Consider the following 56397-nt stretch of genomic DNA (forward strand, 5'->3'; position numbering starts at 1 on the left):
CAAGCTGGGGCGAGAAGAACGGCACCGTCACCAACTCGGAGCGGCGCATTTCACGCGTGCGCGCTGCCATTGCCGCGCCCGGCGAAGCCCGCCCCGACTGGTGGATTGCCGCCGAGGCCGGCCGCAGAATGGAGGCACTGCTGCACCCCGAGCAGCCGTCGCTGTTCGGCTTTGACGATGCAGCCCGCATTTTTGATGCGCACAGCCAGCTGACCGTGGGCCGCGATCTTGACATCGGCGGCATCGACTACGCGCTGCTGGAACGCAACGGCCCGCAGCAATGGCCGCTGCCGGCCGGCATGCAAGTGGGGCTGGCCCGTCGCTATGTCGACGGCATGTTTGCCACCATCAATGGCCGCGCACGCTTACACGTGACGCCCTACAAACCAGTGGCTGAGCCAACCAATGCGCGCTACCCCTTTCACCTGCTGACCGGCCGCCTGCGCGACCAGTGGCACGGCATGAGCCGCTCGGGCCGCGTGCCGCAGTTGTTCGCACACACGCCCGAACCCGGCATCACCATGCACCCGACCGACGCCGAGCGGCGCGGCCTGCGTGCCGGCGAGCTGATGCGGGTCAGCAGCAAGCGCGGCGGGCTGGTGCTGCCGCTGGCGATTAGCGACAGCGTACCCAGCGGTAGCGTGTTTGCCGCCATGCACTGGAATGGCCAGTTCCTCAACTCCGGCGGCATCAATGAAGCCAGCCTGGGCAAGGTCGACGGCAAGTCGTTCCAGCCCGAACTCAAGCATGCCGCAGTACGCGTTGAGCGCGCCGAGCTGCCATGGCGCGCGCTGCTTGCCCGGCGCAGCGACGATGTACTGGCCTTGCACGCCGCCGTGCAGCCGCTGCTGGCCGAATGCGATTACGCCGCACTCAGCCTGCAGGGGCGCGACGTGCTGGTGTTGCGTGTAGCGTGCGCCACCGCCAATGCCGACTGGCTGGCTCGCGTGTTCGACGTACTCGACATGCAGCCGGGCAGCGACGTGCTCGAATACCGCGATGCACGCCGCAACGTGGTCAAGCGCGTGGCCTGGCAAGGCACGCCGGCACGGCTGGCCGGGCTGGCTTTCGCCGGCGACGTGGCAGGTGCTGACGCGCTGTTGGCACGTCTGCTCGAAGGCGAAGTCTGGCAGGGGCCAAGACTGGCCGCGTTCTCGAACAAGCCGGCAGCCCCGCGTGACCGGGTGATCTGCAACTGCAAGCAGGTGAAAGAATCGCAGATCACCGAGCTGGCCGGGCGCGGTGCTGGGCTGGATGAAATCAAGGCCACACTGGGCTGCGGCACGGTCTGCGGCTCCTGCGTGCCCGAACTGAAGCAGTTGTGCGTAAACGCACCGCAACTCGCCGCACCTTGATCGCCGCATGCAAAACGGCGTTGCCCCGCTGCTTTTCATCTGCGGCGCCAAACCAACAGGAACAAAGACCATGAACACAGGCAAAGTCACCCTGCTCGGCGCCGGCCCCGGCGATCTGGAACTGCTGACACTCAAAGCGGTACGCGCACTGGCCAGCGCCGATGTGCTGATGCTGGACGATCTGGCCAACCCCGACATCGTCACGCTGGCACAGCAGGCGCGATTGATCCGCGTGGGCAAGCGCGGTGGCTGCAAATCCACCCCGCAGGATTTCATCCAGCGGCTGATGCGCCGTTATGCGCTGGCCGGCAAGCACGTGGTGCGCGTGAAAGGTGGCGAGGTGCTGCTGTTTGGCCGCGCCGGCGAGGAAATCGGTTATCTGCAACAAGCCGGCGTGCAAGTCGACATCATCAACGGCATCAGTTCCGGCCTGGCTGCTGCGGCCAGCCTGGGCATTTCGCTCACGCACCGCGAGCACTGCCGTGGCGTCACCTTCGTCACCGCGCACGCGCAGGACGACAGCGAGCCGGACTGGGCCACACTGGCCGCCACCGGCACCACGCTGGTGATCTACATGGGCATGAGCCGCATCGCCTCGCTGACCACGGCCCTGCTGCGCCACCTGCCGGCACACACGCCGGCCGCCGTGGTGCAATGGGCCAGCACGACAAAAGAGCAGCGCCTTGTCACAAATCTGGGGGGTCTTGCGACCAAGGCACAAGAGGCCGGCATGGGCAGCCCGGCCATCATTCTGGTGGGCGATGCCGTGGGCGAGGCAGCACAACACATTGCGCCGCGCATCGCCGATCAGCACATAGCCATAGCCATCACGGCCTGAGTTGCGGAAAATACCATGATTGATTCTACCGGGAGCGCCGCCATGAGCACGCTACACCTGCGCTACTTTGCGCGCCTGCGCGAGCGCTTTGGCCGCGATGCGGAGCCGCTCGGCATCCCGGCCGTGCCTTATACGGTGGCCGACGTGATCGCGCTGCTGGTGGCGCGTGGCGGCATCTGGGCCGACGAGCTGGGCGGGCCGCGCGTATTCCGCGTGGCAGTCGATCAGGAAATGGCCCAACTCGATACGCCCGTGCACGACGGCGCCGAAGTGGCCATTTTTCCGCCGGTCACGGGGGGCTGAGATGCAGCGTGAACCCAGCATACGCATTGTCGTTCAGGCTGAAGACTTCGACCCGGGCCAGGAAGAAGCGCTGCTGCACGACGGCGACCTGCACATCGGTGGCAGTGCGGCCTTCGTCGGCCGCGTACGCGCCGATGGCGACGACCTGCTGGCACTGACGCTGGAACACTACCCCGGCATGACCGAAAAATCGCTGCAAGCGTTGGCCGAGCAGGCCGCCGAACGCTGGCAACTGAGCGGCGTGACCGTGATACACCGCATTGGCCGCCTGCTGCCGGGCGAACGCATCGTGCTGGTACTGACCGCCAGCGCCCACCGTCAGGCCGCACTGACCGCCTGCGAATTCCTGATTGATGCGCTCAAGACCGATGCGCCATTCTGGAAGTGCGAAGAACGCACGCGCGGCAAACACTGGGTCGAAGCCAAGGCCGGCGACAACAACGCGCGCCAGCGCTGGGCCAACCATGAATAAGCAGCTCGATGTATTGATATTGTGCGGCGGCGAGGGCCGCCGCATGGGCGGGCAGGACAAGGGGCTGATCGAGCTGGACGGCCTGCCGCTGTGGCAACACGTACGTGCCCAGTTGCCGCAAAGCAGTTACCGCAAGCTGTGGCTGTCGGCCAACCGCAATCTCGATGCCTACCGCAGCAGCGGCCACCCGGTGCTGACCGACCAGCGCGGCGGCTTCAGCGGCCCGCTGGCGGGCATCGAGGCCGGCCTGCTGGCCACCGATGCCGAATACCTGCTGGTGCTGCCCTGCGATGTGCCGCAGCTACCGGCCAAACTGCTGCCCACACTCTGGCAGGCACGCGGGCAAGCACCGGTCATCCGCGCCCGCCATGCCGACGGCCCGCAACCGCTGGTCTGTCTGGTGGCGCGCCAGACCCTGCCACTGCTGCAGCATGCGCTCGACCACGGTGAACGCCGCGTGCAGTATTGGCAGCGGCAAGCCGGCGTGGCAGAAATCGAATTCGACGCCGCGTTCACCAATGTGAACGACGCCGGCGCGCTGCATGGCCTGTCTGCAACACCACTTGCCAGCCGCTGATCATGGACGCCCCCGCCCTGCCCCCGCTCATTGATCGCTTCAACCGCCGCATCAGCTATCTGCGGCTGTCGGTGACCGACCGTTGCGACCTGCGCTGCAGCTACTGCATCCCCAAGGGCTTCAAGGATTTCGAAGAACCCTCGCATTGGTTGACCTTTGACGAGATCGAGCGCGTGGTGCGGTTGTTCGGCCAGCTGGGCACCGGCCGGGTACGGCTGACCGGTGGTGAACCACTGCTGCGCCGCAACCTGCCCGAGCTGGCCGCGCGGCTATCGAAGCTGCCGGGCATCACCGATCTGTCGCTGTCCACCAATGCCACCCAGCTGGACCGGCACGCACAAGCCCTGCGCGCTGCCGGTGTGCAGCGACTGAACATCAGCCTCGATTCGCTCAAGCGCGATTGTGTGGCCACCATCAGCGGGCGCGACAGCCTGCCCGCCGTGCTGGCCGGGCTGGACGCGGCACAGGCGGCCGGTTTTGCACCGATCAAGCTGAACATGGTGGTGATGCAGGGCGTGAACGATGACGAAATCGACACCATGGTGCGCTTCTGCCTTGAGCGCGGCTTTACGCTGCGCCTGATCGAAGCCATGCCCATGGGCGACACCGGCCGAAACGCGCATTACCTGCCGCTGGACCGCGTACGTGAGCGTCTGGTCGGCGACTTCGGCCTGGTGCCGCAAGCACTGGAAATGGGTGGCGGCCCGGCACGCTACTGGCAGTTGCCGGACGGCAGCGGCAACATCGGTTTCATCACCCCGATCAGCCAGCACTTCTGCGCCACCTGCAACCGGGTGCGGCTGTCGGTTGATGGCACGCTTTACCTGTGCCTGGGACAGGAAGAAAAACTGGAGCTGCGCCCCATGCTGCGCGGCGGCGCCAGCGATGCCGAACTGATCGCCGCATTGCGCGACGCAATCGAGCTCAAACCCGAGCGGCACGAATTTCGCGAGCAACCGGGCAAGATCATCCGCATCATGGCGCACACGGGCGGCTGATGCCGTTGCTGGCTTCAGCCGCCATCCAGACGCCGGCAAGACGGCACCGATCGAGGCATCGCTGCCCTTGCTGGCCACACTGGGGCTGACCATCAACGTGGTCAAGCACAGCCATCAGGACGTCGAACAGGAGCCACCTCACAAGGACAGTGCACGCTTTCGCCGCGCCAGCGCGCAGGAGGTGCTGCTGGCCACGCCCTACCGCTACGCCGTCATGCGCGAACACCCCGCCGCCCTATTGGCCGACCTGCGGGCACGCCTGTCGCCAGCCAACCTCACGCTGGGGGTTGAAGGCTATACCGATACCCCCATGCCACGCGGGCTGGACCTGCCCGGCGCGATTGCGCTGGCGTGCGACGTGTCGCCTCCCTACTGCATGCTGCCGGTATGGCCCCCTGACCAGCCGGAACAGATTGCATTGCTGATTACCCGGCAACTGCAGCAGTGCTAAACCACTGCCCCTGACTGGTGCAGCAGGCATGGGCATGCTCCCTCCGACGTTTTTTTCCGCAACGGCATGCGCAGCCCATGCGTGCAATGACCACCTCTTTTTCATGCCCGCTCAGGGCAACCCCCTCTCACCAATTACTTTCATAAAAAGAAAGCACTCAATGGGCAAGGTTTCAAAAAAACGTGACAAAACAGTGAAATGCTGCGACGCAACACCATCGATTTGTAAGCAAAATCTGCATCAAATTCCATTTGCAATATTCTATTTTATTTTATTTACCCAACAATTCTAACTAAAACATTTATTCAGAACATGGTTATAAAACTGCCATTCCCTCTTCACGATGCACTCCTAATCTTCGCGTAGTCACATCACCATTTCAGTGCATTTCACCTACACAAAGTCCAGAAATCACGAACACACAAAGTGGCTTGTAATTTGAATGACTGCGCTTTCATACTTTTTTGTACTTTGTAGTTTTCTCCGCATAATTTGCAAAAACACGCACTTCTAATATCAGAAAAACCTCAACTAGCACAATTAAGCCCAGAGAATATTTGTGCGCTAGCAGATAAAAAGTCATGAAATTTCAATTTGTGAAAAATTTCACAAAACCGGAAAAAACCCAATATTGGCGCGGCCTTGGCCACCACTGGATGCACCGATCAAACACTTACGGACTTGTTTGCATGTTGTAATGCACAAAAGCTCGTGGCATGCTGCGCTCGGCTTGAACTACCGATGATCTTGTCAGCAAGAACTGCACCACTCGTTCCGAAAGGAGTACCAAAATGCGCTACATCAAGCACATCGTTGCTACTGTCCTGCTGGCTACCGCCAGCATCAGCGAGGCGGCCTACAGCAAGGCCTATACCCTGGGTACAGGTACGTTGTTTGCCTTCGACAGCTTCTCGACCTCTTCACACAGCAAGCTCAACTTCACCGCAACAAGCGGTGGCGGCGATCTGTCGCAACTGTTCGGCCTTGTATTCCAGATCACCCCGGCCTACCAGTCGCAACCGTTGCAGTCGTTCACTTTTGCACCGGGCAAGAACAGCTTCAGCGGCAGCTTTGACCTGCCCGGCTCAGGCAGCTACGGCTACGTGTTCTCGGTCTCCAGACTTGGCGCCACATTCGGTTCTTTCAACGTGAATGTCGCCCCGGTGCCCGAACCTGAAACCGTTGCCCTGATGGGTGTAGGGCTTATCGGGGTACTGCTGGCACGCCGCCGCAAGCGGCTTTGATGCCGCCGAAACACGTTGCGCGGCTACTGCTATGGGCACTGCTGGGTACGGAAACAACCGCCGCGCGGGCCGCGTATGACCCGGATGACGCAGTCAACGGCTATGTCGAACAATCCGTCCGTTATGACGACAACCTGCAACGATTGCCGGCAAACACGCAAAGCCCGCTGGCCGGCGGTGCAACCACACTGGAAACCCGCCTGGGCGGCAGCCTGAAGCAGAACCTGTCACGGCAGCGCATCGAACTCGACGGTAACGTGGTGCAGGCGAGTTACACATCGCGCCACAACCTCGATTACCTGGGCTGGATGGGCGCAGCAGCGTGGTATTGGCAGCTGGGGCCATCCTGGTCCGGGCAACTGGCGTACACCGACCAGCGCAGCATGTCGGCGTTTGAAGACACACCGGGCGGTGAAAAAGACCTGGTGCGGCAGCGTAACGGGCAAGTCAGCGCCAGCTACGTACTCAACCAGTACTGGACCGTACTTGGCAGCGCCGGTACCGGCCTGCAGCGGCATGACTCGCGCGGTTATCTCGACCTGCAGCAGCGCACCGCCAGCAGCGGTGTCCAGTTACAGACCGGTCGCGGCAGCCAGCTGGCGCTGATGATCGATTACCTCGACGTCGACTATCTGCGTGACTACGGCAGCCAGCCCGCAGGCCAGCGTGGTTATCAGCAATGGTTCGGCCATGTGGATGCCAGTTGGCCGATAACGGCCAAAACCACGCTGACCGCCAACTGGGGCATGGCGAACTGGCGCTATGCGACAGATGGGGATTGGCGACGCAGTCCCCTGGGTGGCGTAGGTGCAATCTGGCAAGCCAGCGAAAAAAGCCGGCTGAGCCTGACTTACCAGCGCCAGTTCGAAATGCCCGGTCAGCATCTGGAACGCAATGTGGTGGATGACGTGAAGTTTGCTTTTGTCTGGCAGGCCAGTGATACGGCCACGCTGACCACAAGCTGGCAGCGTGACCGCCGTACCGCGAGTACACCGCTGGACTACGCCGATACCACCGATGTCTGGCGACTGGCACTTGATTACACCTGGCGCAACGCATGGTTGCTGAGCGCCTTGATGCAGTTCCAGCGGCGCGACTCGGCGCTGCCGGACGCCGACTTCAGCTCGACACAAGCGGGACTGAATGTACGGCTGAGATTTTGAGGCTGTCGCTGTTTTTCAGCGGTCTGCTCGTAAAAGCCGCTTCGTTGTGAAGCAAGGGGCCACTGGTGCAGTGCTACGCCAGCGGTATGGAGGGTTAGCGCATGAGTCATTCCGAACCAGGTATCAAGGATTTGCCGGCCGAACCCATGCAGGAGCTGGCAATGCCGCCGCAGCTGTCGCGTCTGAACGATCGCTTCAGCGAGCTGGTCACTGCGGCTCCGCTCACCGGGCTGTTCAAATCGTTCATCGACCCGGTGGTTGTCGTCGCCGTGCTCTACGGCCTCGCCTGGCCGTTCCAGGTCTCGTTCGACAGCTACAGCTGGCTGCTGGCGGTACTGACTTTTCTGCTGACCTCGCAAGTGCTCGATGGCGTATTCCTGTTCGTGCCGGGGCACGAGCGCCCGCTGCTGGGGCTGGGCCGGTTCGCCGTGCAATGGCTGTTCATCTGCACCGTACTGTGCCTGATCGGCTGGGCCACCCGTTTTGCGGCCTACTTTTACCCACCCTATATCCTGACCTGGTTTGCAGTTGCGCCGCTTGCACTCGTTGCCGTGCATGCCCTGTTCCGCCCGGTACTGCTGGCATCGCGCGAAAGTACGCAGGGTACGCGCAGCGCCGTCATCGTCGGCGCAAACCGGCCAGGTTGCACGCTGGCCGAAGCACTCATCAACGATCCGCTGCACCGCATCGAGTTCAAGGGGTATTTCGACGACCGGGAACTGCCACGCCTGCCTGGCGTCTCGGCCGACGCCCTGCTGGGCACCTTGAAAGAGCTGCCTGCCTATGTGCGCCGCAACGGCATACATCACATCTACATTTCGCTGCCGATGAGCTCTCAACCGCGCGTGATGCAGGTGCTCGATGCGCTGCATGACTCGACCGCATCAATCTACTTTGTGCCCGATCTGTTCGTGTTTGACCTGATCCAGGCGCGCTTTGACCACGTTGCCGGCATTCCGGTCGTCACCATTTGCGAAAGCCCCTTTATCGGCCTGCGCGGCGTGCTCAAGCGCTTTTCCGATGTGGTGCTGGCTACCGTGATCCTGGCGCTGATCTGGCCGGCGATGCTGATCGTTGCCGCGGCAGTCAAGCTCACCTCCAAGGGGCCGGTGTTGTTCAAGCAACGGCGCTATGGCGCCGATGGCGAGAGCATCCTGGTTTACAAATTCCGCTCGATGACGGTCATGGAAGACGGCGACAAGGTGGTACAAGCCACCAAGAACGACCAGCGCCTGACCCCGATCGGGGGCCTCATCCGCAAGACATCGATCGACGAGCTGCCGCAGTTCATCAACGTGCTGCAGGGGCGCATGAGCATCGTTGGCCCGCGCCCGCACGCCAATGCACACAACGAGCAATACCGGGCCCTGATCAAGGGCTACATGATGCGCCACAAGGTCAAGCCGGGCATTACCGGCTGGGCGCAAGTCAACGGCTTTCGCGGTGAGACCGACACGCTGGACAAGATGCAGCGCCGCATCGAGTACGACCTTGATTACCTGCGCAACTGGTCCATCTGGCTGGATCTGAAAATCGTCGGCAAGACCATCTCGATGATGGTCGTGCGTGACAAAAATGCCTACTGACCCCACACGATAGACGAGCTGCTTGATGAGCCCACGCCCCCTCCTTGCTGCATTGCTGCCGGTACTGCTGCTTGCTGCCTGCAAGCAGGCAGAAGAAAAAACAGCGCCCAACCAGGTCATTGCACGCGTCGGCAATGCCGAAATAACCGTGCATCAGCTCAACTACCTGCTCGCCCAGCATGGCGAACAGGCCGATGCCGCTACCAAACAGCAAATTCTGGACAGCCTGATCGACCAGGAGCTGCTGGTGCAACGTGCCGTTGAAATCAAGCTCGACCGAGACCCCGGCGTGGTGCAGGCATTGGAGGCGGCGCGCCGCCAGGTACTGGCACAAGCCGCTGCAGAACGCAGCTTTGCCAAACCACTAGCGCCGACTCAAGCCGAAGTGAATGCCTTTGTCGAAGGCAATCCGCTGCTGTTCAAGGAGCGCAAGCGCTACGACTTTGAAGTTTTTGCCTTGGGCAACAATGTCATCAAGCCCGAGCATGAAGCCGCACTTGATCAAGCGAAGACTGCACGCGATACCGCGGCCCTGCTGACCCGTATTGGCGTGCCCTACCAGCAATCGGCCCAGCACAAGGTAGCGGAACAACTGCCCATGCAACTGCTGCCGAAAATTGCCGCAATGCATGCCGGCGATATCGTTGCGATGCGTGATGGCGACCAGACACTGCTGCTGCAACTGGTCAGCAGCGAGCCAGCCCCGGCCGATGCCGGCCAGCAGGCTGAAACCATCAAGCGCTATTTGCAGACCACCGCCGCGCAAACCCGTTTTGCCGAACAACTGGGTGCGCTGCACGCCAGCAGCAAGATTGAATACTTGCAGCGTTTTGCTTCCGCCGTCGCCATGGCACCGGGGGCTGGCCAGGATGCCGCTGCCGACCATCTCAAAGCCGGCGTGAGGGGGTTGCAATGATGCGCCGCGTACTCGTAATGCTGTGCCTGTTTGCAATATCGCTGCCCGCCATGGCTACGGGCGAATACCGGCTTGGCGCGGGCGACGTGGTCAAGATCAGCGTCTATGACCACGAAGACCTGCAAGCCGAACTGCAACTGACACAGGGCGGCGACGTCACCTTCCCGCTCGTCGGGCGTGTGAAGATTGCAGGCCTGACCTTCTCGGAAGCCGAGAAGCTGATCTCCGGAAAACTGATTGACGGCGGCTATCTCAAGCAAGCTTTCGTCAACGTGCTGATCAGCCAGTACCACAGCCAGCGTATCTCGGTGATTGGCGAGGTCAACCACCCCGGTCGCTTCGAACTCGACAGCGCCACGCATCTGGTCGAGGCCATCGCCCTGGCCGGCGGCGTCGCGCCCACCGGCGGCGACAAGGTCATTCTGGTACGCGGCGATACCCGCACCGAGATTGCGCTGTCGCAATTTGCCAAGCCGGCCAGTGGCGACGACACGCTGCAACTGCGCAACGGCGATGTGGTGATGGTGCCGCGCAGCCCGCAAATCTATGTCTATGGCGAGGTCAACCGCCCTGGCGCCTTCCGTCTCGAAAACGGCATGACCGTGGTGCAAGCCATTGCCGCCGCCGGCGGCTTCAACCCGCGCGCCAGCAAACGCAGCATCGAACTGGAACGACGTCAACCCGACGGCCGCAACGTCACCCTGGATGTACGGCTGAACGATGCAGTGCAGGACAACGACGTCATCAACGTGCAGGAGAGCCTGTTTTAAGGCCCGCGATCATCATGCCCACTTCCATTCCGGTTCTCTTGCACATCCTGCGTGCACGCCGCTGGCTGGCCTTGCCAGTGTTCGCCTTCGTGGTCATCGCCACCGTGGTGGTCAGCCTGCTGCTGCCCAAGCAATACAGCGCCGAAACCACGCTGACACTCGACGTGATCAAAGCCGCTGATACCGTAACCGGCCAACAGTCGAATGCTTATCTGGCACCCAGCTATATGGCCACGCAAGTGGAAATCATCGGCAGCGCAGCGGTTGCCGGCAAGGTGGTCGATGCACTGGGCATCGCCAGGTTGCCTGAAGCGCAGGACGATTTTCGCAAGCACAGCGAAGGCAGCGGCGACATCCGCACCTGGCTGGCGGGCCAGCTGTTACGCAAGCTCGAAGTAAAGCCCAGCCGCGACAGCAACATCATCAATATCCGCTTCACCGCGACCGACGCCCACTTCGCCGCGCTGACCGCCAATGCGTTCGCTCGTGCTTATCAGCAAACGCTGGCCGACATCCAGACCGCTACGGCGCAAAAGAAATACGCGTTCTTCCAGTCGCAAATGAAAGGTCTGCAGCTTGATCTGGAAAAAGCGCAGCAAAACCTGTCCAACTATCAGCAGCAGGAAGGCATCGTTGCCTCGGATGAGCGTGTTGATGTCGAAATGCAACGGCTGAACGAGATCACCACGCAGCTGGTTGGTGCGCAAGCGCAGACGTTTGACGCCCAGTCGCGCGCGCGCGGTGGTACCGCCGCCCCCGACGTCATCAACAACCCGCTGATCCAGCAACTGAAAAACCAGCTGGCAGTGCAGGAAGCCAAGTTCAGCGAGACTGCGGCCAAAACCGGCCCCAACCATCCGCATTACCTGCAGGCCAAAGCCGAGCTGGAGTCCACGCGCAGCCAGCTCAATGCGCTGCTGGGCCAGTATGCCGGTGGTCTGGCCGACACGGCCGGCAACTCGGCTTCGCGCCTGGGCGCGCTCAAGGAGGCGCTGCAATTGCAGAAGACCCGCGTGCTGGAACTGAAATCGCAGCGCGCACGGCTGGACGTGCTGCAACGCGACGTAGACAGTGCGCAACGCGCCTACGACACCGCCCAGCAGCGCCTGTCCCAGACACAGCTCGAGAGCCGTGCCGAACAGACCAATGTCAGCGTGCTCAGCGAAGCCACCGAGCCCAGCCGCCACAGCAAACCGCGCGTTGGCATCAACGTGCTGCTGTCGGTACTGGTTGGCGCCGTACTTGCTGCCGGCTGCGCACTCCTGCGCGAACTGCTCGACCGCCGCGTGCGTTCAGCCAGCGATTTGCAGCAACTGGCCGGCCTGCCGGTGCTGGCCGACCTGAGCGCCCATCCTCGCCCGACACGGCGCGGCGGCTTTTTTCAACGCCAGCCGCAAGCGAGCTGATTCATGAACATGCCCAATCCGATCCCGCTGCCGCAAGCCCGCATCGGTACCCTGTTGCTGGAAAGCGGCCGGCTGACGCAAAACGATGCTGCCAGGGTGCTCGAACACCAGAAGCGACGCAATCTGCGTTTTGGCGAGGCCGCAATCGAGCTGGGGCTGGTCAGCGAAATCGATATCCAGCGCGTATTGTCGACCCAGTTTTCATATTCGTGCGCCATCGGCGGTGACCCTGCGCTCAGCCCTGCGCTGCTGGCCGCCCACAAGCCATTCTCGGCCGAGGTAGAAGCCTTGCGCAGCCTGCGCAGCCAGTTGCTGCTGCGCTGGTTCGCCGGGGATCAGCATGCATTGATGGTGGTCGGCAGCGAGCCGGGACGGCATACAGCCGAGCTGGCAGCCAATCTGGCCATCGTGTTTGCACAGATGGGCGAGCGCACCCTGCTGGTCGACGCGAACCTGCGTCAGCCGCAACAGCAGCAGCTGTTTGGACTTAAAAACCGTCTCGGCCTGTCGGACTTGCTGGCCGGCCGCGCCGAGCCCAGCGCCTGCATCCAGTCACCGGAAAGCCTGCCCGGGCTGGCATTGCTGCCTGCAGGAACCGAAGTGCCAAACCCGCAAGAACTGCTGTCGCGCCAGGAATACGCGCAATGGTGCAACCAGTTTGAACAGCAATACGATGTTGTGCTGTTCAGCGCACCGTCGCTGGCCCTGGGTGCGGACATGCAGTTGATCGGCGCGCGCGCACGCGGCGCGCTGGTAGTGGCGCAGCGCGATGTCAGCAGCACGCGCGATCTTTCGTCCTTGCTCGAAAAGTTGCGCGTAGCCAGCACCGAAGTGCTGGGCTGCGTACTGGCCGGGAAGCATGGCTGAAATGACTGCCGAACTGGCGCTCTCGCCCCCGCACTTCACCCCCAGTCGCTTCATCTGCCGACACTGGCCGGTGCTGACCGGGCTGCTGCTGTTGCTTGCCCCTACGCTGCATGACCTGAGCAGCAGCTTGTGGCAAAGCAGCGAACAATCACACGGCCCGCTGATCCTGCTGGTTGTGGTTTACCTGTTCTGGCGTGATCGCACGGCCCAAGCGGGCACATCAACCAAGTGGGGTTGGCTGCCTGTCTGCGCCGGCTTGGCCACCTATGTGCTAGGCCGCTCTCAGCAAATCTGGCTGCTTGAAATCGGCGCCTTCATGCCCTTGCTTGCCGGTATGCTGCTGCTTGAAGGCGGCTGGAGCCTGCTCAAGCGCCATGGCTTTGCGATCGCTTTCATCGTATTCCTGATTCCGCTGCCCGGCCCATTGATCGACAGCCTGACCGGCGGGCTCAAGCAGGCCGTTTCCGGCCATGTCGAGCAACTGCTCTACGGTCTGGGTTATCCGATTGCGCGGGCTGGCGTCATGCTGAGCATAGGCCCTTACCGCTTGCAGGTGGCTGATGCCTGTTCGGGCCTCAACTCGCTGTTCAGCCTGCTGGCGCTTGGTGCACTGTACGTGCACCTTGCCGCGCATACGTCGCGACTGCGCTCCTCGCTGCTGGTGCTCGTCGCGGCGCCACTGGCCTTTCTGGCCAATATCGTGCGGGTCGTGCTCCTGGTACTGGTGACCTATTACTGGGGAGATGCTGCCGGTCAGGGTTTCGTGCATCAATTTGCCGGCATCGTATTGTTTGCCATCGCATTTGGCGGCCTGCTGGCATTCGATCTGCTGCTGGGGCAGGCCCTGCCCGACGAGGTGAAGGCGTGAGTACCCGTACCTTGCGTCACGCCGCCCTGCTCGCGCTGATGTTGCTGACCGCAGCAACAGCCCGCTCGCTCACGCCGACCGAATTCAGCGCACGCCTGCACCCGGTTGCACTCGAACAACTGGTACCCGTCGAGTTCGGCCCCTGGTCTGAAGACCGGCTGGCTCAACCTGCCGTTGCACCGTCCGAACAGGATGCCAGCATTGCTCGGGTCTACTCACAGGTGCTGAGCCGTACTTATCGCAACGCGCGCGGCGTACGCATCATGCTGTCGATCGCGTATAGCGACGATCAGCGTGATCGTACCGGCAAGCAGGTACACAAACCGGAAGTCTGCTACCCGGCGCAGGGCTTTGCCATCGTTGCTCACAGCCGCGCATCGCTTGAATTGCCTTATGGCGCCCTTCCACTGCGCCGTCTGGTTGCAGTACAGGGCGAACGTATCGAGCCGGTGAGCTACTGGATCACCCTGGGTGGCAAGCCGCAATACAGCGGTATGGCGCTCAAGCTGGCACAAGTCCGCACCGGACTGGCCGGCCGCATCGAGGACGGGCTGATTTTCCGCGTGTCCTCGGTCGATGCCGACAGCACCGAAGCCTATCAGCAGCAGGCTACCTTCATCACCGATCTCTTCAACACCGCGTCTCCACTGGCACGACGCACCTTTTTCGGAGTCGGCGCATGAGTACGGCAAGCGCTCTGACCACCTCTGCACGTCTGGACTGGCTGAGTGGAAAACTGGCGCGCGTGCCGCGCCCGCTGCTGTCCTTCGTCTGCCAGGGGTTGGTCAGTGGCGTGAGCTTCCTGTCATCACTGGCGGTGCTGCACTGGGCTGGGCGCGATGATTATTCGGCCTACGTACTGTTCGTGAATGCCTATGTGCTGCTGTCGAGCATACAGAATGCCGTGCTGCTGTCACCACTGGTCACGCTGTCCGGACGCATGAGCGTGCTGGCGCGCGAGCAGGCCGTGGCTTGGGGTATACGGCTGGCTTTGCTGCTGGCGCTGCCCGGCGGTCTGGCCCTGATGGCTTACTGGCACTGGCAGGCACAGACGGCCATGCCAGGCTGGCTGTGGCTGGCCGTACCGGCAAGCTTTGCCCTGCTGCTGTTCCGCGACCTGCGCCGCGCCATCTGGCTACTGCTGGGTGACCTGCTCGCCCTGCTTCGGCTCGACAGCGCGTATTTCCTGCTATCGACCCTGATCCTGCTGCTGGCCTACGCCTGGCATGGCATGAGCCTGGGGCTGGCTATCGCTGCCGTCGGCCTGCCTGGACTCTGGGCACTGCTGGCCCGGCCGCGCTTTGCCGAACACGTGCAAGACCCGGAATTTGCCACACTGGATCGCGCTTTCCGGCAGGAACTGTGGGCCTGCGCACGCTGGGCCCTGCCCGGCATCGCAGTGACCTGGCTGTTCAGCAATGGTTACTGGTTTTATCTGGATGCCGTGCAGGGCAAGGCTGCAGTCGCACTGCTGGCGGCGACACGGCTGTTCTATACCCCGGTGGGCCTCATGATTCAGGGCTGGGCCGGCTATTACCGCCCGGTGTTTGCCCGCATGGAGCAAGCCGGCCAGCAAGGCGAAAAATGGCGACTGGTGTGGCAACAGCTGATCTGGGCGGCAGCGCTGGTCACGCTGTTTGCCGCCGTGCTGGCACTTGCCTCGTGGTGGCTGCCACGCCTCGTACCGCATTTCATCGCGCCACGACTATGGCAGATGTCCGTCGCGCTCTGGGCTGCCTATTTCATCATCCAGTGGGGTCGCACCGTCATCGCCACCGCTTTGCTGGCCAATCCGGTCGGTTATCGCGTGGTGTTCCAGGGCGGCCTGGCCGGCTGCGTGTTGTTTTATGTGCTGTTCCTGCCCATTGCCGCTTTCACCGCCCAACCCCTGTACTGCCCGCTGGCGCTGATCGTGGCCGAAGCCGCCATCGCCGCGTGGCTGTGGAAAAAACGCCATGTCTGATCATCTGCCCATTCAGCATACCGTTGCCATTCTGGTCTGCACCTATCGCCGCCCAGCCATGCTGGCCGCACTGCTTGATTCGCTGGCGGAGCAGCAATGCCCCGGCATTGCCGCCAGCGTCTACGTCATCGACAACGACGGCCAGCAATCTGCCGCTGAAATCGTGGTCTCGCGCCAGCGCAACAACTATCCGCTGCAGCTGACCTATCTGCACGAACCTCAGCAAAACATCTCGCTGGCACGCAATCGTGGTCTTGATCATGCACAAGCCGATTACATCGCCTTCATCGATGACGACGAGGTTGCCGTACCCGGCTGGTTGCAAAGCCTGGTCGAAACTGCGCAATCCGGTAACGCCGATCTCGTGTTTGGCCCGGTGATTCCGGTCTACCCCGCCAATATGCCGCACTGGTTGATTAGCGGTGGTTTTTACGAGCGGCCACGCCATGACAGCGGCACGACCATGCCGCTGCTGGAGGCCCGTACCGGCAACGTACTGATTGCCAGCCGCGTGCTGGGTACGCCACCGCTACGCTTTGACCCCGCGCTGGGGCTGAGTGGCGGCGAAGACTATGTTTTCTTCCGCGAATTGTTTGCGCGGGGTTGCAAGGCCGTGTGGGCCGACGAGGCCGAGGTGCGCGAAGAAGTGCCACAGGCACGTGCTGATGCAGGTTGGCTAGTGAAGCGCAGCTTCCGCATCGGCTCGGTCGAGGCCAGCCTGAGCCAGCGTGACGGCCTGCGCGCCAGCGCACGAATTGTTGCCAAGATCGCCTGGGTGCTGGGCCGCAGCGTGCCGGCGATGTTGCTCAACCCGTTCCGCTCGCGGGCAGAGCGGTTGTCGGTACGGCGGCGTACCGCCATCGGGCTGGGTTTGCTGTATGGACTGCTGCGCGGGCCGTATCGTGAATACAAGTAGCCTCCGCATTCCGCTTGCGCTGGAGTCAGCCCGGATAATCGAATGGCGGGGCCGGCTGTATGCCCTGGCCATTTTTCTGGCTGTGTTTGCCATCGTATCGCTGGGGGCCTCGCAGGCAGATGGTGGCGGCAGTCTCGGCCGTCAGTTGCAATGGCTGCTGCTGACCGGCGGCGCAATCTGGCATTTACTGCAGACGGACAGGCTCAAGGAGCCGCTTGCTCTGGGCTGGGCCATCTGGGTAGGTGCACTGGTGTTGCTATACATCGCCATCTCGGCCAGTTGGTCTGTCGTGCCTGGCACGACGTTCAAGCGCGCCATGCTGTTGTGGATCATCGTCGCCATGTGCATGGCCTGCTTTGGTCAGCAGCGGCGCGAACCCGTCGACTTTCTCCACTGGCATTACTGGCCTGTCGGCATCCTGCTGGTGTCATCACTGCTGGTGGCTCTCGCATGGCCGGCCTACGGCGTGACCGGGATAGGCTGGCGCGGTGTCGCCTCGCACAAGAACGAGCTGGGCCAGCTGGCCACGCTGGGCGTGCTGATCTATGCCACCCTGGCCATCAGCGGCAAACTGCGGCTGGGCCTGGGTCTGATGCTGCTGGCCATGCTGGTGCTGGTTAAATCGCAGAGCTCCAGTTGCACGATGGCGCTGGCTGCCGCACTGGCTGTAGGGGGCATCGGTTTGTTGCTGGCTCTGGCCAGCCGCTCTGCAACGAGCCAACCGCTGCTGCTGGGCTGTGGTCTGTTCACGCTGGCCGTGCTGTTCGGCCTGTATGTGATCGGCTTGATCCCCGACCTGCAGGGCATGATCGACTTCGTCTTCGGCCTGCTCGGCAAATCGTCGACACTGACCGGGCGCACCGAACTGTGGGCACTGGTGCTGGAAAACATGCAGTTCCAGAACCCCTGGTTGGGCGGCGGCTACGGCGGCTTCTGGAATGGCCCGGACAGCATTGCCGGCTATATCGGCTATCGCTTTGGCGGCGGTTACGTCGGCCAGGCACATAACGGCTACATCGACCTCTACAACGATCTGGGCTGGACAGGCATCGGCCTTCTTGTGCTGTTCCTGCTGACCTGGCTGCAGCGCATTTTTGCTGCACGCCGCACCGCCGGCAGCGAGTTCTATTTTCACCTGATGTTTTTTGTTTTCATGGCCGTACTCGACATCACAGAGAGCGCGTACTGGCGCACCACGCAGATGCTCAACATTGTGTTGATCGCCTCATTCGTACGCTGCAACACACTGGCCGTCGCTGCAGCAAGGAAGAAACCATCATGATTCGTTCCCGCCAGGATTATCTGGATTACCTTGAAGCCGATCGTCGCTCGCTGGACGTGGCAGACACGCTGTTCCAGCGACTGTTCAATGATCGCTGGCAATACCAGCGCCTGCTGCGCAAAGTCGAATTCCTGAAAAATTGCCGCAAGAACAAGGCCCTGCGGCTGTATGCAGAATGGCGTTTTCGCAAGCTGGGTCGGCTGCTGGGTTATTCGATCCCGCCCAATGTATTCGGCCCCGGCCTGGCCATTCCGCATCGCGGCACCATCGTCGTCAACAGTTATGCGCGCATCGGTGCCAATTGCCGCATCCACGTCTGCACCAATATCGGCACCAATCTCGGCACGCTCGACGAGGCGCCGGTCATCGGCAACAACGTCTATATCGGCCCCGGCGCCAAGCTCTACGGCAAGATTGTGCTGGGCGACAACATGGTAATCGGCGCCAATGCGGTGGTAAACCGCAGCTTTCCGGAGGGCAACTGCACCATCGCCGGTGCGCCTGCCAAGGTTATTTCCGACCGTACATCGGCTGGCGGCCTGGTACGTGGTCATCAGCAAACTGTGGAAACGGCAGAGGCATAAGCGTGCGTCAGCAAGCCCTCCTCGCCGCACTGCTGCAATTTCCGTCTTGCGTTGCTGCAATGCTGTCGCGAATCTGCACCAGTGTGTCACCCAACACACATGCCGATGGTATAGATCACATTTCGGGGGGGGCCCCCTCGTTTGAAACATTAGAGTACGCTAATAATCTGAAGGTCCAAGCGTTGCGATTGCAACTAGAGGACTTCATCATGCGTACTGCAATCATCGGCACCATTCTGGCTCTCACCGGCTGCGTGGTCACCACCCCCCCCAGGGCCGAGGCCGACCTGTTTCTGGGCCAGCACATTTTCTATGCATCCAGCTGGCCGTCGGTGCAAACCGGCTATTTCGACGGTGTACGCGTTTGGTCGGGTACATCACAGTCAGCAACCTGGCGCGATATCGAGCCCAGCAGCGGCAACTTCAACTTCTCGGTGCTGGATCAGCATGTAGCTCAGGCGCAGGCACACAACATGACGCTGATGTACACGCTGGGCCAGGCGCCGGCGTGGGCATCTGCACGCCCCGAAGAGTCTGCCAACATGGGCCTGGGTGCCGCCGCCGAACCCGGTGACATGTCTTTGTGGACGCGTTACGTCACGACGGTTGCCACACGCTACCGTGGCCAGATTTCTGCCTATGAAATCATGAACGAGCCACGCATTCCCGAGGCCATCAAACCCTATTCCCCAGGTTTTTTCTCAGGCAGCACCGACAGCTTGGTACGCATGACCCAGCTCGCGCACGACGCAATCAAGGCAGTCGACCCTGCAGCAAAGGTCGTCTGCCCACCCATGGATGGCGGCGATCTGGGCGTGAAGCGGCTGGAGTATTTTCTCAGCCACGGCGGTGGCCAGTACTGCGATGCGATTGGTTTCCATTTCTACCTGAAAACGCAAACCGTGGCTGAATTCAATACCTTGCTGGCCAGCGTGAAAGCAGCCATGGCACGCCAGGGCGTTGCCAACCTGCCGCTGTGGGACACCGAAATCGGCGTACTGGTACAGCAAAGCGGCACCAATGTAGTACCGCGCAACGCAAGCGGGATTCTTTCCACCGTACTGGACGAGCGTGATGCCGCTGCGCTGATGCTCAAGATCGTGCTCGCCAGCCAGGTGGGTGGCATTGCGCGTACCTACTGGTTTGCACACGACAGCTCCTCGATGGGCAGCACCCAGCCCAACAAGACCATCGGGGCACTCAACCTGCTGGGCGTCGGCTATATCCAGGCCAAGGCATGGCTGAATGACAAGCAGCCGCAAAACTGCACGATCGGTGATCAGTCCACCGACTGTACGTTACTCAAGAACAATGTTGCGGCTGCGCGCATCAGCTGGGGCAATACGTTGTCTGCGGTGCAATTGCGCCAAGCCGGCGTGCGCGAGCTCTGGCTGCTCAATGGCCAGCACCTGCCCATGGCCAGCATGGACGACGGCAGCCTGGCGACGTTGAGCCGCAATTTCACAGATCCGGTGTACCTGGCCCTATGAGCACGCCCGCATACCTGGTCCTCTCCCTCGTGCAGCGCCACCGGCATGCCCTTCTTCTTTCCGCACCCGGCCGCTGGCGGCCTGCAAGGCAAACCTCATGAAAGTGACTCTGTTTCAGTACCGACTGTTCCACTATCGCCTGCGTCTGTTCGAACTGATGCGGCAGAAATGCACGCAAGCCGGTATCGAGCTGAACATCGTCTACGGCCAGCCGTATGGCGATGAAATCAAGAAAAAGGATACGGGCGAGCTGCCGTGGGGCATCAAGGTCAAGAGCCGCTATTTCCCGATCAAGGAAAAAAAGGATCTGTGCTGGCAACCCGCCCCGGCAGCAGTGCGCGATTCCGACCTGTTCGTGTTCATGCACGAAAACCGCCTGTTGGCCAACTACTGGTGGTTGCTGCGCCGCAGCCTGGGAATGGGCCCCAGGGTGGCTTTCTGGGGCCATGGCCGTGATTTCCAGAGCTACGCGCCCAACGGCCTGCGCGAAAAATGGAAGCGCATGACCTTGAACTGGCCGGACTGGTGGTTTGGCTATACCAGCCTGACCCGGCGCATCGTCGAGGCGGCCGGGTTTCCGTCCAAACGCATTACCGTGGTCAACAACGCCATCGATAACGAGGAGTTCGTGGCCGAGCTGGCTGCCGTCACCGACGCCGACATCGTCTCCTTGCTGGGTGAAACTGGCTTTGCGCCCAGTGACTTTGTCGCCATTTATTGCGGCTCGCTCTACAAGGAAAAGCGCATCGAGCAGTTGCTGGCCATTGCCGAGCGCATTCACGAGCAACAACCGGCATTCCGCCTGCTGATCGTTGGTGATGGCGCGCAGCGCAGCGAAGTGGAACAGCATGCAGCCAGCCGGCCCTGGATTGCCTATCTGGGCGCGGTACACGGCGCACGCAAGGCTGCGTGCTTCAAGCTGGCGCGCGTGTTGCTCTGCCCGGGTGCGGTCGGCTTGAACATTCTGGACTCCTTCATCGCCGGTACGCCGCTGCTCACCATGAAGAGCGCGATGCACGGCCCGGAAATCGGTTTTCTTGAGCACAGTCAGAATGGCTATCTGATCAACGACTCGGATGATGAATACGTCGCCCAGGTCGACCAGCTGATCAGCCAGCCGGCCGAGCTGGCCCGCGTGCGCCACGGTGCGCTGCTGGCTGCCAACGAATACACGGTCGACCGCATGGCCGAGCGCTTTGTCGAAGGCTTGCGCGCAGCATTGGCTGACCGCCGCCAGGAGCAGCCAGCATGAAGGTCGCCATTGTTGGCCTGCGCGGCTTTCCCGATGTACAGGGGGGCGTCGAGCGCCATGTCGAATCACTGGCGCCACTGCTGGCCGAGCAGGGCGCACAAGTCACCGTCTATGTACGTGCACCCTACATGAAGCATGTAGCCGGCGATGAATATCGCGGCGTGCGCTTTTGCCGCGTGTGGTCGCCCACCGGCAAGGCGTCCGAGACACTGGTGCACACCTTTCTGTCGGTGCTGGCTGCAGCTTGGCAGCGCAACAAGGTGATCCATTTCCATGCGATCGGTCCGTCCTTCTTCGTGCCGCTGGCGCGCCTGTTGGGCATGCACGTGGTGATGACCCATCACGGCCAGGATTATCAGCGGCAGAAATGGGGCAAGGGTGCGCGCTGGTTCCTGCGCACCGCAGAAAAATTCGGCGTGCGCTGGGCCAATCACGTGGTGGTGATTTCGCATCAGCTCAAGCGGCTGGTGAACGAGACCTTCCAGCGTGAAGCGGCACTCATCCCCAACGGCGTGACCGGTTTTCCGGATGGCAGCGGCGATGCTGCCCTGCTGGCCGACATGGGGCTGGAGCCTGGCCGCTATGTATTGAACGTGGGCCGCTTTGTGCCGGAAAAGCGTCATCACGACCTGATCGATGCCTTCCTGCGCAAGCCACCCACCGGCTGGAAGCTGGTGTTCGCCGGCGCAGCCGACCACGAGGACAGCTATTCGCGCACCGTACTGGCACGCACCAGCGAGCAGGTGGTGTTTCTGGGCCGCAAGAATGCCAACGAGCTGGCCAGCCTTTACGGCCACTGCGGGCTGTTCGTACTGCCGTCGTCGCACGAGGGCTTGCCCATTGCGCTGCTGGAGGCACTCAGCCTGGGCGCACCGTCGGTAGTCAGTGACATCGAACCACATCTCGAACTCGACCTGCCGGCGGAGAGCTACTTCCCGCTCGGCGATATCGGCGCACTGGCCGATCGCATCACGCATTTCGTACAGCAACCGGCCCGTTGGGACGACTGGGCCGCCCGTGTCCAGCGCGATTACCACTGGCCGTCGGTCGCACAACGCATCCACACCCTCTATCAAACCCGTTGAGCAAGGAATACATCATGACAACACTCGCAGTCGTCGGTCTGGGCTACGTCGGCCTGCCGCTGGTGGTCGAATTCGGCAAGCAGATCAATGTGATCGGTTTCGACATCGATGAAAACAAGGTTGCCCGCTGCAACGCAGGCAAGGATCCGTCGCAGGAAATCCCCGACGATGAAATGCGTGCTGCCATTCATGCCGAGTACACCAGCGATGCCAAGCGCCTTGCTGAAGCCGACTACATCATGGTGGCCGTACCCACCCCGGTGGACGACGCCCACCAGCCGGACCTGCGTCCGCTGCTGTCGGCCAGCCGTTCGGTCGGCCAGAACCTCAAGAAAGGCGCCATCGTCATTTATGAATCGACCGTGTACCCCGGTGCAACCGAAGAAGATTGCATCCCGGTGCTGGAACGCGAATCGGGCCTGAAGTGGAAGCAGGATTTCTTCGTCGGTTACTCGCCGGAGCGCATCAACCCGGGCGATCGCGAGCACATGCTCACCAACGTGATCAAGGTGGTATCCGGCGATACGCCAGCGACACTGGCCAAAGTAGCCGACCTCTACGAGCTGGTAGTGACCGCCGGCACGCACCGCTGCTCCAGCATCAAGGCCGCCGAAGCGTGCAAGGTGATCGAAAACACCCAGCGTGACCTTAATATTGCACTGATGAACGAGCTGGCCATCATTTTCGACAAGCTCGACATCGACACCAACGAAGTGCTGGAAGCGGCCGGCAGCAAGTGGAACTTCCTCAAGTTCAAGCCGGGCCTTGTGGGCGGCCACTGCATCGGTGTCGACCCCTACTACCTGACGCACAAGGCAGAAAAGATCGGCTACCACCCACAGGTGATCCTGGCCGGTCGTCGCATCAACGACGGCATGGGCAAGTACATCGCCGAGCAGACCATCAAGCAGATGATTGCCGCCGGCAGCTATGTAAAGGACGCACGCGTGACTGTGCTGGGCCTGACTTTCAAGGAAAACTGCGCCGACCTGCGCAACTCCAAGGTCGAGGACATCATTCGCGAGCTGACCGAATTCGGCGTGCAGGTATCGGTGTTCGATCCATGGGCAGATGCGGCCGAAGCGCAGCATGAATACGGTGTGACCCTGCAAAGCTGGGACAACCTGCCGCGGGCCGATGCCATCGTCGCTGCTGTGGCCCATCGCAGCTTCCTGGAGCTGGGCCTCGAAGATCTGTCGCGCAAGCTCGTCAAGGGCGGTTGCTTTGTTGATGTGAAGTCGCAATTCAACGCGGCCCATCTGGAAGAAGCCGGCTACAAGGTCTGGCGGCTGTAATCGGCAACAAGGCACACAAACAGCCTCGCCCGCGAGGCTGTTTTTTTAACCTGTCCGGCCTGTCCTGTCGCCGGTGCTCTGAAGGAGATCACGATGACCCACCCACACGACTGGCAACCCTATCGCGCCCCGGCTGAACGGCTGATGGTGCCCAGTGCCGGCCTGCGCGGGCCGGGGGTCATCATCGTGACCGGGCCATCCAGCTGCGGCAAGGGCGAGATTTCCAACGCGCTGTGCGAGCTGCTGTCGATTCCGCATGCGCGCTGGCTATCGATGGGCAATATCCTGCGCGGCACCTATGAGCGCGCCGCGCACGATGCGGAATTCCGCGCCATGCTGACCGGCAAGTACCGGATTGCCAGCGATACGCCCATTCTTGATTGCATCGACACCACACCCGAGCTGGTGTCCAAGGTGGAGAAGCAGGCAGCGCTGCTCAATGCGCAACTGCACGCCAAAGGCAGCACGGCCCCACAGGGCGATGAGGCATGGCGACAGGCCAGCCAGCTGGACTGGCTGGAACTATGCACCGTCAACGGCCTGCTGGTGCCCGACCGCTGGACGCAGGCCCTGATCGCCGCGCATATCGAATCGCTGCCTGCGCTGCACACCCAACCGTTCCTGATCGACGGCTACCCGCGCACCAAGGCGGCGGCGGCACATCTACTGGAGGTCTTTGGCGAGCTGAACGTGCCGGTGCTCAAGGTGCTGCACCTGAGCATCAGCAAGCAGGAGATGCTCAAGCGGGCCGGCCGCCGCCAGCGCGTGGACGACAATCAGGAGGCACTGCTCAAGCGCTATGCCTTCTATATCGACAGCGTGCAGCCCAGTGTCGATTTCCTCAAGGATGCGCTGGGTTCGGATGCCATCGCGCTGATCGATGCCCACCAGCCGCATTACGACCTGCTCGACGACAACAAGGTGTTCAACCTGCAGCGCTCTATCCGCAATGTGGTGTATGCCGCCGCGCTGCACATGGGCTTGCCGCGCGTGATCATCGATGCGCTGATTGCCACGCGCGCCAGCACGCAGGGCGCAGCAGCGCAAGTTGCCTTATGATGACTACCCCGTAACCGCCCTGCTGCCTGCACCATGACCGACCGCCATCTGATCATCGCCGCCGCGCTCAATATGTTCATCGGGGTTGCCGCTGGCGCCTTCGGCGCGCACGCGCTGAAAACACGGCTGCCGGCCGATTTGCTGGCGGTGTGGCAAACAGCGGTGCAATACCAGTTGCTGCATGCCCTGGGCCTGTTCGTCATCGCCCTGCTGCTGCCCAGGCTGGCCAGCCCGCTGCTGGGGTGGGCCGGGCCGCTGATGCTGGCCGGCATCGTGCTGTTCAGCGGCAGCCTGTATGCGCTCGCGCTGTCCGGCGTGCGTGTGCTGGGTGCCATCACGCCTATCGGCGGCGTGGCTTTTCTGGCTGCATGGTTGTTGCTTGCGCTCGCTGCGTGGCGCGCAGCCTGATCCCGATCCGGAGTTTACCTTGCTGACCGTATCCGAAGCCCTTGACCGCCTGCTGACCGCCGCCCGCCCGTCGACCGCAACGCAAACGCTGCCACTGGCGCAAGCGCACGGCCGTATTGCCGCAGCCGAATACCGTGCCTCGGTCGACGTCCCCGCGCTGGATAACAGCGCGATGGATGGCTACGCACTGGCCCTGCCCTTCGATGCCCCGTTACCCGACGTGTTCCCGGTTGCGCAGCGCATCGCCGCCGGCCAGGTTGGCAGTGCACTCGCCCCGCTGACCGCGGCGCGCATCTTCACCGGTGCGCCAGTGCCCAATGGCGCCACCTGCGTGGTGATGCAGGAGGACTGCGACGCCGACGAACACGGCTTGCGCCTCAAGCCCGGCATCACGCCCCACCCGGACCAGCATATTCGTCGCCGTGGCGAGGATATCGCGCAGAACAGCGTGTTGCTGCAGTCCGGCGAGCAACTCGATGCAGCACGCATCGCCCTGCTGGCAGCAGGCGGCATTGCCGAAGTAGCGGTGCACGCACCGCTGCGCGTCACGCTGTTATCTACCGGCGACGAACTGGCCGAGCCGGGCACACCCTTGCCACCAGGTGGCGTCTACAACAGCAACCGCCCCATGCTGCTGGCCATGCTGCAGGCGCTGGGTTGCGAGGTCATCGACGGCGGCATGGTGCCGGACCGGCGCGATGCAACCGAAGCTGCCTTACTGGCCGCCGCCCAGCAGAGCGATGTGGTGATCAGCACTGGCGGCGTATCGGTGGGCGAAGAAGACCACGTGAAGGCCGCATTGCAGGCGCTGGGCACGCTGGACCTGTGGAAGGTAGCGATCAAGCCCGGCAAACCGCTGGCACTGGGCCGTATCGGCAAGGCCGATTTCGTTGGCCTGCCCGGCAACCCGGTCTCGGCCTATGTCACCTTGCAGGTGCTGGTACGGCCCTTTTTGCGCAAGCGCATGGGCGCGCACCAACTCGCACCGACGGTCTGGCCACTGCCAGCCGCCTTCGACTGGCCACGCCCGGACAAGCGCCAGGAATACCTGCGCGCCGCGCTGACACCGGCGGGCCTGCAACTGGTCGGCCAGCAAGGCTCGGCGATGATTTCCGGCCTGGCCGGCGCACACGGGCTGGTGGAAGTGCCGCCGGGCCAGGTAATCCAGCCCGGCGACACGGTGCGCTTTCTGCCCTTTACGTCATAGCGCGATACGCCGCCAGCAAGTCGCTGAACGGCACACCATCGATGGTCATGCCATCCATCTGGCAGCCATCCAGCGCCACGCCACGCAGGTCACAGCCAGTAAACCGGCTGTTGCGCAGATCGCTGTCCTGCCAGTGGAGGCCGGGCGCATCGCCATCACCCAGGCTGGTTTCGCTGAACACAGCCCCCGCCAGCGCGACATTGTGCAGCGCCAGCCCGGTCAATCTGGCGTTGCCGATGCGTGCGCCACTCAGGTTGACGTTGTTGAAGCGCGCATCACCGATATGCGCATTGTTGACCGATAAACCGGCCAGATTGCTGCCGCTGATCTGAAGCCCGGACAAATCACAATCGGCCAGATCAGCGCCCGCCAGCGTGCAATCGCGGAAATTGCCACCGCGCCAGTCCTGCTGCTGCACTGGCGCAGCCCCTGGCACGGGCAGTGCAATCTGTTTGCGCAGATAGTATTCGTCGTCATCCTGCCCGATCACCACAAAGCCGTACTTGCGGTAGAACGGCAGATTGCGCGCGCTGTGACGCGTGCTATCCAGCGACCAGCGCCGCACCTGCGGATAACGCACCTCCAGCAAGCGCAGCACGGCGCCACCGAGGCCAAGTGACTGGTATTCCGGCGCCAGATACAGCAGCTCGATGCGTGCATGCTCGCACCCGCTATGCGTTACATGCACCGCCCCCGCCGCCACGCCCTCCTGCATGATCCAGAAATAGCCGCCCAGGGCAGCCTGATAGCGCTGCATGCCGGGTTTGTCATGGTCGGGGATATACGGCGCGCAACCGCCCAGCCAGTGCTCGGCTTCGTGCGCGACGATGCGATGGAACATTGCGCACAGCGCTTCGGCATCCTCGGGCTGCACCGGCTGCAACTGCGGGCCGGGCGGGCGGGCCAGCTCGTAGTAATCGTAATCGCCCTCGCCGGCAACATGCACCGTACCCTGCGCCACAAAGCCGCACTGCGTCACCACACGGCACGACGCGATATTGTCCGGCTTCACTACCGCCAGCAGCGCACGCAGCTTGCCGCTGGCGAACACGAAGCCCGCCGCGGCGCGCACGGCCTCCGCAACATAGCCCTGGCCGCGATGATCGCGGCCCAGCGCATACATGACCTCGGGAATATCGGCCGGCAACCCCGCCTTGGGCCAGATGCCCAGCCAGCCTATGGGCAGGTTGTCGGCATGCAGGCAGATGGCGAGCAGGATGACCGGTGCGTTGCCATCAAACGCTGCATAGCGCGCGGCATGCCAGGCCAGCATTTGCCCGCACTGCTCGCGGGTCATGGCCCAGTCATCCAGTACGTCGGTGATTTCGCTTTGCCGGGTCAGTGCGTGAAACGCATCCAGGTCGGCAGGGGTGAACGCGCGGACGTGCAGCCGCGCCGTGGTAATGCATAAGGACATGGGGTGATTCCTGATCGATGGCGCACACCGCCCGGTAACAGGCGCGTGCGGATACCCGCCCCAGGGCGGGTATGGCTGGAACCGCCAACAAAACCCTGCGTTTGCATCTCGCAACATGGCACCCGGGTTTGTTTGCGGTACGCAAACTTGATCGATCAGTTCAGCAACATGGGGGGATCAACTCAATAGATGGCCTGCGACGCTGGCCATTTACATACCATAAAGAATGAATGGCAGGACTGTCACCCCCGGCGGGATCACCTGTCGCAGCTGCGCTGCAGTTCAGCTGGCTGGCCCGTGGCCACCATGGTGTTCGGGCGCCACACGCGGCAGCATGATCACGAAGCGGCAGCCGTGCCCCGGCGTGCTCTCCACCTCGATGCTGCCGCCCAGCGGACCGGTGATCAGGTTGTAACAGATGCTCATGCCCAACCCGCTGCCGCCCTTGCCCAGTGCGGTGGTGAAGAAGGGGTCGAAAATGTGGTGCAGCACGTCGTCCGACATGCCTACACCATCGTCGCTGTATTCAAGGCGCACCTGCTCGCCATCCGGGCCTGCGCGCAGCCGCATCACGCCCTGCTCGCGCCCGGCAAAGCCGTGCAGCAGTGAGTTATTGACCAGATTGCTGACAATCTGCTCCAGCGCGCCGGGAAAGCTGTCCATTTCCAGCCTGTCGTCCACATCGACTTCCAGCTTGAACGGCGTCTTGCGGACCGAGGTCATCAGCAACGCCGTGACATCCTGCATCACTTGCTGCAAGCCGAATACACGCCGCTGAGCACTGCTCTGGTCCACCGCCACGCGCTTGAAATTGGCCACCAGCTCGTGTGCGCGCTGCAGGCCGCGCTGCAACAGCCGCACCCCTTCACCACAGGCGGTCAGGTAGTCCTCGAACTGGGAGCGCTTGATTGCCCCGGCATGCAGTTGTTGTTCCAGTGTGTCGGTTTTTTCCTGCAAGGTGCTGGCCACCGTCACGCAGATGCCGATGGGCGTGTTGAGCTCGTGCGCCACTGCAGCAACGATGGAGCCCAGACTGGCCAGCTTCTCCGATTGCACCAGTTTGTCCTGCGTATGGCGCAGATTATCCAGCGCATGCTGCAGCTGCGCGGTCGATGCTTCCAGCTCGCGCGTGCGTTCTCGCACGCGGTTGTCGAGCTGCAGATTGAGCTTGAGCGTATCGGCCTGCGCGGCCAGTTGTTCGGTGATGTCGCGCGCAATGCCCAGATAGCCGCTCAAGCTGCCATCGGCCGTGCGGATGGCGCTGAGCGCCAGCGAAACGCGCAGTATCTTGCCGTCCTGGCGCATATAGCTCCAGTTGCGGATGTCCGAGCCGGTTTCGCGCGTCAGCGCGGCAAAGATGCGCAGGCTGTCCACTGCCACACCGCCGTGTGCCGCCAGCTCCTGCGCGCATTTGGCAATTTCATTGCTGCGGTGAAAGCGCGTGATCGGCTGCCCCAGCATCTCGGCAGCGGTATAGCCCAGCATGCGCTCGGCGCCCCGGTTGAAGACGGTGATGTACTCGTCCGGGTCGGTCGCAATGATGGCGACCTCGACCGCGGCATCGAACAGCGCATGCAGTTGCTGGTTCAGCTCCAGCAGCCGCGCGCTGGCCAGTTTTTGCTCGGTAATGTCTTCAATGGACAGGATGGACAGGTAACCATCGCCGATCTGCACGTCGCGGGCAGACAGCAGTGCCGTATAGAGCGAACCATCGGCCCGGCGCAACACGGCTTCGAAGTCTTCGACAAAGCCGCCATCGCGCACGGCCTCCGAGAATCGCGTGCGTTCGTTGTCGTCCTTCCACAATCCGAGCGAGGTGCTCGATTCACCCAGCACCTGCTCGCGCGTAAAGCCATTCATGCGCTCCCAGGCATGATTGACGTTGAGAATCTTGCGCCCTTTGCGCGGATCGAGCGGCGGGCCGCCTTCCCTGCGTGCCTCCAGCACCGCCAGCGCCACCGGCGAGGCATCGAAAATGGCGACCAGCGTTTGCTCGCTGGCCACTGCCTGCTTGAACGAGCCCTGCAACTGCGCTGCCATTCGATTGAAGGCATCCGCCAGCGCATTCAGCTCCTGCAAATGGCTGCCCTGCACCCGCTGCGCCAAATCACCGTGCGCAATCGATTCGGTGGAGTCGGAAATCCGCCGTATCGGCGCCGCGACGATGCCGGCCAGCAGCGACGCCAGCAACAGGGCCAGCGTGAGCGCAATGGCCGACAGCATGGCCGACTGGCTGCTGCCGGCCTGCACGTCGGCCAGATAATAGCTCTCCGGCATGGCCGTCAGCTCGACCCAGTTCGTGTGCCCTGCCGGGTCGCTATAGGGCGTGGCCTGTGCCAGCCAGGTTTCACGCGACAGCGGCTGGGCGCTGACCACGTCGAAGCGGAATTGATATGGCACCCGCAACGAAGAGAGTGCAAGCGGCGTGCGTTGCAAGGTTTGCTGTGCCTCGCGCATCACCGCGTCATTCCTGCCGCCGGGCAGCGACGATGCAATCACGCGGCCATCACGCGCCACCATCCAGGCGCGGCCGTGGCGGGCGATCTGCAGCCCGGCCAGCAGGTGGTTGATGGTGGCGACCCGCTGCGCAACATCATCACTGGTGCGGGCCAGGTAATCGTCCAGCTGCAGATTGATGTTGTCGGCTATTTCCTGATGCAAGCGGCTGGCCAGCTTGTTGGCCGCCTCTTCACCGTTGCGCAAGGTCAGCCAGGCCACCGCGCCAACCAGCAGCAGGGCCAGCCCGATGAATGATGCCGCCAGCACCATGCGGATGGGGATGCCGCGCGCCGCTTCGTCGCCAGTGGCCGCCACCGGCGCGGGTGTTACGCCCTGCCCGCTCTCCCACACCCAGCTGGGCCGGCGCAGCCAGCGTTCGCGCACATGGCCGGGTATCTCGGCCCAGAACAGGCGACAGCGCCGCGCCAGCGGCAATGCGCCCAGCATCATGAACGGCGCCAGCAACCAGGTAATCGACAGGGTGAACGCCAGGGCCGGCGTGATTTCGCGGTGCGCAATCGCCGGTGTGAACTTGGCCGAGCACAGATAGCCCCACATCACCGGGTCCAGCGCCATCAACACCAACACGAACAGCGCGTAGCGGCCCCAGGTGCGGGCCAGCCGGAAATCGGGATTGCGGCCGATCAGTTGATAGGCCATCCAGACAAAGGCGGTCCAGCAGAAATAGCCCGGCATCCAGTCGAGCACAAAGCCCGGCGGCACGCCCTCAATCAGATCGGACAGCATGTAGGCAGCCGGGATGACCAGCAGCGCCGGATAGCCGAACAGCACGATGGTCAGGAAGACCATTACATCCTTGAGTGATTCAAAGGTCTGCGCGCCCGGCACCAGCACGATGCCCGAGCCGATGTAGCCGCTGAGCGGAATCAAGGCGAAGGTCAGCCCGGCGCTGAACAGCGCCCGTGCATCCCACGCCTGCTGCTCGCGCCCCAGGCCCCAGGCGCCGGCCGGGCGGAAGGTGACGCCGGTAAAAGCACAGGCGGCCAGCATCAGGCCGATCAGGTAGGCAAAGCGCCCCCATACCTCAAGCAAGGGCAGCGGAACACTGCCATACAACTGCTGCAAGCCGACGATCAATTCTCGCATACGCGCTGCATGCCTCCTCTGCCACCCGGCGCTGGCCGGCTGTCAGTTGATCCGGTCGCCATTGAGCATAGTTCGCGCCAGCGCTGGCGTCTTTGTCCAAAGACAAACGCCCGCAAGCGGACGCAATGCAGCGGCAGACTCAGCCGCGCGTGGCGGCCGTGAAGGCGATCTCGACCAGCAGATCAGGGCTGGCCAGCTCGGCGCGCACGCAAGCCCGCGCAGGTGCGGCGCCCTCGGGCAACCATTCGCCCCAGACTTCGTTGAACTCGGCACGGTTGGACAGATCGGGCAGGTAGATGGTTGCCATCATGATGCGCCCCTTGTCCGAGCCGACCGCTGCCAGGGTGCGCTCGGCCTGGGCCAGCAAAGCCCGCGTCTGCTCGACAAAGCTGGTGCCGCTTTCGGGCACTTCGACAAAGCAGGCGATGCGGTTGAACACCACCGCGTCGGACCAGAGCGGCGTGGGGTTGTGGCGATGAATATCGGCGTTGCTCATGATGGCTCCCGGCAAAAGCAGCGAGTATACGGCGCATCTGTGGCAAGCCATGGGCTTGTCGGCAGCTTGGCCAGCAGTTGGCTGACCGGAGTGGCTACACGCATTTAGCGTTCTAGCAAAGACGTTTTTCTGCTCGGAGAAAAAGTGTGGAAGCTGAAATATTCCCAAAAAATCCATACAAACAAAGAAAGAAAAAACAACATTTATCGCAAGAAATTTGGCGAATGCAGAATAAATCACTACGCTGCCTTACTCCTCCCGGAAATACTTTCATGCGCTATTTATTGATTCTTACCGCATTGCTCCCCATGCTGGCACTGGCCGGCACTGCCTACAAATCCATCGATGCCAATGGCAACGTGGTCTACAGCGATACGCCATCGACGCACGATCAGAAAGTGATTCAGGTCGCCGATGCGCCTTATACCCCGCTGCCCGACTCGGTACTGCGCTATCAGAAGGAACTGCGCGACGGCATTGCCAAGCGGCTGAGCGAGGCCGACCTCAAGCCTGATCCCTCCACGGTCACGCTGTATACCACCACCTGGTGTGGCTATTGCCGCAAGGCCCGTGCGTACCTGAACGAGCACAAAATTCCGTTCCAGGACATCAATATCGAGACCCCCACCGGGGCGCAGCAGATGCTGGCCGTCAGCTCGGACGGCAAGGGTGTGCCCTTGCTGGTATGGAAGAACAGCAGGAAGCGCGGCTTTTCAACTCAAACCTACGATGCGCTGTTTGCCAAGGCAAACTGAGTCCGCTAAAGCCTGAACGCTTGACAGCACCATGCCTGCGGCGCTCCACTGCAGGCATGCGCCCTCGTATGAATGTCCCTGCCAAAGACGAAATCAACCTTCTGCCCCCCTACCCCGGCCTGACGCTGGATCAGATCACCACGGTGCACGACGCCGCCAGCGCGCAAGCAGCGCTGGATGTGCTGCTGCGTGAACCCATCATTGGCTTCGATACCGAATCACGCCCCACTTTTCGCAAGGACGAGGTATCGGACGGCCCGCATGTGCTGCAGTTTGCTACGCCCACCCGTGCCTATCTGTTCCAATCGCATTGCACCGCCAGCCACTTTGCCATTGCCGCGCTGCTGGGCAGCGCGCTGCCGCTCAAGGTGGGCTTTGGCCTGAGCAATGACAAGGGGCCGATCGAACGCAAATTCGGCCTCCAGCCGCAGGGCCTGGTCGAGCTGGGGCGGGCTTTCCGCGAGCGCGGCTACCGGCAGGAAGTGGGTGCACGCAGCGCGGTGGCCATCCTGTTTGCGCACCGCTTCGTGAAATCGAAGAAGGTCAGCACCTCCAACTGGAGCGCGCGTGAACTTGGCCCGGCGCAGCGGCTGTATGCCGCCAACGATGCGTGGATCGCCCTGCGCATTCATCAGGCTCTCCACGCTGCGTCGTGAATACCGGACATCGGCCGGACGGGCTTCGCGGTACACTGTAGCCCCGTACCGTTCCGCAACCCACGACCGTGCAAGCCCCTGTTTATACCGAGATTCCGCCCTACGGCGCCGATGAAGACACCGAACGCAGCTGGCAATGGCTGCAGGCGGTCGGCCAGCTGGCGGCTGCCGAGCTGGCACTCAAGCCGCGCGGCACGCTGGCGCTGATCGACGATGGCGAGCGCGTGTGCTGGGTGGCAGTGATCGACGGCCATGCCCATCTGGCCATTGCCCCGGTGTTCGAGGGCGAAGTGAATTTCGAGCACAGCGCCTTGCTGCGCCAGCTGATCGGCTACAGCGTGGAAGAGCTGAACTATCTGCGCGCTACGCTGGAACACTGGCTGCTGGAGCAGCCCACCTTGCGTAGCCGCGAACCACAACAATTGCAGCGCTGGGCCACCCTGCCCGCCACGCTGACCGAATAGCCGGAACGGTGCGCCGCGCGCATCGAACCGCATCCATAGAAAGAACGAATGAACGAATCCGAACTGTTGCCCGAGCAACCCGATACCGATGCCGACGCGCTGGCGCAATACCTGCATGCACACCAAGCCACGCTGATCACCACCGATGGCAGCTATGCGCTGTCAGTGCACGGGCAGATCATCATCAACAAGCGCGTGGTGCCCTACCATCTGGTGCCGGACGAGGGCTTCCTCGGCAAGACCGCCAAGTGGCGCAAGCTGGATGCCGAGGAGAAGCTGGCGCTACTGCAGGAGCGCTGGAACAACGCAGCGTGCGAGCGGCTGGAAACCCAGTTGCGCCTGTGCGCCGAACGCATCGCGCAACTGGCGCGCGAATACGAGCTCGACCCCGGCAGCGCCTACAACGCCTTCCAGGCCAAGTACGAGCGCGCCAGCGACCGCTGCAAGGTAGCACTGGCGCGGATCGACGCGCTGCAAGGCACGCATGCCGCAACACGGCAGGCCGAAAAAACCCGCGATGCGGTCAACCTGTCGCTCTACCCCGAATCGTTCACCGTGGCGCAGCAGATGAAGCGTCACTTCATTGCCGTGCTCGGCCCGACCAATTCGGGCAAGACACATGCGGCCATGGAGCACCTGACGCAGGCGCAATCGGGCGTCTATCTGGCGCCGCTGCGCCTGCTGGCGCTGGAAAACTATCACCGCCTGCTGGATGCCAACGTGCCCACCAGCCTGATTACCGGTGAGCAACGCAAAATCCACCCTGAGGCGACCCACATCGCCAGCACGGTGGAAATGTTCAACCCCAATCGCCCGATTGAAGTGGCGGTCATCGATGAAATCCAGTTGCTGGACGACCCGGACCGTGGTGCGGCATGGACTGCCGCCGTGTGCGGCGTGCCGGCCGGCACCGTCTACCTGCTGGGCGCGCTGGAGGCCGAAGAGGCCATCCGCTCGCTGGTCAAGCGCGTGGGCGGCACGCTGGAAGTGCGCAAGCTGCAGCGCAAATCGCCGCTGGAAATGGAACAGCAGCCACTGGGCTCACTGAAGAACCTGCAGCCGGGCGATGTACTGATTGCATTCTCGCGCCGCGAGGTGCTGAACTGGCGCGATCAGGCCATCGAGCAAGGTTTTGCCGTATCGGCCATCTACGGCAACCTGTCACCCGAAGTGCGGCAGGCACAGGCAGCACGCTTTGTCGAAGGTGAAACCAAGATCGTCGTCGGTACCGACGCCATCGGCATGGGGCTGAACACGCCGGCGCGCCGCGTGATCTTCACCACGGCCAGCAAGTGGGATGGCTACAACGAGGGCATCATCGCCGCGCCACTGGCCAAACAGATCGCCGGCCGTGCCGGCCGCTTCGGCGCGCACGAGGCCGGCTATGTGGCCGGGCTGGATGCACGCACGCACAAGATCATCGGCACCCTGCTGCGCGAAAAACCCGAGCCGCTGCCATCCAGTGGTTTCTTCGTTGCCCCCAACCTCGACTATCTGCAGCAGATTTCGGCGGCCACCGGCCAGACCAAGCTGCAGACGCTACTCGAGCTGTTCACCAAGCATATCAACGTGCACGACGAATTCTTCCTGCCCGCCAACCTGTCCGACCAGATCGAAAAGGCGCGCTGGCTGGATACGCTCGACCTGTCGCTGGCCGACCGCTACCAGTTCAGCCTGTGCCCGATCTCGACCAAGATTCCGCTGCTGGAACGCGCACTGCAGGATTGGGCACGCCACCGCGCCGAAAAGCGCCCGGCACCGCTGCTGCGCATGGAAGGCATGGGCGGCCGCAACGAGCTGCAATACCTCGAAGACACCTGCAAGCTCTACGCCGCCTACGCGTGGCTGGGTTACCGCATGCCGGAAACCTTTCCGAACGAAGACATGGCGCAAATGCTGATGAAATCGACATCGGAAAAGATCGACCATCTGTTGCAGGCGCAGAACACGCGCTCGCGCCACGGCAAGAAGCCGGCACGCCGCGACGACCGGCGCAACGACCGCAGTGGCGGTCAGCACAACAGCGAGCGCAGCAAGCGTTACGGCAAGGGCTGATCCGCCTGGAGCGGTGGCTCAGGTCACCGCTCCGCGCGCATGAAAGCGCGGCTGATCCCAATCGCGCGTGCGCAGCACGTCGGCCAGCTGCGCTGCCGCATCCCACACGTCGACAAAGCGCGTATACAGCGGTGTAAAGCCGAAGCGCATAATGCGCGGCTCGCGGTAATCGCCGATCACGCCGCGTGCGATCAGCGCCTGGACTACCGCGTAGCCATGTTCGAACTCGAAGCTGACCTGGCTGCCGCGCTGCGCATGGTCGCGCGGCGTTGCCAGCGTCACGCCCAGATCGCCGCACTGTGCCTCGACCAGCGCGATGAACAGATCGGTCAGCGCCAGCGATTTGCGGCGTAGCGCCGCCATATCGGTCTGCGCATAGATATCGAGCGACACGCCCACCATGCTGAGCGCAAGGATGGATTGCGTGCCACACAGATAGCGACCGACGCCATCATCCGGCACATAGCCCGGCGACATGGTGAATGGCGTGCGGTGGCCCCACCAGCCGGACAGCGGTTGCTGGAAATCCTGCTGCCAGCGCGGCGCCACCCACAGGAAGGCCGGCGAGCCCGGCCCGCCATTCAGGTATTTGTAGGTGCAGCCCACGGCAAAGTCGGCATCGGCCGCGCTCAGATCAACCGGTACCGCACCGGCTGAATGCGCCAGATCCCACAGCGCCAACGCGCCGGCGGCGTGGATGCGGGCGGTTTCGGCGGCCATGTCGAACATCGCGCCGCTGCGGTAGTTCACATGGGTCAGCATCACCACCGCCACGTCATCAGCCAGCGCAGCGGGTAGCTCGGCCGGATCGTCGATCAGGCGCAAGGTGTAACCACGATCCAGCTGGCGGATCAGCCCCTCGGCGATATACAGATCGGTGGGGAAATTGGCGCGCTCGGACACGATCACCTTGCGACCCGGTGCACGCTGCGCCTGGATCGACAGCGCCGCCGACAGCAGCTTGAACAGGTTGACCGAAATGGTATCGGTCACCACCACCTCGTCGTCACCGGCACCAATCAGCGGTGCCAATTGGTTGCCCAGGGTGCGTGGCAGCGCAAACCAGCCGGCATCGTTCCAGCTGGCAATCAGCCCCTGCCCCCACTCCTGCTGCAGCACCTGTTGCATGCGTTGCGGCGCGGCAGCGGGTTGTACACCGAGCGAATTACCGTCGAGGTAAATCACGCCAGCCGGTAAGGCAAACTGCGCGCGCAGCGGCGCCAGCGGGTCGTTCAGGTCGAGTTCCTGGGCGTGTTGTCTGGTCAGCATGGCGGCGTCTCTTTATCAGTCAGGCCATTGTGCAGACACCGCCGGGCGGGCCGTATCGGGGAAAACGGTAGCTCGCCGCCACGGGCGATTTATTGGATAAAGACAGGGGCATGCTGCAACGGGGATTAATTCCGTTGTCTTATTTCCTTATTGCTACAAGAATTTTGCCCTTATAGCCAACGCCGCTAACATGGCGCTGCCGTGGCTACCCGTCACGGCAATTGTTTTTCAGGACCTGTCCATGACCAAGCCACAAGGGGCTGGTCGTGACGGGCTCTCAGGCACCCAAAAGGCTGCGCATTGATCGAATTCAAGCAAATCCATAAATCCTACCGTGTGGCCGGGCATGATGTACCGGCACTGAACGGCATCGACTTCCAGATTGGTGCCGGGGAAATCTTCGGCATCATCGGCCATTCCGGCGCCGGCAAATCGACGCTGGTGCGCCTGATCAACCTGCTGGAGCGCCCGAGCGCCGGCCAGGTCATCATCAACGGCACCGACATCACCGCGCTGGATGCCGCCGGCCTGCGCGCACAGCGCCAGCGCATCGGCATGATCTTCCAGCACTTCAATCTGCTCTCCAGCAAGACCGTGGCGCAGAACGTCGCCTTTCCGCTGGCGCTGGCTGGCGAGCACGGCAAAGCGCAGATCAAGGCACGCGTGGCTGCACTGCTGGCGCGCGTCGGCCTGACCGAGCATGCCGACAAATACCCGGCGCAGCTCTCTGGCGGGCAGAAGCAACGCGTCGGCATTGCCCGTGCACTGGCCACCGAACCGCAGATTCTGCTGTGCGACGAAGCCACCAGCGCGCTCGATCCGCAAACCACCCAGGCCGTGCTGCAACTGCTGGCCGATCTGAACCGCGAGCTCAAGCTCACCATCGTGCTGATCACGCACGAAATGGACGTGGTGCGGCGTATTGCCGACCGTGTGGCGGTACTCGATGCCGGCCAGGTGGCCGAGATCGGCCCGGTGGCCGAGGTCTTCCTGCACCCGCAGCACCCCACCACGCGCCGCTTTGTGCTGGAGGCAGAAAGCGTCGACGAAGGCGAGCAGGTGGATGACTACGCCCACGTGCCGGGCCGCATCGTACGGCTGACCTTTACCGGCGATGCCACCTACCAGCCGCTGCTGGGCGCGGTGGCACGTGATGCCGGCGTCGATTTCAGCATCCTTGCCGGCCGTATCGACCGCATCAAGGACACGCCCTATGGCCAACTCACGGTGGCCTTTACCGGTGGCGACGTGAATGCCGCTCTGCAACAATTAGCCGCGCGCGGTCTCAGCATTGAAGAGGTGCGCGCATGAACGCCCTGTTTGCCAACATAGACTGGAGCGACATCGGCCAGGCCGGGCTGGATACCCTGCTGATGCTGGGTGGCTCGCTGCTGTTCACGCTACTGCTGGGCCTGCCGCTGGGCGTGTTGTTGTTCCTCACCAGCAAGCGGCAGTTGCTGGCGCAACCGGTGGTATACGGCCTGCTGTCCTTCGTGGTGAACATCCTGCGCTCGGTACCGTTCGTGATCTTGCTGATCGTGATGATCCCGTTCACCGTCTTCATTGCCGGCACCTCGCTGGGCGTGGCAGGTGCAATTCCGCCACTGGTGGTCGGCGCCACGCCGTTCTTTGCCCGGCTGGTGGAAACCGCCTTGCGCGAGGTGGATCGCGGCATCATCGAAGCCACGCAGGCCATGGGCGCCACCACCACGCAGATCGTGCTGCGTGCGCTGCTGCCTGAGGCGCTGCCGGGCATTCTGGCTGGCGGCACCGTCACGGCGATCACGCTGGTGTCGTACGCGGCCATGTCTGGCGTGATCGGCGGCGGCGGGTTGGGCGATCTGGCCATCCGCTTTGGTTATCAGCGCTTCCAGACCGACGTGATGGTGGTAACCGTGCTGCTGTTGCTGATTCTGGTGCAAATCCTGCAAACCATCGGCGACAAGCTGGTGATCCACTTCTCACGCCGCTGAGGGCACGCATGTACCGACCACCCCGCGCCCTGCTGCCCTGTTGATCTGCAGTCTCGCAGGTCCTGATTTCACGGCTGGAGCCCCACCCGGCGCCGGCCAGCCCACTCTCCCACAAGGAACAAAACCATGAAAAAAACCCTCGCCGTACTCGCCGCTGCCCTCGCCTTTTCGGCCCACGCCGCCGACAAGCTCAGCATTGGCGCCACCGCCGTACCGCACGCGGAAATCCTCGAATTCGTGAAGCCGACCCTGGCCAAGCAAGGCGTGGACCTCGACATCAAGGTGTTCACCGACTATGTGCAGCCCAACGTGCAAGTGGCCGAAAAGAAGCTGGATGCCAACTTCTTCCAGCACAAGCCGTATCTGGATGAGTTCAACAAGGGCAAGGGCACCAATCTGGTGACCGTGGCCGGCGTGCATGTCGAGCCGTTCGGCGCCTATTCGACCAAGTTCAAGAAGCTGGCTGACCTGCCGGCCGGTGGCACCGTCGCCATCCCGAACGACGCCACCAACGGCGGCCGCGCGCTGCTGCTGCTGGACAAGGCCGGCGTGATCACGCTCAAGGACAAGAAGAACATCCTGGCCACACCGAAGGACATCGCGCAGAACCCGAAGAAGCTGAAGTTCAAGGAACTGGAAGCCGCCACCCTGCCGCGTATCCTCAACCAGGTTGATCTGGCGCTGATCAACACCAACTACGCGCTGGAAGCCAAGCTCAACCCGAGCAAGGACGCGCTGGCCATCGAAGGCAAGCAGTCGCCGTACGTCAACATCCTGGTGGCCCGCCCGGACAACAAGGACAGCGCCGCCATCAAGAAGCTGGCCGCTGCACTGAACAGCCCGGAAACCAAGCAGTTCATCGAGACCAAGTACAACGGCGCCGTGGTGCCGGCATTCTGATCATTGCAGATCAGATGCGTACACAAACCCGGCTCCGGCCGGGTTTTTTCATGTTCGGCAGGCACACATCGGCGATAATCGCCACATGATTGAACTCGACATCCTGTTGCTGGACAGCCGCGATGCCAGCGCCGAGGCGCTGGATGAACACGGTCTGTCCGCATCCACGCTAGCTCGGCTGGGCGATAACCCCTCGGCCGCGCGCCGGCAGCAACTGGTGCTGGGCCGGCGCCTGCTGGCGCTGGCCGCCAGTCGCGTGCTGGGCAGCGCAATCAGTGCAGGGCAGGTGATCGAGGGCGATGCGGGGTATCCCCACTTTGCGCTGGATGAGCCGCTGTTCGGCAATCTGTCGCACAGCGGGCCGTGGCTGGCGGCGGTGGTGTGCCGGCAAGGCCGCATCGGCATCGATCTCGAGCTGGCGCGCACACGCGATGTACACGCACTTGCCAAGCGCGCCTTCGATCCCTTGGACGCCGCCCTGGTCTGCCATGCAGCCAATAAAACAATGGCACAAAAGCTGTTCCTTGCCGGCTGGACATTGCGCGAGGCCGGCTACAAGGCGGGGCTGCGCAGCAGCGTGGTTGGCGCACCCGCCGTACTGACTGCGGATGGGCAAGCGGCAAGCAAATACGCGCAATTGCTGACCCAAAGTGTCCTGCGCGATGGCATGGCTGGGCAATTGCAGCTGGCCATCGTTGCACCTTTTCCCATCCATGCACGGCTGACGTCGCTTGGCTCGCTCTAGCTGGCAAGCACCACGGGTATTTATACGTCAGCCTGACGTGCGCATTTGGCAAGCAATATGACAACATCCTATAGTGCATCGGCATTCATTCCCGAGCACTACAGGAGTTGTCATGAGCAGCACCGACACCACTGCGCCCTACCGCATCCTCTCGCTTGATGGTGGCGGGCTGCGCGGCATCATTCCGCTGGTGGTGCTCAAACGCCTGGACGCTGCCCGGCCCGGCTGGCGCGACGGCATCAACATGTTTGCCGGCACCTCCACCGGTGCACTGATTGCACTGGGTTTGGCGAAGGGCATGACGCCGGACGCGCTGCTTGATATCTACGTCAACAAGGGTGGCTATATCTTTGCGCGCAGCCTGTGGCATGAAATCGTCACACTGGGCGGGCTGATTGGCCCCAAATATGCCAGCCACCATCGCGGCCACCTCAGTCACGAGATGCTGGGCGATGCGACGCTGGGCCACTTTCTGCGCGACGGCGGCCACAAGGGCCATGTGGTGGTGGCCAGCTTCAATGCCGAGGGCAGCAAAAAGGTGCACCGCTGGCGGCCCAAGATATTCCACAACCTGCCGGTGGCCAAGGGCGATAACGATGCAGAGGCCGTCGCGCATGAAGTGGCGATGTATACCTCGGCCGCCCCCACCTATTTCGGCGCGCATCGCGGCTATATCGACGGTGGGGTGTACGCCAACAACCCCAGCATGTGCGCACTGGCACAAACGCAGGACAGCCGGCTGCAAACGCCCATCCCGTTTGATACGGTGCATATGCTTTCACTGGGCACCGGCTACAGCGACACGTGCATTGATGGGTCCGAGCAATGGGGTGTGCTGGAATGGGCGCCCAAGCTGGTGAGCGTGTTGACCGATGGCGTGAACGAAGTGGCCGATTTCCAGGTGCGCCAGTTGCTGGGCGATGCACGTTACCAGCGTGTATCCGCCCCCTTGCAGGGCGACGTGAAGCTCGATGACGTCAATGCCATACCCGCATTGCTGCGCGCGGGCGAAGGCGCGGACATCACGCACGCCCTGCAGCTCATCAGCAGCTGGTAGTCGGCCAGCCCCACCCTGCCCCACGGAAGATTGCCATGCTCAATGCCGTCATTGACCTGTCACACCACAATACCATCAGCAGCTTTGCCGCCATCAAGGGCGCTGGCGTGCTTGGGGTGATCCACAAGGCCACCCAAGGCACTGGCTACACCGACCCCGCGTTTGCCGGCAACAGTACGCAAATCCAGGTCGCCGGCCTGCTGCTGGGCGCGTATCACTTTGGCGAGGGTGGTGATGCCGCGGCACAGGCCAGCCATTTCCTGTCTGTAGCCGGCAAAACGCCGCTGCTGGTGCTCGATTTCGAAGCCAACACGCAAGGCCAGACCATGAGCGTGGCCGAGGCCGAGCAGTTCGTGCAGCAGGTCTACAGCGCCACCGGCCGCTATCCGGGGCTGTATTCCGGCGCCAGCTTCCTCAAGCAGGCGCTGGCCGGGGCCGGCATCACCAGCCCGGCGCAAACGGTGCTGTCCAAATGCTGGCTATGGGTGGCCGAATACGCGGCCAGCCCGCAAATCCCACCACTGTGGCAGGACTGGACGCTATGGCAATACACCGATGGCGTGAACGGTGATGAGCCCAGGACGGTGGGCGGCGTCACGGGCGGCTGCGACCGCGATCAGTTCAACGGCAGCGCCGCGCAGCTGGCAGCACTCTGGCAAGGTCCGGCCAGCTGATCACGGCAAACGACAGGCATGAAAAAACCGGCCCTCGGGCCGGTTTTGCGGGCGGCGGACTGCCCAGTCATTCATGCGAGTACGTCTTCCTCCCCGTGCTGGCGCGACTCGATGAATTCTTCCAGTTTGCGGCGGCGCTCGGTCACCACGCGGTTGGCACGCGCGACGGCCTCTTTGGTAATGCCGCGCTGCGGGGGCTTGGACAGCTCCTGGATGACGCTCTGGAGCTGCAGAATGCCCGGCGTTACAGACTCACTCATGGTTCAACTTTCCTTGACGCTGAGGTGGACTGGACAGTGCGTTGCGATGCAACTAGGCAACACAACGAGTATGCGCCCGCCGGGTTACAAGTGATAGCGAAAATGGTATTGCCCCGCCAATCGGCTGCCTTACCGCCATGCAAGCCGCATCGGTACTGGGCTTGCGCAAACCGCCACGTTGCGGCCACGCGACACGCTCATGACAAGTCGTTTTGTACGGGCTATCCCTGACACGCGCCCGATGCCAGTGGTATCACGCAGGGCATGAAAAAGCCGCCCGAAGGCGGCTTTTTCAACAAGGATCAGAGCGTGCTGACCGGAATCTTGCCGATCTTGGCCTGCCATTCCTTCGGCGCAATGGCGTGCACCGAGGTACCGGTGTGGTCCACGGCCACAGTCACCGGCATATCGACCACGTCGAACTCGTAGATCGCTTCCATGCCCAGGTCTTCGAAGCCGACCACGCGGCTGCCCTTGATGGCCTTGGAAACGAGGTAGGCTGCGCCGCCCACCGCCATCAGGTACACCGACTGGTGCTTCTTGATCGCTTCCAGCGCAGTCGGGCCACGCTCGGCCTTGCCGATCATGCCCAGCAAGCCGGTCTGCGCCAGTACCTGCTCGGTGAACTTGTCCATGCGGGTCGCGGTGGTCGGGCCGGCCGGGCCGACGACTTCGTCGCGCACCGGGTCTACCGGGCCAACGTAGTAGATGAAGCGGTTGGTGAAGTCCACCGGCAGCTTCTCGCCCTTGTTGAGCATCTCCACCATGCGCTTGTGCGCGGCATCGCGGCCGGTCAGCATCTTGCCGTTCAAGAGCAGGGTCTGGCCCGGCTTCCACGAGGCGACTTCTTCGCGGGTGACGTTGTTCAGATCGACGCGGGTAGCGGCAGCAGACGGCGTCCAGGTCACATCCGGCCAGTCTTCCAGCTTGGGCGCTTCCAGTTGCGCCGGGCCCGAGCCATCCAGCGTGAAGTGCACGTGGCGGGTAGCGGCGCAGTTGGGGATCATGGCAACCGGCAGCGAGGCTGCATGGGTCGGATAATCCTTGATCTTCACATCCAGCACGGTGGCAAGGCCACCCAGGCCCTGCGCACCGATACCGAGTGCATTCACCTTCTCATACAGCTCGATGCGCAGTTCTTCGGCGCGATTCTGCGGGCCGCGTGCTATCAGCTCATGGATGTCGATCTCTTCCATCAGCGCTTCCTTGGCCATCAGCATGGCCTTTTCAGCGGTACCACCAATGCCGATGCCCAGCATGCCAGGCGGGCACCAGCCCGCGCCCATCAGCGGTACGGTCTTGAGCACCCAATCAACGATGCTGTCGGACGGGTTGAGCATGACGAACTTGGATTTGTTCTCAGAACCGCCGCCCTTGGCTGCGATGTCGATGTCGATGGTGTCGCCCGGTACCACTTCGTAGTGGATCACCGCCGGGGTGTTGTCCTTGGTGTTCTTGCGGCCACCGGCCGGGTCTTGCAGGATGGAGGCGCGCAGCTTGTTGTCCGGGTGCAGGTAAGCACGGCGCACGCCTTCGTTGATCATGTCGGTCACGCTCATCGTCGCGCCGGCCCACTGCACATTCATGCCGACGCGCACAAAACAGGTGACGATGCCGGTGTCCTGGCAGATGGGGCGATGGCCCTCTGCGCACATGCGGCTGTTGGTCAGGATTTGCGCAATGGCATCCTTGGCGGCCGGGCTTTCCTCGGCTTCATAAGCCTTGCCCAGTGCCTGGATATAGTCCTTGGGGTGGTAATAGCTGATGTACTGCAGGGCGTCGGCGATGCTGTCGATCAGATCGTCCTGGCGAATGACGGTCATGCTGTGCTCCGGAATAGCAGCGAACGAAAGCGGCGATTATACCTCGCCACGGCAACTATCCCTCACCGCACGTCATCAACTGTTCACTGCCCCAGTGCATCACGCACGGCCGGCAGCGTGCTCCAGAGCTTTTCGGCCAGCGCGCGCTTTTTGCTGTAGAAGCCGCGCGAGAAAATCAGGTAATCCGGCTTGAGCATCACGGGTGGATCGACGCGTTCTACCCTGGCGGCCCACTCGGGGTGCAAATCCAGCATGCGGTCACCGTCCCAGGTGATCAGCGCGATGGCTTCCACCCGTTCGTTCAGCAGCTTTTGCATCAACTGGGTTATGGAGCGGGTACTGTCGTCCAGTCGCAGGCCGGCCTCCTGCATTGGCACAGTCACCGAGTACCCGAACTGCACGCCGACCAGACCATTGATGCCGGTAAAGCGCTTGCCGTCCCAGCCCACGCTGCTGCCGCGCAAGCGATACAGGCTGTAGCTGTGCACGCCGAGGCGCCGCACCGGGTCGGCCTGGCCGTGCGCCATGGGGTAGACTGCGAACTCGAGCCGGTCCGGCGCATAACTGGCTGCCACGGCGCCGTCCCACATATTGGCACGCAATTCCATCTGGCAACGCAACCAGGCACGCCGGTGAAACTCCATCTGTATGCCGGTTTCACGCGCCAGCGCCTGCATGACCGCCAGATTCGGGTCTTGCTGCAAGCCGGCCTCGCCATCTGCGCCTTCCTGGTCATCCAGGCACAGGCGCAGCGTTTCGGCGCGACAGCAAGCCAGTGTCAGCAGCATAATCACAGCGAAACCGAACCCGTGCATGATGGCGCCCCTCCACCCCGACGGCACGCGGGGTGCTGCTGCTCATCGTAGCAGCCGGCCCGATGCTGACAAGCACAGCCGCTGACTGGCGGACTGCCCACAATCATCTAGATGAAACATCATCCGGTTATCATACGTGCTTACATCCATTCCAAGGTTGATGATATGGTCGAACGGGGTTCGGGCGTTTCACTGTGGCGCCAGATCGAAGAAACGCTTGCTGCCGATATCGCGGCCAAAACCTTGCGCGAGCGTCTGCCCAACGAGATCGAGCTGGCGGGCCGCTTTGGCGTAAACCGCCACACCATCCGCCGTGCCGTGCAGGCGCTGGAAGGGCGCGGGCTGGTGCGTATCGAGCAGGGGCGCGGCACTTTCGTGCAGGAAGACCTGATCGATTACCGCCTTGGCCACAAAAGCCGCTTTACGCACAGCCTGCAAACCCAGCGGCTGACCGGTGGCAGCCGCGTGCTTGGTCACGACGAGGTGATTGCACGCGAGAACATCAGCAGCCTGCTTGAGCTGCCGGCGCACAGCCGCGTGCTCAAGGTGGAATCGCTTGATCTGGTGGACGAGCGCGTGGTGGGCGTGTGTACGCAGTATTTTCCGCTGCCGCGCTTTGCCGGCTTTGCCGAGCCTTATGCCGAAAGCGGCTCAACGGTGCTGACCCTGCGCGAGTTCGGCATCGTCGAATGCCGCCGCAAGCTGTCACGCGTCACCGCACGCCTGCCCAAGCCCGAAGTGGCACAGCAACTGGCACAGCCCAAGACGCAGCCCATCCTGTACGTGGAAAGCGTGTATGCCGATGCCGATGGCGTGCCCATCGAATACGGCATCACCCGCTTTGCCGGCGATGCGATCCAGCTGTTCATCGAGCCGGAGCAGTAAGCCCGCCACCTTGCCCGAATGATGAGCAGCCCGCATGCCGGGCTGTTCCGCGCGGGCATGGCCCGCTTAGAATGGCAGCATGGATGCCATCACTGCCTATCTGGCCAGCCAGCCCGTTTTCTCCACGGCCGGATTGACGTGCTTTGTCGTTGCCGGCCTGCCAGTGGGCTGGCTGGAAGCGACCACGGTCGACTACCTGCTGGCGCATGACCCGCGCTTTGCCCTGCAGGACCAGGCGCTGCATCTGGCCCACGAGCTAGCGCAGCACGAGCGCTCCGCCCTGTTGCAAGCCACCGCCGAAGCCATGCAGTTGGCGGGGCTGATCCGTGGCTGGCGCAATGAGCGCTATACCTGTTACGCAGCAGATGGCGCAGGCGGGCTGGATTTGCAGCACCCCTTGTTCGAGCTGGAGCGCGCCGCCTTCCGCCGCTTCGGCCTGTGCAGCCGGGCGGTGCATATCAATGGCTACACCGCCGATGGCAGGCTGTGGCTGGGCCGCCGCGCTGCGACCAAGAGCATAGACCCGAACAAACGCGACAATCTCGCTGCCGGCGGCCTGCCGACCGGCGAAACCGTGCTTGGCTGCGTAATCCGTGAATTGTGGGAAGAAGCCGGCGTGCCGGCCGAGCTCGCTTGCCAGGCCGTCGAAATCGAGGCGCTGCGCACTACACGTAACGAAGCCGACGGCACGCACGACGAGATCATTTACTGTTTCGACCTGCTGCTGCCCGACGACTTCACCCCGCACAATACCGATGGCGAAGTCGCCGGCTTCAGCGCGCTGCCGGCCAGTGATGCGGCCCCACTGCTGCCCGAGTTCACCTGGGATGCGGGCCTGGTTACCGCGCGCTTCCTGCTGCGGCAGGCTGGTGCATGAGGTTGTTCGTCGGCCTGCCCCTGCCCGCCGGCGTTGCGCACGCGGTGGCCAGCGTACGCGACGAAATGCATGCCAGCATGGGTGGCAAGCCATCGACCACCGCCAATCTGCACCTGACCTTGGCGTTCCTTGGGGAGGGCAATGTGCAAATGGTGCAGCAGCTGCGCCAGTTGCTCGCAGCGCTGCCGACAGCAGCCTTCGAGATCACGCTGGATGTGCTGGGCGATTTCAAGCGCGGCCAGATCGTCTGGCTGGGCAGCCAGCAGCCGCACGCTGCGCTATTGCAACTGGCCGAGGCACTGCGCATGGCACTGGATGCCGCTGGCATCGTCTATGACCCGCAGCCCTTTGCGCCACACGTTACGCTGCTGCGCAAGGGCCAGCCGATCCGGGCGGCCTTGCTGCAGGCAATCCACTGGCCGGTGAGCGAGCTGGCACTTTACGTGTCCGAATCCAGCCCGGATGGCGTGCAGTACCGGCCACTCTATCAGCGTTCATTGACCGCCTGACGCCGGCAGGCCGCGCTCAGGATTGCTCAAGCGCGGGCTGGAGCGCCACGGCCGGCTGGGGCACTGCAGCCACTTCGGCCGATGCACCAGCCGGCCTGCTAGCGGGTTCGTCATCCGGATCGTTTGCGGCAATGTCGCTGCCATTGGTTTCGGGCAACAAGGCGGCCCCCAGCAGCAAGGTCGTGCCGATCACCAGCAGCGGATACCACAGCCCGGCATACAGGCCGCCATTGCGCGCAACCATGGCAAACGCCACCGGTGCCAGAAAGCCGCCAAACCAGCCATAGCCCAGGTGATACGGCAGCGACATCGAGGTATAGCGGATGCGTGGCGGAAACAGCTCGGCCAGCTGTGCAGCCAGTGGCCCGTAGGTCATGCTGGCCAGTACCACCAGCACCGTCAGCAACAGCAGCACCATGGGCTTGTTGACGGCAGCCGGGTCGGCCTGTGCCGGATAGGCGGCTTTTTCGAGCCCGGCCTCCAGCGCCTGCTGGAATACGGCGATGCGCGACTGCAGCTCGGCCCCTTTCAACCCGGCGCCGTCGAAGCTGGCAATCACCTGAGCACCGATCACCACCTGCGTGGGCGTACCCGCTACGGCAACATCATTGCCGTAGGGGATGCCACGCAATGCCAGCGCCGATTTGGCAATGTCGCAGGCAGAATCGAAACGCGCGGTGCCGATCGGGTCGAACAGGAAATGGCAGGTCGCCGGATCGGCCACCACCAGCACCGGGCTGTTGCGCTCCGCCTGGGCAATGGCCGGATTGGCGTAATGGGTCAGCGCCTTGAAAATGGGCAGATAGCACACCGCTGCCAACAGCAGGCCGGCCAGAATGACCGGCTTGCGGCCGATGCGGTCGGACAGGTGGCCGAACACCACAAAGCATGGCGTACCGATCAGCAGCGCTGCGGCCATCAGCAAATCGGCCGTTTGTGGATCGACGCGCAAAGTCTGCTTGAGGAACAGCAGGGCGTAAAACTGGCTGGTGTACCAGATGGCCGCCAGCCCGGCGATGGAGCCGAACAACACGATGAAGGCGCGCTTGAGGTTGCGCCGGTTGCCAAACGCCTCAGTCAGCGGTGCGCGCGATTGCCGCCCCTCCTGCTTGATGCGCTGGAATACCGGCGATTCCTGCAGGTGCATGCGGATATACAGCGACACACCCAGCAGAATGAACGACAGCAGGAAAGGCACGCGCCAGCCCCACTCGTCAAAGCCATCGCCAATCAACGAGCGGCACGCGAGGATCACCAGCAGCGACAAAAACAGGCCAAAGGTGGCTGTCGTCTGTATCCAGCCTGTATAGCGGCCGCGCTGGTCATTGGGCGCATGCTCGGCCACGTAGACCACCGCGCCGCCGTATTCCCCGCCCAGCGCCAGCCCCTGCAGCAAACGCAGGGCGATCAGCAGCACCGGGGCGAACACGCCGACTTGTGCATAGGTGGGCAGGAAACCGACCGCAGCGGTCGATAGCCCCATCACCAGAATGGTGGCGAGGAAAGTATGCTTGCGGCCGATCAGGTCGCCCAGCCGGCCGAATACGATGGCGCCCAGCGGCCGCACCGCAAAGCCGGCTGCAAACGCCAGCAGCGCAAAAATGAAACCAGTGGTTTCGTTCACGCCGGCAAAGAACTGCCGGCTGATGATGGCGGCCAGCGCGCCGTACAGATAAAAGTCATACCACTCGAACACGGTGCCGAGTGATGCAGCGAGGATGACCTTGCGCTCATCCCCGGAAAGACTGCTTGTTGCCGACCACATGATCCGTCTCCCCAACTTTGCGCACAGCCGCCCCATGTCGGGGCGCGCCGGTCATCGTTGCCCTGCGGGTGATAAAGATCAACTGCAACAGAGTGATAGTGGTTTAAGCACAACAATGTCATGGGTATTGCAGCGCCACCAGCAAAACCCTGCTGGCTGCGTTGCGCTCACTTGCCGTACGGCGTGTACTGTCTGCGTTTCGCGCGTCTTGCCAGCACCGTTGCACCGGGGTTTGCCGGCGGCGCTAAACGGCCACCGGATTCTCCGCGTGCGCGCACCACTCGCTCCACGAGCCAGGGTAAAGCCGCCCGCCCGGCAGGCCGGCCACGGCCAGCGCCAGCAGGTTGTGGCAGGCCGTCACGCCCGAACCACACTGGTGCACGATGGCCGTGTGCGGTACATCGCCCAGCACCGCTTGCCATTCGTTGCGCAACGCTTCGGCCGGCTTGAAGCGACCATCGGCTGCCAGGTTGTGCTGGAAGAAGCGATTGCCCGCGCCGGGGATATGCCCACCCACCGGGTCCAGCGTTTCACCCCGGCCGGCGTAGCGATCCGGGCTGCGTGCATCCACCAGCAGAAACTGCGCGTCGTCCAGATTGGCGCGCACCTGCGCCATGTCCACCTTGATCTCATTGCGCAGCGCCGGCTCAAACGTGGTGCTCTGCGGCTCGACACTGGCGGCATCGATCGCGTCGCCTGCGGCCTGCCATGCGGCCCAGCCGCCGTCGAGCACCTGCACCGCATCGTGCCCCAGCCATTGCAACAGCCACCACAAGCGCGCGGCAAACATGCCGCCTGATGCATCGTAGGCCACCACGCGGCTGTCATTGCTGATGCCCTGCTGCCCCAGCCAGTGCGCCAGCACATCCGCATCCGGCAGCGGGTGGCGACCATTGCTGCCGGTCTTGGCGCCGGACAAGTCCAGATCGAGGTGCGCAAAGCGCGCCCCGGCGATATGTGCCTCGGCATAGGCGTTGCGGCCGGCCTCGGGGTTGGCCAGATCGTGACGGCAATCGACGATGACCAGCTTGGGGTCATCCAGTTGCGCCAGCAGCTCGCTGGTGGAAATCAAAGGCAACATCGCAACATCCTCGGGACAAGGGGCAAGACAGATGGAAGGCAGAGGCAACAACGCCCTCCAGCGGAGGGCGTTGCAAGGTTAGAGCAAGCAGGCAGGCGGGGCAATTCCCGCCACCGCCAAACTCCGCTTAGCGCTCTACGGCCAGCGCCACGCCCATGCCACCGCCGATGCACAGCGTAGCCAGGCCCTTCTTGGCATCGCGGCGTTGCATTTCGTGCAGCAGGGTGACCAGCACGCGCGCGCCGGAAGCGCCGATCGGGTGGCCCAGCGCAATCGCGCCGCCGTTCACGTTGACGCGGTTCCAGTCCCACTTCAGCTCGCGGGCCACGCCCAGCGCCTGTGCGGCGAATGCTTCGTTGGCTTCGATCAGGTCGATCTGGTCGAGGCTCCAGCCGGTGCGGGCCAGTACGCGCTGGGTCGCCGGCACCGGGCCCATGCCCATGATGCTCGGATCAACACCAGCCGAAGCAGCTGCACGGATGGTGGCCAGCGGCTTGAGGCCCAGAGCGTCGGCGCGTTCACGCGTCATCAGCAGCACGGCAGCGGCGCCGTCGTTGATGCCCGACGCGTTGCCGGCGGTCACGGTACCTTCCTTGTCGAAGGCCGGGCGCAGCTTGGCCAGGCCTTCCATGGTGGCGTTGGTCTTGATGAACTCGTCATCCTTGAACACCACCGGGTCGCCCTTCTTTTGCGGAATGGTCACCGGCACGATTTCATCGGCAAAGCGGCCGGCAGCTTGTGCAGCGGCAGCCTTTTGCTGGCTGGACAGTGCCAGTTCGTCTTGCTCGGTACGGCTGATGCCGTACTTCTTGGCGATGTTCTCGGCGGTCACGCCCATGTGGTAGCTGTTGTATACGTCGGTCAGGCCGTCGTAGACCATGGTGTCGATCAGTTGCGTGTTGCCCATGCGGAAACCGTCGCGCGAGCCCGGCAGGATGTGCGGGGTGGCGCTCATGTTTTCCTGGCCGCCGGCGATGACGATGTCGCTCTCGCCCGACAGAATGGCTTGCAGGCCGAGTGCAACGGCCTTCAGGCCAGAGCCGCAAACCTGGTTGATGGTGAGAGCCGGGGTGCTGTCCGGCAGGCCGGCGCGGCGCAGCGCCTGGCGGGCCGGGTTCTGGCCCAGGCCAGCGGTCAGCACGTTGCCGAGAATGACTTCGCTGACGAGGTCGGCCGATACGCCGCTCTTTTCCAGCAGCGATTTGATCACGATGGCGCCCAGCTCCGGGGCGGCCACTTTGGCCAGGCTGCCGCCGAAATTGCCCAGTGCGGTGCGTTGAGCGGCAACGATTACGATGTCAGTCATGGTGTTCAGTCCTATTATCTGGTGTTGAGCTGGCCGAATCGTTGTAGAAGAGGCGGCCGGCAAATTCAAATCAGTATTGCGACTACTGTGTGAGAGCCGACAGTGGGCGCAGCAGTTTGCCGCGCCCGATGAACGGCATGGCAATCAGCCCAGACGGGCGCTTACGTAGCGGCCCGGTGCCGGCTCAATGGCCTTGTACTTGGTGCTGCCCAGCGTTTTTTTGGCGGCAACCTGCTTGCCGGCCTGCGGGGCCAGCCACAGTGCCCAGTCCTGCCACCAGCTGCCCGGACGCGATTCGGCACCTTCAAACCACTGTTCCGGCTCGGCCGCCAGATTGTCGTTCACCCAGTAGTTGCGCTTGTTGCTGGTCACCGGATTGATGGTGCCGGCGATGTGGCCGGATGCACCGAGCACGAAGCGCAGCGGGCCCTTGAACAGACGCGTGGTGCCATAGGCCGATTGCCACGGCACGATATGGTCTTCACGCGCGGCAAATACATAGGTCGGCAAGGTGACGTCGCGCAAGTCGATGGGCACCCCGCACAGGCTGAAGCTGCCCGGCTTGATCAGGTTGTTCTCCAGATACATGTTCTTGAGGAAGAACGTGTGCATGGGCAACGCGAGGTTGGCCGAGTCGTTGTTCCAGTACAAGAGGTCGAACGGCGGCGGTGTCTTGCCCTTCAGGTAGTTGTTGACCACGTAGTTCCAGATCAGGTCATTGGCGCGCAGCGCGGCGAAGGTGCGCGCCAGCTCCTTGCCCGATACCACGCCGCCGGTATCCGGGTTGGCGGCAATCTGTGCTTCGCGCTGGCGCACGATGTTCCAGTCGATGAAGTGCTTGATGTCGCCCGGCTCGGTGTGGTCGATGATGACGGTCATCAGCGTGAGCGATTCAAACCAGTCCAGCCCGCGCGCCTGCATGACCGGGATCGACGTCGACACCAGCTCGCCGCCGATGCAGAACGACAGCACGTTCATTTTTTCGCGCTTGGTGATATCGCGCACCACTTCGGCGGCCTTGATCACGCCGGATTCGACGTAGTCATCCCACTGCAGGTGGCCCTGTTCGGCCTCGATGGACTTCCAGGACACCAGGAAAGTAGTGTGGCCCTGCTCCACCACCCAGCGCACCATGGAGTTATCCGGCTGCAGGTCCATGATGTAGTACTTGTTCACGCACGGGGGCACGATCAGCAGCGGGGTTTCGTACACCTTGTCGGTGCTGGGCGAGTACTGCAGCAGCTGGAACAGATCGTTCTCGAACACCACCGCGCCCGGCGTCACTGCCAGGTTCTTGCCGACTTCGAACAGGCTCTCGTCGGTCATGGTGATGCTGCCGCGCTGCACGTCCTCCAGCATCTTCTTCATGCCTTCCTGCAGGCTCTCGCCCTTGGACTCGATGGCGAGCTTGAGCACTTCGGGATTGGTGATGGCAAAGTTGGCCGGGCTGATCGCATCCAGATACTGGCGCGTGAAGTAGGCCAGCTTCTCCTTGGCCAGCTCATCAGCCTGTGTTTGCCCCACCAGGTCCATCAACCAGCGTGAGCTGAGCAGATAGCTTTGCTTCAGATAGGCGTAAAGCGGTTGTTCCCACTCCGGCGCGTTGAAACGGCGATCACCCTTCTCCGGCTCGACCTTGTTTTCCAGCGGCTTGGCGCCAATCAGCCCCAGCCACAGATCCAGGTGCTGGCGATAATAATCGGCGTGGGTTTCCAGCCAGTTGGCGGGCAAGCCATGCGCCAGCGGGAAGTTGGCAGGCGCGGCGGCCAGCGGCGGAACAGACTGGTTCCAGCTTTGCCACCAGCGCGAGTTGGCGTCATTCAGATGCTGGAAAAGCACGTCAAGCGAGTTCGAAGGCAACACCGTAAAACTCCATTCGGATTTGAGTACATGCAGGTTAAATGTCAATCATGCACCGAAATTGTTGCACTGCAGCGTAAAAAAATCTACCAGTCGACGAAAGGCTGATGCAATTTCTAAAGAAGCACTTCGCAAATGCCACCGTACTGCTTGATTTTGCATGACATTTTCAAATTGCTTGGTTAGAATCAGTAGTATCTGATATGACAGATCGAACTTGGCTTTATTACTACAGGTTCCGATCTTTGCGCGCACCCGGAGGTTTACATGCGCCGCCCAACACTGATTATTTGCACGCTGACTGCAGCAGTCTCGTTATTGCTGTCCCCGCTCAGCGTCGCTGCCGGCAAATCCCATCCTGCCACCAGCAAAAAAACCGCCGCCGTACACAGCAGCAAAGCCGGCAAACAAGTTGCCAAGAGCACCGCTCACGGCAAGAAACTCGCCGCCAAGCCGCGTGGCGTGGTCACGCGCTCGGCCATCGCCAATGCACGCCACAGCGTGCACGTGGCCAAGGCTTCGACCCTGCCGAGCACACTGGATAACCCCGGCGTGCAGTCGTCGGGCGTGCTGGTGCTGAACGAAACCAGCGGCGAGGTGATCTACGAAAAGAACGCCGACAACGTCACCCCGATTGCCTCCATCACCAAGCTGATGACGGCGATGGTGACGCTGGACGCGCATCTGCCGATGAACCAGCTGATCACCATCGAGGATGACGATACCGACACCCTCAAGGGCACCAGCTCGCGCCTGACCGTCGGCACCACGCTGACCCGCGCCGAGGTACTGCTGCTGGCACTGATGTCATCGGAAAACCGCGCCGCTGCCGCACTGTCGCGCACCTACCCCGGTGGCCGCGAACTGTTCATCCGCAAGATGAACGAAAAAGCCGGCCAGCTGGGCATGCGCAACACGCGTTTCTATGATTCGACCGGCCTGACACCGAACAATGTCTCCACCCCGCGCGATCTGGCGCTGATGGTGAAGGCCGCGCACACCTACGCGGAAATCCACCACTTCACCACGTCGAGCGAATACACCTTCATCTCCAGCGCCACCGGCCGTGAGCTGACCTTCCGCAACACCAACCCGCTGGTGAAGGATGACGACTGGCAGATCGGCGTATCCAAGACCGGTTTCATCAACGAAGCCGGCCGCTGCCTGGTGATGCAGGCCACCATCGACGACACCCCGGTGGTAATGATCCTGCTCGACTCCAACGGCAAGTACACCCGCATTGGCGATGCCACCCGCGTGCGCAAATGGCTGGAAAGCAGCCCGGTGGCCAAGTTGAAGGCCGGTTGATCCTGCGGTTCACGCCAAAAAAAACGCCCGGTTCAACCGGGCGTTTTTTATTTGGTGCAGTGACTGATTCAGTCCACAAACCCCATCACCCACGCCTTGAACTGGCCGGACGACATGGCGCCGTTCAGGCGCTCGATCTGCTGGCCGCGATCAAAGGCGATCAGCGTAGGAATGCTGCGGATCTGGAATTGCGCGCCCAGCGCCTGCTCGGCGTCCGTGTCCACCTTGATGAAGATGGCTTTTTTGCCGAAGTATTCCGCAGCCGACGCGAACGACGGCGCAAACACCTGGCAGGGGCCGCACCAGGTGGCCCAGAAGTCGATGATTACCGGCACGCTGGCATGCTTGATGATTTCCGGCACGTTCTCCGTTGTACCGACCAGCGGCTTGCCGCTCAGCAGCGGCTCGTGACAGGCGCCGCAATTGGGGGCTTCTTTCAGGCGGGGGGCTTCCAGCCGGTTGCCAGCTTGGCAATGAGGGCAGGCAATGATCATGACAATTCCTTTCCAACCGCATTGAGCGGGATTTTCAGATAGCGCGTGCCGTTGTCGTCCGGCTCGGGCAGATGGCCGGCCCGAATGTTGACCTGCAGCGACGGCAGAATCAAGACCGGCATGTCCAGCGTGGCATCACGCGCCTGGCGCATGGCAATGAAGTCGGCACGGCGGGTGGCCGCGTTCAGGTGGATGTTGCCGGCTTTTTGCGCGGCAATGCTCGATTCGGCCTGCACCATGCTGCGCCCGGCAGGCAGGTAGTCATGGCAGGCAAAGAAGCGCGTGCTGTCGGGCAATGCGTACAGCTTTTGCACCGAATCGTAGAGCGCGCCGACATCGCCGCCAGGGAAGTCGCAGCGCGCGCTGCCCACATCGGGCGGAAACAGCGTATCGCCGGCAAATAGTGCATCGCCAACCAGATAGGCAACGTCGGCCGGCGTGTGGCCGGGCACGAACAGCGCGCGCGCCTGCATGCTGCCGATCTGGAACACCTCGTCTTCATCGAACAGCACATCGAACTGGCGGCCATCGGCGCTGAAGCTGCCGTCCAACCCGTAAAGTTTCTTGAATACCTGCTGCACCAGCGTGATGTGCTTGCCGATGGCAATGCGCCCGCCCAGTTCGCCCTGCAGCCAGGCAGCGGCCGACAGATGATCGGCATGGGCGTGTGTCTCCAGTATCCAGTCCAGCGTCAGCTGTTGCTGGCGCACGAAGTCGGCCAGTTGCTGCGCCGAGCGGGAGCCGGTGCGGCCAGACTTGGGGTCATAGTCCAGCACCGGGTCGATGATGGCTGCATGGCCACCGGCCTGCTCATACACCACGTAGCTGAAGGTGGAAGTACGCGGATCGAAAAAGGTCTGGACCTTGGGCTGCATGACGGCCTCCTGATAATGTATTTGCAAATATTATATTTTTTAATATATTATTTCAAGCGTACCTGTTTCATGTGTTCAATACCATGCTCAACACCACGCAACTTGAACAGCTTCGCC

Annotated in this window: 54 protein-coding genes and 2 pseudogenes (2 of these 56 running past the window's edge); 43 read left to right on the forward strand and 13 right to left on the reverse strand. The window is 62.6% G+C overall.

Annotation, left to right across the window (positions count from 1 at the left end; all coding sequences use genetic code 11):
• The 27 genes and pseudogenes from B9A19_RS07545 to B9A19_RS07675 form a co-directional block, all read left to right on the forward strand.
• A protein-coding gene (locus tag B9A19_RS07545; RefSeq protein WP_245804303.1) for a nitrate reductase crosses the window boundary here: on the forward strand, positions 1 to 1355 show its 3' portion. The gene continues 1342 nt to the left of window position 1, outside the view; 1355 of the gene's 2697 nt are visible here — the last part of the coding sequence; the start codon falls outside the window, past its left edge; its stop codon occupies positions 1353 to 1355.
• Between the two features lie 70 nt (positions 1356 to 1425).
• Positions 1426 to 2193 carry a uroporphyrinogen-III C-methyltransferase gene (cobA, locus tag B9A19_RS07550; RefSeq protein WP_084090244.1) on the forward strand — a complete coding sequence of 256 codons (768 nt, stop codon included), beginning with the start codon at positions 1426 to 1428 and terminating at the stop codon, positions 2191 to 2193.
• A 42-nt stretch (positions 2194 to 2235) separates the two neighbouring features.
• Positions 2236 to 2496 carry a MoaD/ThiS family protein gene (locus B9A19_RS07555; RefSeq protein WP_084090174.1) on the forward strand — a complete coding sequence of 87 codons (261 nt, stop codon included), beginning with the start codon at positions 2236 to 2238 and terminating at the stop codon, positions 2494 to 2496.
• A gap of 1 nt (position 2497) precedes the next feature.
• Positions 2498 to 2968: a molybdenum cofactor biosynthesis protein MoaE gene (locus B9A19_RS07560; protein WP_084090175.1), complete on the forward strand. Its 471-nt coding sequence runs from the start codon at positions 2498 to 2500 to the stop codon at positions 2966 to 2968.
• On the forward strand, positions 2961 to 3545 hold the full coding sequence (gene mobA / locus B9A19_RS07565) for a molybdenum cofactor guanylyltransferase MobA (protein ID WP_176216833.1): 585 nt from the start codon (positions 2961 to 2963) through the stop codon (positions 3543 to 3545). The genes B9A19_RS07560 and mobA overlap by 8 nt, the downstream gene beginning before the upstream one ends.
• A gap of 2 nt (positions 3546 to 3547) precedes the next feature.
• Positions 3548 to 4543: a GTP 3',8-cyclase MoaA gene (moaA, locus tag B9A19_RS07570; RefSeq protein WP_084090177.1), complete on the forward strand. Its 996-nt coding sequence runs from the start codon at positions 3548 to 3550 to the stop codon at positions 4541 to 4543.
• Positions 4544 to 4568: 25 nt separating this feature from the next.
• Positions 4569 to 4994: pseudogene (locus B9A19_RS07575) on the forward strand (molybdopterin-guanine dinucleotide biosynthesis protein B); the annotation flags it as partial.
• A gap of 791 nt (positions 4995 to 5785) precedes the next feature.
• Entirely contained in the window at positions 5786 to 6238 is a 453-nt protein-coding gene (locus B9A19_RS07580) for a PEP-CTERM sorting domain-containing protein (RefSeq protein WP_084090179.1), read from the forward strand.
• Positions 6238 to 7401 carry a porin family protein gene (locus tag B9A19_RS07585; protein WP_084090180.1) on the forward strand — a complete coding sequence of 388 codons (1164 nt, stop codon included), beginning with the start codon at positions 6238 to 6240 and terminating at the stop codon, positions 7399 to 7401. Before B9A19_RS07580 ends, B9A19_RS07585 begins: the two co-directional genes overlap by 1 nt.
• 101 nt (positions 7402 to 7502) lie before the next feature.
• Positions 7503 to 8987, forward strand: coding sequence for an undecaprenyl-phosphate glucose phosphotransferase (locus B9A19_RS07590; protein ID WP_084090181.1), 1485 nt, complete (start codon positions 7503 to 7505; stop codon positions 8985 to 8987).
• 25 nt (positions 8988 to 9012) lie between these two features.
• The gene (locus B9A19_RS07595; protein WP_084090182.1) at positions 9013 to 9903 is read left to right on the forward strand and encodes an EpsD family peptidyl-prolyl cis-trans isomerase; all 891 of its coding nucleotides are present in this window, start codon (positions 9013 to 9015) and stop codon (positions 9901 to 9903) included.
• Positions 9900 to 10673, forward strand: coding sequence for an SLBB domain-containing protein (locus B9A19_RS07600; protein WP_084090183.1), 774 nt, complete (start codon positions 9900 to 9902; stop codon positions 10671 to 10673). The genes B9A19_RS07595 and B9A19_RS07600 overlap by 4 nt, the downstream gene beginning before the upstream one ends.
• A 14-nt stretch (positions 10674 to 10687) precedes the next feature.
• Positions 10688 to 12079, forward strand: a complete 1392-nt coding sequence (gene epsF, locus B9A19_RS07605) for a chain length determinant protein EpsF (RefSeq protein WP_084090184.1) — start codon at positions 10688 to 10690, stop codon at positions 12077 to 12079.
• Positions 12080 to 12088: 9 nt separating this feature from the next.
• The gene (locus B9A19_RS07610) at positions 12089 to 12946 is read left to right on the forward strand and encodes a cyclic di-GMP-binding domain-containing protein, MshE-related (RefSeq protein ID WP_217807008.1); all 858 of its coding nucleotides are present in this window, start codon (positions 12089 to 12091) and stop codon (positions 12944 to 12946) included.
• Between the two features lies 1 nt (position 12947).
• Complete coding sequence (gene xrtB, locus B9A19_RS07615) at positions 12948 to 13814, forward strand: exosortase B (RefSeq protein WP_084090186.1); 867 nt, start codon at positions 12948 to 12950, stop codon at positions 13812 to 13814.
• Complete coding sequence (gene epsI / locus B9A19_RS07620) at positions 13811 to 14497, forward strand: exosortase-associated protein EpsI, B-type (protein WP_139798718.1); 687 nt, start codon at positions 13811 to 13813, stop codon at positions 14495 to 14497. Before xrtB ends, epsI begins: the two co-directional genes overlap by 4 nt.
• Entirely contained in the window at positions 14494 to 15777 is a 1284-nt protein-coding gene (locus tag B9A19_RS07625; RefSeq protein WP_084090188.1) for a hypothetical protein, read from the forward strand. Before epsI ends, B9A19_RS07625 begins: the two co-directional genes overlap by 4 nt.
• On the forward strand, positions 15770 to 16693 hold the full coding sequence (locus B9A19_RS07630; protein ID WP_084090189.1) for a glycosyltransferase family A protein: 924 nt from the start codon (positions 15770 to 15772) through the stop codon (positions 16691 to 16693). Before B9A19_RS07625 ends, B9A19_RS07630 begins: the two co-directional genes overlap by 8 nt.
• Complete coding sequence (locus tag B9A19_RS07635) at positions 16680 to 17975, forward strand: O-antigen ligase family protein (RefSeq protein ID WP_176216834.1); 1296 nt, start codon at positions 16680 to 16682, stop codon at positions 17973 to 17975. The genes B9A19_RS07630 and B9A19_RS07635 overlap by 14 nt, the downstream gene beginning before the upstream one ends.
• Positions 17972 to 18559, forward strand: a complete 588-nt coding sequence (locus B9A19_RS23270) for a serine O-acetyltransferase (protein WP_084090191.1) — start codon at positions 17972 to 17974, stop codon at positions 18557 to 18559. Before B9A19_RS07635 ends, B9A19_RS23270 begins: the two co-directional genes overlap by 4 nt.
• Positions 18560 to 18768: 209 nt before the next feature.
• Positions 18769 to 20049, forward strand: a complete 1281-nt coding sequence (locus tag B9A19_RS07645) for an endo-1,4-beta-xylanase (protein WP_084090192.1) — start codon at positions 18769 to 18771, stop codon at positions 20047 to 20049.
• A 97-nt stretch (positions 20050 to 20146) separates the two neighbouring features.
• Complete coding sequence (locus B9A19_RS07650) at positions 20147 to 21301, forward strand: glycosyltransferase family 4 protein (protein ID WP_084090193.1); 1155 nt, start codon at positions 20147 to 20149, stop codon at positions 21299 to 21301.
• Positions 21298 to 22386 carry a glycosyltransferase family 4 protein gene (locus B9A19_RS07655; protein ID WP_084090194.1) on the forward strand — a complete coding sequence of 363 codons (1089 nt, stop codon included), beginning with the start codon at positions 21298 to 21300 and terminating at the stop codon, positions 22384 to 22386. The genes B9A19_RS07650 and B9A19_RS07655 overlap by 4 nt, the downstream gene beginning before the upstream one ends.
• A gap of 14 nt (positions 22387 to 22400) precedes the next feature.
• Positions 22401 to 23681 carry a nucleotide sugar dehydrogenase gene (locus tag B9A19_RS07660; protein ID WP_084090245.1) on the forward strand — a complete coding sequence of 427 codons (1281 nt, stop codon included), beginning with the start codon at positions 22401 to 22403 and terminating at the stop codon, positions 23679 to 23681.
• Between the two features lie 93 nt (positions 23682 to 23774).
• The gene (locus B9A19_RS07665; RefSeq protein ID WP_084090195.1) at positions 23775 to 24740 is read left to right on the forward strand and encodes an adenylate kinase family protein; all 966 of its coding nucleotides are present in this window, start codon (positions 23775 to 23777) and stop codon (positions 24738 to 24740) included.
• 33 nt (positions 24741 to 24773) lie between these two features.
• A complete protein-coding gene (locus tag B9A19_RS07670) occupies positions 24774 to 25148 on the forward strand; it encodes a DUF423 domain-containing protein (RefSeq protein WP_084090196.1) in 375 nt (124 codons plus the stop codon).
• A 19-nt stretch (positions 25149 to 25167) separates the two neighbouring features.
• Entirely contained in the window at positions 25168 to 26355 is a 1188-nt protein-coding gene (locus B9A19_RS07675) for a molybdopterin molybdotransferase MoeA (protein ID WP_084090246.1), read from the forward strand.
• Here the strand turns inward: B9A19_RS07675 and B9A19_RS07680 are convergent.
• The 3 genes from B9A19_RS07680 to B9A19_RS07690 form a co-directional block, all read right to left on the reverse strand.
• Positions 26345 to 27772, reverse strand: coding sequence for a GNAT family N-acetyltransferase (locus B9A19_RS07680; protein WP_176216835.1), 1428 nt, complete (start codon positions 27770 to 27772; stop codon positions 26345 to 26347). The genes B9A19_RS07675 and B9A19_RS07680 overlap by 11 nt on opposite strands.
• A gap of 282 nt (positions 27773 to 28054) precedes the next feature.
• Positions 28055 to 31378, reverse strand: coding sequence for a PAS domain S-box protein (locus tag B9A19_RS07685; protein ID WP_084090198.1), 3324 nt, complete (start codon positions 31376 to 31378; stop codon positions 28055 to 28057).
• A gap of 139 nt (positions 31379 to 31517) precedes the next feature.
• The gene (locus tag B9A19_RS07690; protein WP_084090199.1) at positions 31518 to 31874 is read right to left on the reverse strand and encodes a RidA family protein; all 357 of its coding nucleotides are present in this window, start codon (positions 31872 to 31874) and stop codon (positions 31518 to 31520) included.
• 272 nt (positions 31875 to 32146) lie between these two features.
• On the opposite strand from B9A19_RS07690, the gene B9A19_RS23430 reads away from it, so the two are divergent.
• From B9A19_RS23430 to B9A19_RS07710, 4 genes are all read left to right on the forward strand, one after another.
• Positions 32147 to 32629, forward strand: a complete 483-nt coding sequence (locus B9A19_RS23430; RefSeq protein ID WP_373278000.1) for a glutaredoxin family protein — start codon at positions 32147 to 32149, stop codon at positions 32627 to 32629.
• A gap of 68 nt (positions 32630 to 32697) precedes the next feature.
• Entirely contained in the window at positions 32698 to 33285 is a 588-nt protein-coding gene (locus B9A19_RS07700) for a 3'-5' exonuclease (RefSeq protein WP_217807009.1), read from the forward strand.
• 68 nt (positions 33286 to 33353) lie between these two features.
• Positions 33354 to 33749 (forward strand): hypothetical protein, encoded by a 396-nt coding sequence (locus B9A19_RS07705; protein ID WP_084090202.1) that lies wholly within the window; start codon positions 33354 to 33356, stop codon positions 33747 to 33749.
• 48 nt (positions 33750 to 33797) lie between these two features.
• Positions 33798 to 35804 carry a helicase-related protein gene (locus tag B9A19_RS07710; protein ID WP_084090203.1) on the forward strand — a complete coding sequence of 669 codons (2007 nt, stop codon included), beginning with the start codon at positions 33798 to 33800 and terminating at the stop codon, positions 35802 to 35804.
• A gap of 18 nt (positions 35805 to 35822) precedes the next feature.
• Here the strand turns inward: B9A19_RS07710 and kynU are convergent, their stop codons facing one another.
• Positions 35823 to 37073, reverse strand: coding sequence for a kynureninase (kynU, locus tag B9A19_RS07715; protein ID WP_084090204.1), 1251 nt, complete (start codon positions 37071 to 37073; stop codon positions 35823 to 35825).
• Between the two features lie 300 nt (positions 37074 to 37373).
• On the opposite strand from kynU, the pseudogene B9A19_RS23435 reads away from it, so the two are divergent.
• The 7 genes and pseudogenes from B9A19_RS23435 to B9A19_RS07745 all read left to right on the forward strand — a co-directional run.
• Positions 37374 to 38105 (forward strand): annotated as a pseudogene (locus B9A19_RS23435) (methionine ABC transporter ATP-binding protein); the annotation flags it as partial.
• Positions 38106 to 38150: 45 nt separating this feature from the next.
• Complete coding sequence (locus B9A19_RS23510) at positions 38151 to 38384, forward strand: NIL domain-containing protein (RefSeq protein WP_308418221.1); 234 nt, start codon at positions 38151 to 38153, stop codon at positions 38382 to 38384.
• Positions 38381 to 39046 carry a methionine ABC transporter permease gene (locus B9A19_RS07725; RefSeq protein ID WP_084090206.1) on the forward strand — a complete coding sequence of 222 codons (666 nt, stop codon included), beginning with the start codon at positions 38381 to 38383 and terminating at the stop codon, positions 39044 to 39046. Before B9A19_RS23510 ends, B9A19_RS07725 begins: the two co-directional genes overlap by 4 nt.
• 126 nt (positions 39047 to 39172) lie before the next feature.
• On the forward strand, positions 39173 to 39946 hold the full coding sequence (locus B9A19_RS07730) for a MetQ/NlpA family ABC transporter substrate-binding protein (protein ID WP_084090207.1): 774 nt from the start codon (positions 39173 to 39175) through the stop codon (positions 39944 to 39946).
• A gap of 85 nt (positions 39947 to 40031) precedes the next feature.
• Positions 40032 to 40691 carry a 4'-phosphopantetheinyl transferase family protein gene (locus B9A19_RS07735; RefSeq protein WP_084090208.1) on the forward strand — a complete coding sequence of 220 codons (660 nt, stop codon included), beginning with the start codon at positions 40032 to 40034 and terminating at the stop codon, positions 40689 to 40691.
• Positions 40692 to 40803: 112 nt separating this feature from the next.
• Positions 40804 to 41748, forward strand: a complete 945-nt coding sequence (locus B9A19_RS07740) for a patatin-like phospholipase family protein (protein ID WP_084090209.1) — start codon at positions 40804 to 40806, stop codon at positions 41746 to 41748.
• A gap of 35 nt (positions 41749 to 41783) precedes the next feature.
• Positions 41784 to 42422, forward strand: a complete 639-nt coding sequence (locus tag B9A19_RS07745; protein WP_084090210.1) for a glycoside hydrolase family 25 protein — start codon at positions 41784 to 41786, stop codon at positions 42420 to 42422.
• Between the two features lie 71 nt (positions 42423 to 42493).
• Here the strand turns inward: B9A19_RS07745 and B9A19_RS07750 are convergent, their stop codons facing one another.
• The 3 genes from B9A19_RS07750 to B9A19_RS07760 all read right to left on the reverse strand — a co-directional run bounded on the left by B9A19_RS07750 (position 42494) and on the right by B9A19_RS07760 (position 45320).
• The gene (locus B9A19_RS07750) at positions 42494 to 42682 is read right to left on the reverse strand and encodes a hypothetical protein (protein WP_084090211.1); all 189 of its coding nucleotides are present in this window, start codon (positions 42680 to 42682) and stop codon (positions 42494 to 42496) included.
• Positions 42683 to 42984: 302 nt separating this feature from the next.
• A complete protein-coding gene (locus tag B9A19_RS07755) occupies positions 42985 to 44505 on the reverse strand; it encodes a fumarate hydratase (RefSeq protein WP_084090212.1) in 1521 nt (506 codons plus the stop codon).
• Between the two features lie 83 nt (positions 44506 to 44588).
• On the reverse strand, positions 44589 to 45320 hold the full coding sequence (locus tag B9A19_RS07760) for a transporter substrate-binding domain-containing protein (protein WP_139798723.1): 732 nt from the start codon (positions 45318 to 45320) through the stop codon (positions 44589 to 44591).
• A gap of 165 nt (positions 45321 to 45485) precedes the next feature.
• Between B9A19_RS07760 and phnF the strand changes: the two genes are divergently transcribed.
• The 3 genes from phnF to thpR all read left to right on the forward strand — a co-directional run bounded on the left by phnF (position 45486) and on the right by thpR (position 47591).
• On the forward strand, positions 45486 to 46205 hold the full coding sequence (gene phnF, locus B9A19_RS07765; protein ID WP_084090214.1) for a phosphonate metabolism transcriptional regulator PhnF: 720 nt from the start codon (positions 45486 to 45488) through the stop codon (positions 46203 to 46205).
• A 79-nt stretch (positions 46206 to 46284) separates the two neighbouring features.
• Entirely contained in the window at positions 46285 to 47082 is a 798-nt protein-coding gene (locus tag B9A19_RS07770) for an NUDIX hydrolase (RefSeq protein ID WP_084090215.1), read from the forward strand.
• A complete protein-coding gene (gene thpR, locus B9A19_RS07775; RefSeq protein ID WP_084090216.1) occupies positions 47079 to 47591 on the forward strand; it encodes an RNA 2',3'-cyclic phosphodiesterase in 513 nt (170 codons plus the stop codon). The genes B9A19_RS07770 and thpR overlap by 4 nt, the downstream gene beginning before the upstream one ends.
• A gap of 16 nt (positions 47592 to 47607) precedes the next feature.
• Here the strand turns inward: thpR and B9A19_RS07780 are convergent, their stop codons facing one another.
• The 4 genes from B9A19_RS07780 to phaC form a co-directional block, all read right to left on the reverse strand.
• A complete protein-coding gene (locus B9A19_RS07780; protein ID WP_084090217.1) occupies positions 47608 to 49356 on the reverse strand; it encodes an MFS transporter in 1749 nt (582 codons plus the stop codon).
• 244 nt (positions 49357 to 49600) lie between these two features.
• The gene (locus B9A19_RS07785) at positions 49601 to 50437 is read right to left on the reverse strand and encodes a sulfurtransferase (RefSeq protein ID WP_084090218.1); all 837 of its coding nucleotides are present in this window, start codon (positions 50435 to 50437) and stop codon (positions 49601 to 49603) included.
• Between the two features lie 127 nt (positions 50438 to 50564).
• The gene (locus tag B9A19_RS07790; protein ID WP_084090219.1) at positions 50565 to 51743 is read right to left on the reverse strand and encodes an acetyl-CoA C-acetyltransferase; all 1179 of its coding nucleotides are present in this window, start codon (positions 51741 to 51743) and stop codon (positions 50565 to 50567) included.
• Positions 51744 to 51887: 144 nt separating this feature from the next.
• Positions 51888 to 53606 (reverse strand): class I poly(R)-hydroxyalkanoic acid synthase, encoded by a 1719-nt coding sequence (phaC, locus tag B9A19_RS07795; protein ID WP_084090220.1) that lies wholly within the window; start codon positions 53604 to 53606, stop codon positions 51888 to 51890.
• A 264-nt stretch (positions 53607 to 53870) separates the two neighbouring features.
• Here phaC and pbpG point away from each other — a divergent pair, with 264 nt between their 5' ends.
• On the forward strand, positions 53871 to 54911 hold the full coding sequence (gene pbpG, locus B9A19_RS07800) for a D-alanyl-D-alanine endopeptidase (RefSeq protein ID WP_084090221.1): 1041 nt from the start codon (positions 53871 to 53873) through the stop codon (positions 54909 to 54911).
• Positions 54912 to 54979: 68 nt separating this feature from the next.
• Here the strand turns inward: pbpG and trxC are convergent, their stop codons facing one another.
• On the reverse strand, positions 54980 to 55405 hold the full coding sequence (gene trxC, locus B9A19_RS07805; RefSeq protein ID WP_084090222.1) for a thioredoxin TrxC: 426 nt from the start codon (positions 55403 to 55405) through the stop codon (positions 54980 to 54982).
• Complete coding sequence (locus B9A19_RS07810) at positions 55402 to 56280, reverse strand: MBL fold metallo-hydrolase (RefSeq protein ID WP_084090247.1); 879 nt, start codon at positions 56278 to 56280, stop codon at positions 55402 to 55404. Before B9A19_RS07810 ends, trxC begins: the two co-directional genes overlap by 4 nt.
• Before the next feature lie 83 nt (positions 56281 to 56363).
• On the opposite strand from B9A19_RS07810, the gene B9A19_RS07815 reads away from it, so the two are divergent.
• Positions 56364 to 56397: the 5' portion of an ArsR/SmtB family transcription factor gene (locus B9A19_RS07815; RefSeq protein ID WP_084090248.1), read on the forward strand. The gene runs 302 nt beyond the window's last position; only the first 34 of its 336 coding nucleotides appear in the window; the start codon lies at positions 56364 to 56366; the stop codon falls past the right edge of the window.

The sequence above is a fragment of the Andreprevotia lacus DSM 23236 genome (assembly GCF_900176275.1).
In the GTDB taxonomy this organism is placed as follows: domain Bacteria; phylum Pseudomonadota; class Gammaproteobacteria; order Burkholderiales; family Chitinibacteraceae; genus Andreprevotia; species Andreprevotia lacus.

What these genes read in the sequence shown, in the direction of transcription:
- B9A19_RS23270 (WP_084090191.1), top strand. Translation starts at nt 17,972, where the DNA reads ATGATTCGTTCCCGCCAGGATTATCTGGATTACCTTGAAGCCGATCGT.
- kynU (WP_084090204.1), bottom strand. Translation starts at nt 37,073, where the DNA reads ATGCTGACCAGACAACACGCCCAGGAACTCGACCTGAACGACCCGCTG.
- B9A19_RS07670 (WP_084090196.1), top strand. Translation starts at nt 24,774, where the DNA reads ATGACCGACCGCCATCTGATCATCGCCGCCGCGCTCAATATGTTCATC.
- B9A19_RS07655 (WP_084090194.1), top strand. Translation starts at nt 21,298, where the DNA reads ATGAAGGTCGCCATTGTTGGCCTGCGCGGCTTTCCCGATGTACAGGGG.
- mobA (WP_176216833.1), top strand. Translation starts at nt 2,961, where the DNA reads ATGAATAAGCAGCTCGATGTATTGATATTGTGCGGCGGCGAGGGCCGC.
- phnF (WP_084090214.1), top strand. Translation starts at nt 45,486, where the DNA reads ATGGTCGAACGGGGTTCGGGCGTTTCACTGTGGCGCCAGATCGAAGAA.
- B9A19_RS07595 (WP_084090182.1), top strand. Translation starts at nt 9,013, where the DNA reads ATGAGCCCACGCCCCCTCCTTGCTGCATTGCTGCCGGTACTGCTGCTT.
- epsF (WP_084090184.1), top strand. Translation starts at nt 10,688, where the DNA reads ATGCCCACTTCCATTCCGGTTCTCTTGCACATCCTGCGTGCACGCCGC.
- B9A19_RS07650 (WP_084090193.1), top strand. Translation starts at nt 20,147, where the DNA reads ATGAAAGTGACTCTGTTTCAGTACCGACTGTTCCACTATCGCCTGCGT.
- B9A19_RS07680 (WP_176216835.1), bottom strand. Translation starts at nt 27,772, where the DNA reads ATGTCCTTATGCATTACCACGGCGCGGCTGCACGTCCGCGCGTTCACC.
- B9A19_RS07770 (WP_084090215.1), top strand. Translation starts at nt 46,285, where the DNA reads ATGGATGCCATCACTGCCTATCTGGCCAGCCAGCCCGTTTTCTCCACG.
- B9A19_RS07580 (WP_084090179.1), top strand. Translation starts at nt 5,786, where the DNA reads ATGCGCTACATCAAGCACATCGTTGCTACTGTCCTGCTGGCTACCGCC.
- B9A19_RS07755 (WP_084090212.1), bottom strand. Translation starts at nt 44,505, where the DNA reads ATGACCGTCATTCGCCAGGACGATCTGATCGACAGCATCGCCGACGCC.
- B9A19_RS07555 (WP_084090174.1), top strand. Translation starts at nt 2,236, where the DNA reads ATGAGCACGCTACACCTGCGCTACTTTGCGCGCCTGCGCGAGCGCTTT.
- B9A19_RS07785 (WP_084090218.1), bottom strand. Translation starts at nt 50,437, where the DNA reads ATGTTGCCTTTGATTTCCACCAGCGAGCTGCTGGCGCAACTGGATGAC.
- B9A19_RS07735 (WP_084090208.1), top strand. Translation starts at nt 40,032, where the DNA reads ATGATTGAACTCGACATCCTGTTGCTGGACAGCCGCGATGCCAGCGCC.
- B9A19_RS07750 (WP_084090211.1), bottom strand. Translation starts at nt 42,682, where the DNA reads ATGAGTGAGTCTGTAACGCCGGGCATTCTGCAGCTCCAGAGCGTCATC.
- B9A19_RS07740 (WP_084090209.1), top strand. Translation starts at nt 40,804, where the DNA reads ATGAGCAGCACCGACACCACTGCGCCCTACCGCATCCTCTCGCTTGAT.
- B9A19_RS07585 (WP_084090180.1), top strand. Translation starts at nt 6,238, where the DNA reads ATGCCGCCGAAACACGTTGCGCGGCTACTGCTATGGGCACTGCTGGGT.
- B9A19_RS07630 (WP_084090189.1), top strand. Translation starts at nt 15,770, where the DNA reads ATGTCTGATCATCTGCCCATTCAGCATACCGTTGCCATTCTGGTCTGC.
- B9A19_RS07610 (WP_217807008.1), top strand. Translation starts at nt 12,089, where the DNA reads ATGCCCAATCCGATCCCGCTGCCGCAAGCCCGCATCGGTACCCTGTTG.
- B9A19_RS07730 (WP_084090207.1), top strand. Translation starts at nt 39,173, where the DNA reads ATGAAAAAAACCCTCGCCGTACTCGCCGCTGCCCTCGCCTTTTCGGCC.
- B9A19_RS07625 (WP_084090188.1), top strand. Translation starts at nt 14,494, where the DNA reads ATGAGTACGGCAAGCGCTCTGACCACCTCTGCACGTCTGGACTGGCTG.
- B9A19_RS07560 (WP_084090175.1), top strand. Translation starts at nt 2,498, where the DNA reads ATGCAGCGTGAACCCAGCATACGCATTGTCGTTCAGGCTGAAGACTTC.
- B9A19_RS07780 (WP_084090217.1), bottom strand. Translation starts at nt 49,356, where the DNA reads ATGTGGTCGGCAACAAGCAGTCTTTCCGGGGATGAGCGCAAGGTCATC.
- B9A19_RS07685 (WP_084090198.1), bottom strand. Translation starts at nt 31,378, where the DNA reads ATGCGAGAATTGATCGTCGGCTTGCAGCAGTTGTATGGCAGTGTTCCG.
- moaA (WP_084090177.1), top strand. Translation starts at nt 3,548, where the DNA reads ATGGACGCCCCCGCCCTGCCCCCGCTCATTGATCGCTTCAACCGCCGC.
- B9A19_RS23430 (WP_373278000.1), top strand. Translation starts at nt 32,147, where the DNA reads ATGCGCTATTTATTGATTCTTACCGCATTGCTCCCCATGCTGGCACTG.
- B9A19_RS07700 (WP_217807009.1), top strand. Translation starts at nt 32,698, where the DNA reads ATGAATGTCCCTGCCAAAGACGAAATCAACCTTCTGCCCCCCTACCCC.
- B9A19_RS07810 (WP_084090247.1), bottom strand. Translation starts at nt 56,280, where the DNA reads ATGCAGCCCAAGGTCCAGACCTTTTTCGATCCGCGTACTTCCACCTTC.
- B9A19_RS07690 (WP_084090199.1), bottom strand. Translation starts at nt 31,874, where the DNA reads ATGAGCAACGCCGATATTCATCGCCACAACCCCACGCCGCTCTGGTCC.
- B9A19_RS07745 (WP_084090210.1), top strand. Translation starts at nt 41,784, where the DNA reads ATGCTCAATGCCGTCATTGACCTGTCACACCACAATACCATCAGCAGC.
- B9A19_RS07600 (WP_084090183.1), top strand. Translation starts at nt 9,900, where the DNA reads ATGATGCGCCGCGTACTCGTAATGCTGTGCCTGTTTGCAATATCGCTG.
- B9A19_RS07660 (WP_084090245.1), top strand. Translation starts at nt 22,401, where the DNA reads ATGACAACACTCGCAGTCGTCGGTCTGGGCTACGTCGGCCTGCCGCTG.
- B9A19_RS07725 (WP_084090206.1), top strand. Translation starts at nt 38,381, where the DNA reads ATGAACGCCCTGTTTGCCAACATAGACTGGAGCGACATCGGCCAGGCC.
- B9A19_RS07710 (WP_084090203.1), top strand. Translation starts at nt 33,798, where the DNA reads ATGAACGAATCCGAACTGTTGCCCGAGCAACCCGATACCGATGCCGAC.
- B9A19_RS07790 (WP_084090219.1), bottom strand. Translation starts at nt 51,743, where the DNA reads ATGACTGACATCGTAATCGTTGCCGCTCAACGCACCGCACTGGGCAAT.
- thpR (WP_084090216.1), top strand. Translation starts at nt 47,079, where the DNA reads ATGAGGTTGTTCGTCGGCCTGCCCCTGCCCGCCGGCGTTGCGCACGCG.
- xrtB (WP_084090186.1), top strand. Translation starts at nt 12,948, where the DNA reads ATGACTGCCGAACTGGCGCTCTCGCCCCCGCACTTCACCCCCAGTCGC.
- B9A19_RS07665 (WP_084090195.1), top strand. Translation starts at nt 23,775, where the DNA reads ATGACCCACCCACACGACTGGCAACCCTATCGCGCCCCGGCTGAACGG.
- B9A19_RS07760 (WP_139798723.1), bottom strand. Translation starts at nt 45,320, where the DNA reads ATGCACGGGTTCGGTTTCGCTGTGATTATGCTGCTGACACTGGCTTGC.
- trxC (WP_084090222.1), bottom strand. Translation starts at nt 55,405, where the DNA reads ATGATCATTGCCTGCCCTCATTGCCAAGCTGGCAACCGGCTGGAAGCC.
- pbpG (WP_084090221.1), top strand. Translation starts at nt 53,871, where the DNA reads ATGCGCCGCCCAACACTGATTATTTGCACGCTGACTGCAGCAGTCTCG.
- cobA (WP_084090244.1), top strand. Translation starts at nt 1,426, where the DNA reads ATGAACACAGGCAAAGTCACCCTGCTCGGCGCCGGCCCCGGCGATCTG.
- B9A19_RS07590 (WP_084090181.1), top strand. Translation starts at nt 7,503, where the DNA reads ATGAGTCATTCCGAACCAGGTATCAAGGATTTGCCGGCCGAACCCATG.
- B9A19_RS07645 (WP_084090192.1), top strand. Translation starts at nt 18,769, where the DNA reads ATGCGTACTGCAATCATCGGCACCATTCTGGCTCTCACCGGCTGCGTG.